The sequence below is a fragment of the Acidovorax sp. GW821-FHT09B03 genome (genome assembly GCF_059418305.1).
Genome location: NZ_JBWKPP010000015.1, coordinates 137,795 through 187,031 on the forward strand (window position 1 = coordinate 137,795; position 49,237 = coordinate 187,031).

41 protein-coding genes and 1 tRNA gene (1 of these 42 only partly in view) are annotated in these 49,237 nt (G+C 68.1%); 24 read left to right on the forward strand and 18 right to left on the reverse strand.

What is annotated here, in order from left to right; translation table 11 throughout:
• Nucleotides 1-819 carry the 3' portion of a patatin-like phospholipase family protein gene (locus AC07PA_RS23585; protein ID WP_494605890.1) on the forward strand. The gene continues 309 nt to the left of window position 1, outside the view, so only the last 819 of its 1,128 coding nucleotides appear in the window; its start codon lies off the left edge, out of view; the stop codon is at nucleotides 817-819.
• A 27-nt stretch (nucleotides 820-846) separates the two neighbouring features.
• On the opposite strand, the gene AC07PA_RS23590 is transcribed toward AC07PA_RS23585, so the two are convergent.
• Nucleotides 847-3,672, reverse strand: coding sequence for an EAL domain-containing protein (locus tag AC07PA_RS23590; RefSeq protein ID WP_494605888.1), 2,826 nt, complete (start codon nucleotides 3,670-3,672; stop codon nucleotides 847-849).
• Between the two features lie 341 nt (nucleotides 3,673-4,013).
• Nucleotides 4,014-5,150, reverse strand: coding sequence for a 4-hydroxybutyrate dehydrogenase (gbd, locus tag AC07PA_RS23595; RefSeq protein WP_007852389.1), 1,137 nt, complete (start codon nucleotides 5,148-5,150; stop codon nucleotides 4,014-4,016).
• A 70-nt stretch (nucleotides 5,151-5,220) separates the two neighbouring features.
• Between gbd and AC07PA_RS23600 the strand changes: the two genes are divergently transcribed.
• Genes AC07PA_RS23600 through AC07PA_RS23610 form a run of 3 tightly spaced genes read left to right on the forward strand, consistent with a single transcriptional unit; the run spans nucleotide 5,221 to nucleotide 7,970 of the window.
• Complete coding sequence (locus AC07PA_RS23600) at nucleotides 5,221-6,090, forward strand: 2-keto-4-pentenoate hydratase (RefSeq protein ID WP_494605886.1); 870 nt, start codon at nucleotides 5,221-5,223, stop codon at nucleotides 6,088-6,090.
• 36 nt (nucleotides 6,091-6,126) lie between these two features.
• On the forward strand, nucleotides 6,127-7,089 hold the full coding sequence (locus AC07PA_RS23605; RefSeq protein ID WP_494605884.1) for an alpha/beta hydrolase: 963 nt from the start codon (nucleotides 6,127-6,129) through the stop codon (nucleotides 7,087-7,089).
• 11 nt (nucleotides 7,090-7,100) lie between these two features.
• Nucleotides 7,101-7,970, forward strand: a complete 870-nt coding sequence (locus AC07PA_RS23610; protein ID WP_494605882.1) for a YbgC/FadM family acyl-CoA thioesterase — start codon at nucleotides 7,101-7,103, stop codon at nucleotides 7,968-7,970.
• A 783-nt stretch (nucleotides 7,971-8,753) separates the two neighbouring features.
• Here AC07PA_RS23610 and ygfZ read toward each other — a convergent pair.
• Nucleotides 8,754-9,671, reverse strand: coding sequence for a CAF17-like 4Fe-4S cluster assembly/insertion protein YgfZ (gene ygfZ / locus AC07PA_RS23615; protein WP_494605880.1), 918 nt, complete (start codon nucleotides 9,669-9,671; stop codon nucleotides 8,754-8,756).
• Between the two features lie 46 nt (nucleotides 9,672-9,717).
• Here ygfZ and mltG point away from each other — a divergent pair, with 46 nt between their 5' ends.
• From mltG to AC07PA_RS23645, 6 genes are all read left to right on the forward strand, one after another.
• Nucleotides 9,718-10,710, forward strand: coding sequence for an endolytic transglycosylase MltG (gene mltG, locus AC07PA_RS23620; RefSeq protein WP_494605879.1), 993 nt, complete (start codon nucleotides 9,718-9,720; stop codon nucleotides 10,708-10,710).
• A 56-nt stretch (nucleotides 10,711-10,766) separates the two neighbouring features.
• Nucleotides 10,767-11,450 (forward strand): dTMP kinase, encoded by a 684-nt coding sequence (tmk, locus tag AC07PA_RS23625; RefSeq protein ID WP_007862102.1) that lies wholly within the window; start codon nucleotides 10,767-10,769, stop codon nucleotides 11,448-11,450.
• The gene (locus AC07PA_RS23630) at nucleotides 11,447-12,463 is read left to right on the forward strand and encodes a DNA polymerase III delta subunit-related protein (RefSeq protein ID WP_494605877.1); all 1,017 of its coding nucleotides are present in this window, start codon (nucleotides 11,447-11,449) and stop codon (nucleotides 12,461-12,463) included. Before tmk ends, AC07PA_RS23630 begins: the two co-directional genes overlap by 4 nt.
• 16 nt (nucleotides 12,464-12,479) lie before the next feature.
• On the forward strand, nucleotides 12,480-12,839 hold the full coding sequence (locus tag AC07PA_RS23635) for a PilZ domain-containing protein (RefSeq protein ID WP_007862098.1): 360 nt from the start codon (nucleotides 12,480-12,482) through the stop codon (nucleotides 12,837-12,839).
• 63 nt (nucleotides 12,840-12,902) lie between these two features.
• Nucleotides 12,903-13,709: a TatD family hydrolase gene (locus AC07PA_RS23640; protein WP_007862096.1), complete on the forward strand. Its 807-nt coding sequence runs from the start codon at nucleotides 12,903-12,905 to the stop codon at nucleotides 13,707-13,709.
• Nucleotides 13,706-14,395 (forward strand): ankyrin repeat domain-containing protein, encoded by a 690-nt coding sequence (locus AC07PA_RS23645; RefSeq protein ID WP_007862094.1) that lies wholly within the window; start codon nucleotides 13,706-13,708, stop codon nucleotides 14,393-14,395. The genes AC07PA_RS23640 and AC07PA_RS23645 overlap by 4 nt, the downstream gene beginning before the upstream one ends.
• Nucleotides 14,396-14,405: 10 nt before the next feature.
• On the opposite strand, the gene msbA is transcribed toward AC07PA_RS23645, so the two are convergent.
• On the reverse strand, nucleotides 14,406-16,232 hold the full coding sequence (msbA, locus tag AC07PA_RS23650) for a lipid A export permease/ATP-binding protein MsbA (protein WP_494605874.1): 1,827 nt from the start codon (nucleotides 16,230-16,232) through the stop codon (nucleotides 14,406-14,408).
• Between the two features lie 229 nt (nucleotides 16,233-16,461).
• Between msbA and tolB the strand changes: the two genes are divergently transcribed.
• From tolB to AC07PA_RS23675, 5 genes are all read left to right on the forward strand, one after another.
• Entirely contained in the window at nucleotides 16,462-17,730 is a 1,269-nt protein-coding gene (tolB, locus tag AC07PA_RS23655; protein ID WP_494605872.1) for a Tol-Pal system beta propeller repeat protein TolB, read from the forward strand.
• A gap of 44 nt (nucleotides 17,731-17,774) precedes the next feature.
• On the forward strand, nucleotides 17,775-18,326 hold the full coding sequence (gene pal / locus AC07PA_RS23660; protein ID WP_494605870.1) for a peptidoglycan-associated lipoprotein Pal: 552 nt from the start codon (nucleotides 17,775-17,777) through the stop codon (nucleotides 18,324-18,326).
• Between the two features lie 38 nt (nucleotides 18,327-18,364).
• On the forward strand, nucleotides 18,365-19,123 hold the full coding sequence (ybgF, locus tag AC07PA_RS23665) for a tol-pal system protein YbgF (protein ID WP_494605868.1): 759 nt from the start codon (nucleotides 18,365-18,367) through the stop codon (nucleotides 19,121-19,123).
• Between the two features lie 65 nt (nucleotides 19,124-19,188).
• Nucleotides 19,189-20,007, forward strand: coding sequence for a tRNA threonylcarbamoyladenosine dehydratase (locus AC07PA_RS23670; protein WP_494606254.1), 819 nt, complete (start codon nucleotides 19,189-19,191; stop codon nucleotides 20,005-20,007).
• Between the two features lie 55 nt (nucleotides 20,008-20,062).
• Nucleotides 20,063-20,138: transfer RNA gene (locus AC07PA_RS23675), tRNA-Lys, on the forward strand.
• Nucleotides 20,139-20,205: 67 nt separating this feature from the next.
• Here the strand turns inward: AC07PA_RS23675 and AC07PA_RS23680 are convergent.
• Nucleotides 20,206-21,291 (reverse strand): helix-turn-helix transcriptional regulator, encoded by a 1,086-nt coding sequence (locus tag AC07PA_RS23680; protein WP_494605866.1) that lies wholly within the window; start codon nucleotides 21,289-21,291, stop codon nucleotides 20,206-20,208.
• A 258-nt stretch (nucleotides 21,292-21,549) separates the two neighbouring features.
• Between AC07PA_RS23680 and AC07PA_RS23685 the strand changes: the two genes are divergently transcribed.
• Entirely contained in the window at nucleotides 21,550-23,937 is a 2,388-nt protein-coding gene (locus AC07PA_RS23685; RefSeq protein ID WP_494605864.1) for a glycosyl hydrolase family 18 protein, read from the forward strand.
• Nucleotides 23,938-24,040: 103 nt separating this feature from the next.
• Here the strand turns inward: AC07PA_RS23685 and AC07PA_RS23690 are convergent, their stop codons facing one another.
• Entirely contained in the window at nucleotides 24,041-25,135 is a 1,095-nt protein-coding gene (locus AC07PA_RS23690) for a helix-turn-helix transcriptional regulator (RefSeq protein ID WP_494605862.1), read from the reverse strand.
• 204 nt (nucleotides 25,136-25,339) lie between these two features.
• Here AC07PA_RS23690 and AC07PA_RS23695 point away from each other — a divergent pair, with 204 nt between their 5' ends.
• Nucleotides 25,340-26,053 carry a hypothetical protein gene (locus AC07PA_RS23695; RefSeq protein ID WP_494605860.1) on the forward strand — a complete coding sequence of 238 codons (714 nt, stop codon included), beginning with the start codon at nucleotides 25,340-25,342 and terminating at the stop codon, nucleotides 26,051-26,053.
• 52 nt (nucleotides 26,054-26,105) lie between these two features.
• On the opposite strand, the gene AC07PA_RS23700 is transcribed toward AC07PA_RS23695, so the two are convergent.
• Nucleotides 26,106-27,482, reverse strand: a complete 1,377-nt coding sequence (locus AC07PA_RS23700) for a matrixin family metalloprotease (protein WP_007850678.1) — start codon at nucleotides 27,480-27,482, stop codon at nucleotides 26,106-26,108.
• Nucleotides 27,483-27,851: 369 nt separating this feature from the next.
• Between AC07PA_RS23700 and AC07PA_RS23705 the strand changes: the two genes are divergently transcribed.
• Nucleotides 27,852-29,543 (forward strand): long-chain fatty acid--CoA ligase, encoded by a 1,692-nt coding sequence (locus tag AC07PA_RS23705; protein ID WP_494605857.1) that lies wholly within the window; start codon nucleotides 27,852-27,854, stop codon nucleotides 29,541-29,543.
• Nucleotides 29,544-29,599: 56 nt separating this feature from the next.
• Here the strand turns inward: AC07PA_RS23705 and AC07PA_RS23710 are convergent, their stop codons facing one another.
• Nucleotides 29,600-29,971, reverse strand: coding sequence for a PilZ domain-containing protein (locus tag AC07PA_RS23710; protein ID WP_007850674.1), 372 nt, complete (start codon nucleotides 29,969-29,971; stop codon nucleotides 29,600-29,602).
• Nucleotides 29,972-30,184: 213 nt separating this feature from the next.
• Between AC07PA_RS23710 and AC07PA_RS23715 the strand changes: the two genes are divergently transcribed.
• The 3 genes from AC07PA_RS23715 (at nucleotide 30,185) to AC07PA_RS23725 (ending at nucleotide 34,585) form a co-directional block, all read left to right on the forward strand.
• Entirely contained in the window at nucleotides 30,185-33,088 is a 2,904-nt protein-coding gene (locus tag AC07PA_RS23715) for an EAL domain-containing protein (protein WP_494605855.1), read from the forward strand.
• Nucleotides 33,089-33,184: 96 nt separating this feature from the next.
• The gene (locus tag AC07PA_RS23720; protein WP_007850669.1) at nucleotides 33,185-33,946 is read left to right on the forward strand and encodes a 2OG-Fe dioxygenase family protein; all 762 of its coding nucleotides are present in this window, start codon (nucleotides 33,185-33,187) and stop codon (nucleotides 33,944-33,946) included.
• Between the two features lie 201 nt (nucleotides 33,947-34,147).
• Nucleotides 34,148-34,585, forward strand: coding sequence for a universal stress protein (locus AC07PA_RS23725; RefSeq protein WP_007850667.1), 438 nt, complete (start codon nucleotides 34,148-34,150; stop codon nucleotides 34,583-34,585).
• Between the two features lie 67 nt (nucleotides 34,586-34,652).
• Here the strand turns inward: AC07PA_RS23725 and AC07PA_RS23730 are convergent, their stop codons facing one another.
• The 4 genes from AC07PA_RS23730 to AC07PA_RS23745 all read right to left on the reverse strand — a co-directional run bounded on the left by AC07PA_RS23730 (nucleotide 34,653) and on the right by AC07PA_RS23745 (nucleotide 38,344).
• Nucleotides 34,653-35,636, reverse strand: a complete 984-nt coding sequence (locus tag AC07PA_RS23730; RefSeq protein WP_007850666.1) for a tripartite tricarboxylate transporter substrate binding protein — start codon at nucleotides 35,634-35,636, stop codon at nucleotides 34,653-34,655.
• Between the two features lie 168 nt (nucleotides 35,637-35,804).
• Nucleotides 35,805-36,989 (reverse strand): beta-ketothiolase BktB, encoded by a 1,185-nt coding sequence (bktB, locus tag AC07PA_RS23735; protein WP_494605852.1) that lies wholly within the window; start codon nucleotides 36,987-36,989, stop codon nucleotides 35,805-35,807.
• Between the two features lie 34 nt (nucleotides 36,990-37,023).
• Nucleotides 37,024-37,797 carry an SDR family NAD(P)-dependent oxidoreductase gene (locus AC07PA_RS23740; RefSeq protein WP_494605850.1) on the reverse strand — a complete coding sequence of 258 codons (774 nt, stop codon included), beginning with the start codon at nucleotides 37,795-37,797 and terminating at the stop codon, nucleotides 37,024-37,026.
• Between the two features lie 4 nt (nucleotides 37,798-37,801).
• Nucleotides 37,802-38,344, reverse strand: a complete 543-nt coding sequence (locus AC07PA_RS23745; protein ID WP_007850659.1) for a MarR family winged helix-turn-helix transcriptional regulator — start codon at nucleotides 38,342-38,344, stop codon at nucleotides 37,802-37,804.
• Between the two features lie 69 nt (nucleotides 38,345-38,413).
• Here AC07PA_RS23745 and AC07PA_RS23750 point away from each other — a divergent pair, with 69 nt between their 5' ends.
• A complete protein-coding gene (locus tag AC07PA_RS23750; RefSeq protein ID WP_007850657.1) occupies nucleotides 38,414-39,310 on the forward strand; it encodes an EamA family transporter in 897 nt (298 codons plus the stop codon).
• Here the strand turns inward: AC07PA_RS23750 and AC07PA_RS23755 are convergent.
• Entirely contained in the window at nucleotides 39,307-39,969 is a 663-nt protein-coding gene (locus tag AC07PA_RS23755; RefSeq protein WP_494605847.1) for an RluA family pseudouridine synthase, read from the reverse strand. The two genes, AC07PA_RS23750 and AC07PA_RS23755, sit on opposite strands and share 4 nt — an antisense overlap.
• Nucleotides 39,956-42,139, reverse strand: coding sequence for a PAS domain-containing hybrid sensor histidine kinase/response regulator (locus tag AC07PA_RS23760; RefSeq protein WP_494605845.1), 2,184 nt, complete (start codon nucleotides 42,137-42,139; stop codon nucleotides 39,956-39,958). The genes AC07PA_RS23755 and AC07PA_RS23760 overlap by 14 nt, the downstream gene beginning before the upstream one ends.
• A 234-nt stretch (nucleotides 42,140-42,373) precedes the next feature.
• On the opposite strand from AC07PA_RS23760, the gene AC07PA_RS23765 reads away from it, so the two are divergent.
• The gene (locus AC07PA_RS23765; RefSeq protein WP_494605843.1) at nucleotides 42,374-43,036 is read left to right on the forward strand and encodes an NAD(P)H-dependent oxidoreductase; all 663 of its coding nucleotides are present in this window, start codon (nucleotides 42,374-42,376) and stop codon (nucleotides 43,034-43,036) included.
• A 128-nt stretch (nucleotides 43,037-43,164) separates the two neighbouring features.
• On the opposite strand, the gene AC07PA_RS23770 is transcribed toward AC07PA_RS23765, so the two are convergent.
• The 4 genes from AC07PA_RS23770 to AC07PA_RS23785 all read right to left on the reverse strand — a co-directional run bounded on the left by AC07PA_RS23770 (nucleotide 43,165) and on the right by AC07PA_RS23785 (nucleotide 47,306).
• The gene (locus AC07PA_RS23770; RefSeq protein WP_494605841.1) at nucleotides 43,165-44,484 is read right to left on the reverse strand and encodes an MFS transporter; all 1,320 of its coding nucleotides are present in this window, start codon (nucleotides 44,482-44,484) and stop codon (nucleotides 43,165-43,167) included.
• Nucleotides 44,474-45,745 carry an acyltransferase family protein gene (locus tag AC07PA_RS23775; RefSeq protein WP_494605839.1) on the reverse strand — a complete coding sequence of 424 codons (1,272 nt, stop codon included), beginning with the start codon at nucleotides 45,743-45,745 and terminating at the stop codon, nucleotides 44,474-44,476. Before AC07PA_RS23775 ends, AC07PA_RS23770 begins: the two co-directional genes overlap by 11 nt.
• 64 nt (nucleotides 45,746-45,809) lie before the next feature.
• Nucleotides 45,810-46,850 carry a MerR family transcriptional regulator gene (locus tag AC07PA_RS23780; RefSeq protein WP_494605837.1) on the reverse strand — a complete coding sequence of 347 codons (1,041 nt, stop codon included), beginning with the start codon at nucleotides 46,848-46,850 and terminating at the stop codon, nucleotides 45,810-45,812.
• A 45-nt stretch (nucleotides 46,851-46,895) separates the two neighbouring features.
• Nucleotides 46,896-47,306, reverse strand: a complete 411-nt coding sequence (locus AC07PA_RS23785; protein WP_007862023.1) for an FKBP-type peptidyl-prolyl cis-trans isomerase — start codon at nucleotides 47,304-47,306, stop codon at nucleotides 46,896-46,898.
• A 215-nt stretch (nucleotides 47,307-47,521) separates the two neighbouring features.
• On the opposite strand from AC07PA_RS23785, the gene AC07PA_RS23790 reads away from it, so the two are divergent.
• Nucleotides 47,522-48,616, forward strand: a complete 1,095-nt coding sequence (locus AC07PA_RS23790; protein ID WP_494605835.1) for an IS5 family transposase — start codon at nucleotides 47,522-47,524, stop codon at nucleotides 48,614-48,616.
• Nucleotides 48,617-49,237: the final 621 nt, after the last annotated feature.

Consider the following 49,237-nt stretch of genomic DNA (forward strand, 5'->3'; position numbering starts at 1 on the left):
CGGCCCCCGGCGTCGCACGTGAGCGAACGCTTTGGCCAGAACCTGCAGGCCTTCTATGGCGGTCGGGTCGGGGAGGTGCTGAGCCACCCACGCTACCACCTGCACATCGTCACCTCGCGTGGCCGGCATGTGCTGGCGCGCGAGCACCGGGTGGGCACGCCGCTCGGCTACCTCGGGGCCTTCCTGAGCAATACGGTGCACCGCAAGGCCCTGGGCGCATGGCTCGAGCGGGTGGTGTTCTCGTCGCCGGATGCAGGCCTTGCAACGGGTGCTGCCTTGCCTTTCGGGACGGCCGACTTCCGTACGCGCCAGGTGCAGCTCACCGAGCAGAACTTCATGCCCGCGCTGCAGGCCAGCTGCTCCATCCCCTTCGTGCTGCAGGCCGTGCACGACATTCCGGGTGCCCCGCGCGGTGCCTACTGGGACGGAGGCATCACCGACTACCACCTGCACCTGGGCTACCACCAGTCGCCCATTGCGCAGGTGGTCGAGGGTGCGGCCCAGGCCGGCGGCGGCCTGGTGCTGTACCCGCACTTCCAGCAGCAGGTGGTGCCCGGCTGGCTGGACAAGGGGCTCAAGTGGCGGCACCGCTCGACCAGCGCACTCGATTCCATGGTGGTGCTCTCGCCGCACCCCGAGTGGGTGCGTTCCCTGCCCAACAGCAAGCTGCCTGATCGCAACGATTTCACCCACTACGGCACCGATGCTGCGGCCCGCGCCAGGGCCTGGCTGGGCGCCACGGCGGCGAGCCGGCAGCTGGCTGACGAGTTTGCCGCGTGGTTGGAGCGGCCCGACATGGCGGCGGTGCAGCCGCTGTAGCTGCGCAGCGGCTGGCCGCCGCCGCCCTCAGCGTGCGGGTGTGGGCGCAGCGGGCCGCGGCTGCAGGCGCGCCATTTCGTACGCCCGTGCCCAGGCGAGCACCTCGCTGGCCGGCATGGGCGGCGCGATGCCGAAGCCCTGGGCGCGTTCGCAGCCCAGCGCGAGCAGCTTCTCGCCATGGGCCGGGGTTTCCACGCCTTCGGCAATCACGTGGCGGTTGAAGGCGCGGGCCAGCGTGACGATGGCATTGACCAGGGTCAGGTCGTCCTCGTCGTGCAGGATGCCCTGCACGAAGGACTGGTCGATCTTGATGGTCTCTGCCGGCAGGCGTTTGAGGTAGGAGAGAGAAGAAAATCCGGTGCCGAAGTCGTCGAGCGCGAAGCGCACGCCGAGCGCCTGGCAGCTGTGCATCATGCTGCGCATGTACTGCATGTCCTGCAACGCGGCGGATTCGAGGATTTCCAGTTCCAGCCGCGATGGGTGCACCTCGGGGCAGGTCAGCAGCAGGTCCTTGAGCCGCTCCACGAAGCCTGCGCGCTGGAAGTGCTGCGCAGCGATGTTCACGCTGACCTCCCACTGCGCGCCGGCCAGGCTCCACTGCCGCATCTGGGCCAGGGCCTCGCGCAGCACCCACTCGCCGAGTTCGGCCACCACCTCCGCGTCCTCCAGCAGCGGCAACACGTGCTGGGGCCCCAGCAGGCCCTGCTCGGGATGCTGCCAGCGCAGCAGGGCCTCCATGCCCAGTACCTCGCCGGTGCGCAGGTTGACCTTGGGCTGGTAGTACAGGCGCATTTCGCCGGCCTGCAGCCCCTGGGTCACCCGGGTCTGCCGCGAATGCTGGGTCTGCACCGCGTGGTCGAGCTGCACGTCGAACAGGTGCATGCGGTTGCGGCCCGAGCGCTTGGCCTGGCACATGGCCTGATCGGCCTGGCGCAGCAGGGTGTCGGGGTTCACGTCGTCCTGCGGGAACACGGCCACGCCCACGCTGGCCGTGGTGTGCAGCAGGCGGTCGTCGATGGCGTAGGGCGCGGCCAGTTGCTGCATGAGCTGGCGCACCTGCTCCTCGATGGCGGGCACGTCGGTCTGGTGGTTGAGCAGCAGCACGAACTCGTCGCCGCCCAGGCGCGCCGCGGCACTGCTGCCGGTGGCAAAGGTGTTCAGGCGCTGGGCCACCTCCTTGAGCAGGCGGTCGCCCATGCGGTGGCCATGGGCGTCGTTTATGGCCTGGAAATGGTCCAGGTCCAGCATGCACACCGCCAGCAAGGTCGGGCTGCGGCCGGTCACGAACAGGGCGTGCGTGAGCCGCTCGGCCAGGGAGGCGCGGTTGAGCAGGCCGGTCAGTGCGTCGTGCCGGGCATGCCAGGAGATCTGGTGGCGCAGGTGGCTGGCCTCGGTCACGTCGCGGAACACCAGCACGCAGCCCGACGCCCGCCCGCTGCCCTGGCGGATGGCCGAGGCGGTGTACTCGATCGCATAGCGCTCGCCCGAGCGGTGCAGCAGCACCTCCTGCATGGCCGGGCGGGTAGGGGCCACCACGGTGGCATCGCCGGTGGCCCGGGTGGCGGCCTGACTCGCTGGCTCTTCGTACAGCCGGAACACGTCGTCCAGCAGCTCGCCCAACGCCTGTTCGGCGGTGAAGCCGGTCATGAGCTGGGCGGCTTCGTTGATGGTCTCGATGCAGCCGGCCAAGTCGGTGGTGATCACGCCATCGCCGATGGAGGCCAGCGTGACCTGGGCCCGGTCCTTCTCGTTGCGCAGGGCCTGCTCGGCGCGCTTGCGCTCGGTGATGTCCACCAGCGTGCCCACGGTGCCGGCCACGGCGCCGTTCGTGCTGGTGAAAGGCGCCTCGTAGTAGGCCATGGTGCGCGCCAGCTGGCCCGGTGGCTGCACCAGGACCTCGTTGTCCTGCGACATGGCCAGTTGCCGGGACTGGGCGGGTGAGAGCAGGTGCGGCGCCGTGAGGCCGGGGAACATTCCTTGCCCCGGCAGACCCGGGTCGCCGTTCTGGAACAGCCGCTGCCAGGCGCGGTTGGCGTCGACGAAGGTGCCGTCCGCCTCGCGCACGAACACCGGCAGGGGCAGGGCGTCGATGAGCTGGCGTGTGAAGTGCAACTGCTCGCTCTGCAGTTGCTGCGTCTCGCGCAGCGAGTGCACCAGGGACTGAACCTTGCCGGCCATGTCGTTGAAGGTGTGGGCCACGGCGCGCGATTCCAGCGTTCCCTGGATGTCCATGCGCGTGTCCAGGTGCCCCTGGCGGAAGCGGTCCGTGGCCTCGGTCAGGCGGCGCAGCATGCGGGCATTGGCGCGCAGGATCAGGGTCAGCAGGAACAGGATGGTGAAGATGTTCAGCGCCGAGATCCGGGCCTGCACGACCACGGTCTTCCAGATCCGGTCCACCAGGATGCCGGGATCGGCGGTGACCGTGAGCACGCCGGTACGCCCGTCGGCGAAGGTCTGGCCGAAACGTTGCGTGGGTGGGCTGATGTCCAGCAGGTCGGCAAACCAGGCAGGGGCCTGCATGGCCACGGGCGGCGCTGCCCACTGCAGGGGCGCCTGGCCCGGCACCTGCCACAGCAGCGACTGCACGGCCGGGCCGAAGCGGGTGGGGGTGGCCTGCAGCACGCGGGCGGCAGATTCGCGCTGCGCCGGGTCCAGCGCCACCAGGCTGGGCAGCAGGCTGTCGCCCACGCGCGCGAGCTCGGCCACGGCACGGTCGTGGGCTTCCTGCTCTTCGAGGGACACCAGTTGCTGGTAGCGCACGGCCACGACCGCCACGATGATCACCAGGATCGCGAGGTACAGCCGGGGGGAGGTTCCCTGCGTCAGCCAGGCCCTGAATTTTTCTGCGCGCATGGATGGATCAGCCAGTCATTTCATGGAATGGATGAAAGAGCGCGCGCAGCACCGCCATCGGCCGTCGCCAGCCCGTCTCGGGCGGCGCGCCAAGGGCCCGGCCTGCGCGCCGGCCATGCACTCCCACCATGCATGCCCGCCTCGCTCAGCAGTGGCAACGGGGCCTGGCGCCCTGCAGCGCCGGCCCGTTAATTACTTTGTTAATTATTGTTTGACAGTGCAGCAGTTTAGCTGCACGGGCGCTGCCCGCGCCCCGCCCGTATGGGGGAGGCTGTTGCAGGGTGGCCAGGCTGCCGCCGCCAGGGAATTGCCACGGCCTGGCGCCAGGCCGCCCGGCGCTGCTACAGCGACTGGGTGAGCATGTCCCGGTATTCCTCGGGCGTGGCGATGCGCGGGTTGGTCTTGTGGCAGTGGTCGGCCATCGCGCCCTTGATGATGTCGTCGAACATGCTTTCGGTTACGCCCATGGCCGCCAGGCCCGTGGGCAGGCCCAGGCGGGCGTTCATGTCGCGGATGGCCTCGGGAATGTCGAGCGCGCCGGCCAGGCCCATGGCGTGCGCCATGCGCTCCAGGCGCTGCTCCTTTTGCACCGATTCGGCGCCGGCGTTGAAGCGCACCACGGCCGGCAGGAACATGGCGTTGAGCGTGCCGTGGTGCAGGCGCGGGTTCACGCCGCCCAGGCTGTGGCTGAGCGAGTGCACGGCGCCCAGGCCCTTCTGGAAGGCCATGGCACCCTGCATGCTGGCGCTCATCATGTGCAGGCGTGCGTCGCGGTCGCTGCCGTTGCGCGTGGCAGGCTCGATGTGGGCCCAGCCGCGCGTGAGACCGTCCAGGGCAATGCCATCGGCCGGCGGGTTGAACGCGGCCGACATGAAGGTCTCCATACAGTGCGCGATGGCATCCATGCCCGTGGCCGCGGTGAGCGCGGGTGGCAGGCCCAGGGTGAGTTCGGGGTCGCAGATGGCGGTCTTGGGCACCAGGTTCCAGGAGTGGAAGCCGAGCTTGCGGTGGTCGTCGACGATGATGATGGCGCCGCGCGCCACCTCGCTGCCGGTGCCGCTGGTGGTGGGCACGGCGATCAGCGGCGCAGCGCGCTCGGTGATGCGCGGCGAGCCGCCTTCGATGGTGGCGTAGTGGGTGAGCGGGCCCTCGTGCGTGGCGGCGATCGCGATGCCCTTGGCACAGTCGATGGCCGAGCCCCCGCCCACGGCGATCAGGCCGTCGCAGCCCTCGCGCTGGTACACCTCGACCGCGGCGCGCACGGCCGCTTCGGTGGGATTGGCCGGGGTCTGGTCGAACACCGCCACGGGCAGCCCCGTGAGCGCGTCCAGCGCCTTTTGCAGCACCCCCGCGGCCTTGACGCCGGGGTCCGTCACGACGAGCGGGCGGGTGATGCCCACGCGCTCGCATTCCTGCTGGAGCAGCTTCACGGCGCCGAACTCGAACTGGATCTGGGTGACGTAGTAGATGAAGGCCATGGTGTTGCGGGAGTTGCGTTTACGATTGCTCTAAAACCTGTCGCAGAGACTTTACAACCGGGAGACACCCATGACCCTGAAGCAAACCCTCATGGCCGCCACTTTGTTCGTCACGTGCGTGACAGCGGTGCACGCCGATTGCCTGACCGATGCGCAGGCCGCCGAGCTGCTGGCCCACTACGTGGCGCGCACCCCGGCGCCCAACCCGGTGAACCTCTCGGACGTCGATGGCGCCTGCACGCGTGGCAAGTTCAACCAGCTGCTGGCGCAGCGCATGGGCAAGGTCGTGGGCTACAAGGCGGGGCTCACCAACCCGGCGGTGCAAAAGCGCTTCAACACCGACAAGCCGGTGTGGGGCAAGCTCTACGAGGGCATGGTCCTGCCCAGCGGTGCCAGCGTGGAGGCGGCCTTTGGCGCGCGCGCTCTCTACGAGGCCGACATGCTGGTGCGCGTGAAAAGCGCCGCCATCAACCAGGCCAAAACGCCCGAGGATGTGCTGGATGCCATCGACCAGGTCATTCCTTTCATCGAACTGCCCGACCTGATGGTGCAGGCACCGCCCCAGCTCAATGGCGCTGGCGTCACGGCCATCAACGTGGGCGCGCGCCTGGGCGTTGCGGGCACGCCGCTGCCGGTGCCCGTCTTCCGCGGCGAGCGCTACGCGCTGCTCAAGGCCCTGGCCGACATGAATGTGTCGCTTACCGATGGTGCCGGCGCGCGCCTGGGCGGCGGCAAGGGCAGCGATATCCTGGACCATCCGCTCAATGCCGTCGTCTGGCTGGCCGGCGCGCTGGCCAAGGAGGGCATCCACCTGCAGCCGGGCGACCTGGTGAGCCTGGGTTCGTTCTCGGCGCTGCTGCCGCCCAAGGCCGGCCTGTCGGTCACGGCCACCTATGACGGCCTGCCGGGTGCTGCGCCGGTGCGCGTCACCTTCAAGTAGCCCTTGCCCCATTTTGTCCTTGAGAAAGCTTTCGCGTTGACCGATCTGCATATCCACGCCAACCGCCTGACCCCCCAGATGCGCAGTGTGCTCGAACGCATGGCGCGTGCGGGCCACCCGCCGCTGTACACGCGCACGCCGCAGGACGCGCGCACTGCCTACGCGGCCGGTGCCGACGTGCTGGAGATTCCGAAGGCCGCGTTGCCCCGCGTGGAGGACTTCACCATCCCCGCGCGAGATGGCCATGCACTGCCCGCGCGGCTGTATGCGCCTTCCACCGGCGCGCCTTTGCCCGTGCTGCTGTACACGCATGGTGGCGGCTTCACCATCGGCAGCATCGGCACGCACGACATCCTGTGCCGCGAGTTCGCGCGCCTGGCAGGCTGCGTGGTGGTCTCGCTCGACTACCGGCTGGCGCCGGAGCACCGTTTTCCGACGGCCACCCACGATGCCTGGGATGCCCTGGCCTGGCTGCATGCCAATGCCGCCCGCCTGGGCGCCGACCCGGCGCGCATCGCCGTGGGCGGCGACAGCGCGGGTGGCACGCTGGCCACGGTGAGCGCCATCCTCGCACGCGATGCGGGCCTGCCGCTGGCGCTGCAGCTGCTGATCTACCCCGGTTGCGCAGCCCACCAGGACACGCCTTCGCACACCCGTTTTGCCAGTGGCCTGGTGCTCGACGAGCCGGCCATCACCTGGTTCTTCGGCCAGTACGTCACCACCCGCGAGCAGCGGGAGGACTGGCGCTTTGCCCCCCTGCATGCCGACGACGTGGAGGGCGTCGCCCCCGCGTGGATCGGCTTGGCCGAGTGCGACCCGCTGGTGGACGAGGGCGTGGACTATGCCGACAAGCTGCGTGCGGCCGGCGTGGCGGTGGACCTCGAGATCTACCGCGGCGTGACGCACGAATTCATCAAGATGGGCCGCGCGATCCCCGAAGCGCGCCAGGCCCACGCCGACGCGGCACGCGCGCTGCGTGCCGCTTTCCACATGGAGTGAGACGTTTCCTTATGGCCCAACAACCCCAACGCCGTGATTTCCGCTGCTTCCACCGCCTGCGCGTGCGCTGGGCCGAGGTGGACATGCAGAAGATCGTCTTCAACGGCCACTACCTGATGTACATCGACAACGCCATGTCGGAGTACTGGCGCGCCCTGGCCTTGCCCTACGACGCCAGCATGCATGCGCTGCAGGGCGAGATGTTCGTGAAGAAGGCGAGCCTCGAATACCACGCCTCGGCGCGCATGGACGACACGCTGGACGTGGGCATGCGCTGTGCGCGCGTGGGCAATTCCTCATGCCTGTTCGAGGCCGGCATCTTCAGTGGGGACCGGCTGCTGGTTTCGGGCGAACTGGTCTACGTGTTCGCCGACCCGGTGGCGCAGAAGTCGCGCCCCGTGCCGGAGGTGCTGCGCCAGATCATTACCGGCTTCGAAGCCGCCGAGGACCTGGCCGAGGTGAAGACCGGCGACTGGAACGCCCTGGGCCGCGATGCGGGCCGCCTGCGCACGGCGGTGTTCGTGACCGAGCAGGGCATCCCGGCCGAGATCGAGGCCGATGCGCTCGATGCCACCGCGCGCCATGCGGTGGTCTACAACCGCCTGGGCCAGGCGATAGCGACGGGGCGGTTGCTGCAGGAGGCGCCGGGTGTGGGGCGCATCGGGCGGTTGGCGGTCGACCGGTCGGTGCGGGGCACGCGGTGGGGGCGCATGGTGCTCGATGCCCTGGTCGACGCCTCGCGGGCGCGCGGGGATCGGGAGGTGCAGTTGCATGCGCAGAGCAATGCAGAGGGGTTCTATCGCCGCGCTGGGTTCTCCGTTGTCGGAGAGCCCTATGACGAGGCTGGGATTGAGCATGTGGTGATGGCTCGGTGCTTCTGATTTTTTCTTGGGGTGTTGCTTCGCTCTGATGCCTTGTGCTTTGGTTGAGTGCGGGGGCCGGGATGTGCGCCCGGCGGCGCAGTAACTTTCTCTTGCGTCGCCAAGAGAAAGTCACCAAAGAGAAGGCGACCCCCAGTCTGCGTCCCCCATCGCCCGGTGGGCGATGGGGGCAGCCTGCGATGCTCGGAGCTGGGGTGGTGCCGCAGAACTCGCTGCGTTCTTCGAACTGCGCTCAAACAGCTGCGGCAAGCTAGATGACGAAGCGTGTGTGTCCTTCGGCACACACGCCCACCCCACCCCCTGCCGCAGCCAGCAGGGGTGGGGAGCGGGGTCAAAGACGGCTGCTGCTTCGCAGCTGCGCCTGGGGTCGGGTCGCGCTGCGCGCTGCCGACGGGTCGGTGCAACCGCCCTGGCGCAGCGAAGGACCACCAGGCCGAGCGAAGCAATGGCCCGTGTGGAGCCCGCTCCCAACCCCTTCTGACCGTGCCGAGAAGCGCAGGGCCTGGGGTGAGCGCGTGCCGAAGGACACGCGCCTCGTTGTCTGACTCACCGCGGTTGTTTGAGCGGAGTTCACCCGCAGGGGGAACGCAGCGAGTTCCGCGGTGCACCCCAGGCACGAGCATCGCAGGTTGCCCCCTCGTACGCAGTGCGAGGGGGACACGGGCAGCGGGGTCGCCTTTTCTTTGCCTTCTTTCTTTTGGCGACGCAAAAGAAAGAAGGTGCGCCGCCGGGCGCACACCCCGGCTCCCGCCCTTGGCAGAGGCATGCCTCCCAGTCAAGGGATCAGATATCGTCCAGCAAAGCGTAAGGCAGCGGCTGCAAGTCGAGGTGCACGCCATCAGCAGCCCCCACCTGAAGAGAACCTTCAGCCGCAGAAATCTGCATCGAAACAATCAGATCAAAACCACCCCCAGGCGCCGCAGCCACCTGCACCACCATCCCGCAAGGCTGCTCCAGATCCCCAGCCGCAAACACCTCAGCCCCTACAGCCACCTCGCGGTCGGCATGCGCGATGTAGGCCCGCCGCTTGAGCGTGCCGCGGAACTGGCTGCGCGCCACCACCTCCTGGCCGGGGTAGCAGCCCTTCTTGAAGTTCACGCCGCCGACCGATTCGTAATTGAGCATCTGCGGCACGAATTCTTCGAACAGCGGCTGGGTCAAGGTGGGCACGCCGCTTTGCACCTCGCTCCACTGCCACAGGGCGGGGTCGAGCGCCGGGCCTGCGGGAGCGGGCTCCGAGGAGGGCGCCACCCACAGGGCGCGCGGCTGGTCGGCCGCGGGGTAGAGGTGGACCACGCTGGCGGAGCCGAGCTCGGCCTTGGTCCAGGCGGGCGCTGCGGCGCCAGCCACGGACGCCACGGTATCGCCCGCCAGGCCATACAGGGCAAAGTCGGCCGATGCATCGGTCAATTTCGCCTTGGCGCGCAGCACGAACATGGACAGGCGCTTGAGCGTGGTGGCCAGCAGGTCCTGGCTGATCACGAGCAGCACTTCGGTGGCGCTGCGCTTGAAGCCGACCATGCTGGCCTGCATGCGGCCCTTGGCCGAGAGGAACGCCGACAGGCGCGCCTGGTCTGGTCCCAGCAGCGCATAGTCCTGGGTGAGCTGGCCATGGAGGAACTTGGCGGCGTCTTCGCCTTCCACGCGGATCACGCCAAGATGGGACAGGGGGGCAATGCCATTCAGGAGAAGCTGGGTCATGGCTGAATTATGATCCCCGCTCCCTTTATCTACAGGCAGCAGGGTTGTGCGACGCTTACTGGTTTTTGTTGTGGTGCTGCTGATCGCTGCGGGTGGCGCCGGCTTCTGGTGGCTGCACCAGCCCCTGCCCATGGTCGGCAATGAGCCGCTGGAGCTGGCCATTGAGCCCGGCACCACGCCGCGTGGCGTGGCCCGTGACGTGGTGGCCGCGGGCGTGCGCACCGACCCGCAGTTCCTCTATGCCTGGTTCCGCTTTTCGGGGCAGGACCGGCTGATCAAGGCCGGCAACTACGAGATCCCGCCCGGTACCACGCCGCGCGGCCTGCTGGCCAAGCTGGTGCGGGGCGAGGAGGCCCTGCGCGCGCTGACGCTGGTGGAGGGCTGGAGCTTTCGCCAGGTGCGCCAGGCGCTGGCCGGTGACGACCAGCTCAAACCCGACTCCAGGGGCCTGACCGACGAGGCGCTGATGGCGCAGCTCGGCCGCCCCGGCGTCGCGCCCGAGGGGCGCTTCTTCCCCGACACCTACACCTATGCCAAGGGATCGAGCGACCTGGCCGTGCTGCGCCGTGCCCTGCACGCCATGGACCGCAAGCTCGAAGCCGCCTGGAGCCAGCGCTCGGTCGACACCCCGCTCAAGTCGGCCGACGAGGCGCTGGTCCTGGCCAGCATCGTGGAAAAGGAAACCGGCCGCGCCAGCGACCGGGCCCAGATCGCCGGCGTGTTCGTGAACCGCCTGCGCGTGGGCATGCTGCTGCAGACCGATCCCACGGTGATCTACGGCCTGGGCGAGAAGTTCGATGGCAACCTGCGCCGGCGCGACCTGCTGGCCGACACGCCCTGGAACACCTACACCCGTGCCGGCCTGCCGCCCACGCCCATCGCCATGCCGGGCAAGGCCTCGCTGCTGGCCGCCGTGCAGCCCGAGCGCACCAAGGCCCTGTACTTCGTGGCCAAGGGGGACGGCACCAGCCACTTCAGCGCCTCGCTCGACGAGCACAACCGGGCCGTCAACCGCTACCAGCGTGGGCAGTCCCAATAAGCTGGCTGGCTGCATACTCTCTTTCTCTCCGGACCAGGTTTCTCCAAAAGGTTTTCATGTCACGACCCGGCCTCTTCATCACCTTTGAAGGCATCGACGGTGCCGGCAAGTCCTCGCACATCGAAGGGCTGGCCACGGCGTTCCGCGCGCAGGGCCGCACGGTGACGGTGAGCCGCGAGCCCGGCGGCACGCCGCTGGCCGAAAAGCTGCGCCAGATGGTGCTCAACGACGCCATGGACCCGCTGACCGAGTCGCTGCTGATCTTTGCCGCCCGCCGCGACCACCTGTGCAACGTGATCGAGCCGGCCCTGGCCCGGGGCGACGTGGTGCTGTGCGATCGCTTCACCGACGCCACCTTTGCCTACCAGGGGGCAGGGCGGGGCTTCGATCTCATGACCCTGTCCACCCTGGAGCGCATGGCCCAGGGCGGGCTGGTGCCGGGTGCCGGTGCCGGCACCCTGCGCAACCCGGACCTGACCGTGTGGTTCGACCTGGCGCCTGAAGTGGCGGCCGAGCGCCTGGCGGGCGCGCGCGTGCCCGACAGGTTCGAGGCGCAGCCTGTGGAGTTCTTCCGGCGCGTGGCACAGGGCTATGCCGACCGCGCCGCCGTAGAGCCTGCACGCTTTGCCCGGCTTGATGCCGCGCAGGACCGCCACCGCGTGTGGCAGCAGCTCACCAGCGTGTTCGTACGCAAGGGCTGGCTGTCCATCATGGTGCCCACGCCCAAGGACCTGGCATGAGCGAGGCTGGCACGACACCTCCCCCGCTGGCACCCTGGATCGCCGCGCAGCGCAGCACCCTTCTGGCCCAGCGTGGCCATGCCTGGTTGCTGCAGGGCCCCTCCGGCCTGGGCCAGTACGCGCTGGGCCTCGCGATGGTGCGTGCCTGGCTGTGCGACCGGCCTACCGCCGATGGCGCCTGCGGCCAGTGCGGCAGCTGCCACGCCATCGAGGTGCGCACCCATGCCGACCTGTGCGTATTGATGCCTGAAGTGCAGATGATGGCCCTGGGCTGGCCGCTGTCCGAGAAGGCGCAGGCCGACATCGACGACAAGAAGCGCAAGGCCAGCAAGGAAATCCGTGTGGAGGCCATGCGCGATGCGGTGGAATTCTCGCAGCGCACCTCCGCCCGGGGACGCGGCAAGGCGGTGCTGGTGTACCCGGCCGAGCAGATGAACCACATCACGGCCAACGCCCTGCTCAAGACGCTGGAGGAGCCACCGGGCGATGTGCGCTTCGTGCTGGCCAGCGAGGCCGCGCACCAGTTGCTGCCCACCATCCGCAGCCGCTGCCTGGGCCACACCATGGTCTGGCCGGCCGAGGCCGAGATGCTGGCCTGGCTCAAGGGCCAGGGCATCGCGGCCGATGCAGCGCCGGCCTTTCTGCGCGCTTCGGGCGGCAGGCCAGACGATGCACTGGCGCTGGCCCGCTCCGGCCGCAGCCCGCAGGCCTGGGCCCTGTTGCCGCAGGCCGTGGCGCGCGGCGATGCCACGGCGCTGGGCGACTGGTCGCCCGCCCAGGTGATCGACGCACTGCAAAAGCTCTGCCACGACCTGCTGGCCGCCAGCGTGGGCGCCGCGCCGCGCTACTTTGCCCCGGCCGACCTGCCCAGGCCGCCGCCGCTCGGGCCGCTGACACGCTGGTCCAAGGCCCTGGCCAAGGCGGCACGCACGGCCGATCACCCCTTCAATGCGGGCCTGATGCTGGAGGCGCTTGTCGCACAGGCGCGAAACACCCTACACTCCAAGCACTGAAGCCGTCCCATCCACCATGAGCAGTCCATCCACCGCACCCCGCCCCAGCGTCATGCAGCTGGCCATCAAGGAAAAGGCGGCCTTGTATGCGGCCTATATTCCCTTTTTCGTCGAAGGGGGCATCTTTGTGCCCACCCAGCGGGACTACAAGCTCGGCGACGATGTGTACGTGCTGCTGACTCTGCCCGACGATACCCAGCGTTACCCGGTGGCCGGCCGTGTGGCCTGGGTCACGCCGGCGCGTGCCGCAGGCAACCGCACCCAGGGCGTGGGCATCCAGTTCCCCAAGGACGAGAAGTCGCGCCAGCTCAAGCTCAAGATCGAGGAACTGCTGGGAACTTCACTGAGTTCGGACCGTCCGACACAGACTATCTAAGACCCTGTTTGCGCCATATGCCGACCCGCGCAGGCTGGTCGGCTTTTTCCATTTTGAAACCACATGTTCGTTGATTCGCATTGCCACCTCACCTACCCCGGACTGGTGGACCAGCTTCCGGCCATCCGCCAGGCCATGGCCGAGGCCTCGGTGGACCGGGCCCTGTGCATCTGCACTACCATGGAGGAGTTCGGCGACGTGCATGCGCTGGCACTGGCGCATGGCAACTTCTGGAGCACCGTGGGCGTGCACCCCGACAACGAGGGGGTGACCGAGCCCTCGGTGCAGGACCTGCTGGACCGTGCGGCCCTGCCGCGCGTGGTGGCCATCGGCGAGACGGGCCTGGACTACTACGGCATGGAAGACCGCAAGGGCGGGCGCAGCATTGCGGACCTGGAATGGCAGCGCGAGCGCTTTCGCACCCATATCCGCGCCGCGCGCGCCTGCGCCAAGCCGCTGGTGATCCATACCCGCAGTGCATCGGACGACACGCTCGCCATCCTCAAGGAGGAGGGCGAGGACGGTGCTGGCAACCTGGCCGGCGGCGTGTTCCACTGCTTCACCGAATCCATGCAGGTGGCGCGGGCCGCGCTGGACCTGGGCTACTACATCTCCTTCTCGGGCATCATCACCTTCAAGACGGCGCAGGAGCTGCGCGACGTGGTGGCCTTCGTGCCGCTGGACCGCATGCTGATCGAGACCGACAGCCCCTACCTGGCGCCCGTGCCCTACCGCGGCAAGACCAACAGCCCCGCCTACGTGCCCCACGTGGCCAAACAGGTGGCGCAGACCCGCGGCATGGCCGTGGAGGAGGTGGCCGAGGCCACCAGCCGCAATTTCGAAGCATTGTTCAAGGGAGTGACAGCATGAGCAAGCACAGCACTCTGCGCCGCCGCACGGCGCTGTTGGGGGCCCTTGCCCTGGCGGCCGGCGCCACGGGCGCATGGGCGGGGTCCTACGAGGACTTCTTCTCGGCCGTGGAGCGTGACGACGCCGACGAGGTGAATGGCCTGCTGCGCCGCGGCTTTGACCCCAATATCCGCGACCCCAAGGGCCAGGTGGGCCTGACGCTGGCGATCCAGGGTGAGTCGCTCAAGGTGTTTGCCGCCCTCATGGCCAACCGGCGCCTGAAGGTGGAAGTGCGCAACCGCGATGACGAAAGCCCGCTGATGCTGGCGGCCCTCAAGGGCAATGTCGATGCCGCCAAGGCCCTGATCGCCCGCGATGCGGATGTGAACAAGGAAGGCTGGGCGCCCCTTCACTACGCGGCCTCGGGCGTGAAACAGGAGCATGTGCGCATCATCGCCATGCTGCTGGAGAACCATGCCTACATCGATGCGACCTCGCCCAACGGTACCACGCCGCTGATGATGGCCGCGCAGTATGGCTCCAACGATGCCGTGCAACTGCTGCTGAGCGAGGGGGCCGACCCCACGCTCAAGAACCAGCTGGGCCTGACCGCCGTCGATTTTGCGATGCGCGTGAGCCGCACCGAGGCGGCCGAGAAGATCGCCACCGCCATCCGCCGCCGCCAGCCCAACGCGGGCAAGTGGTGATACCCGTCGTCTAGACGCCTGCGGTTTCGTTGGCCGCCGGTGGCCTGGCCGCCGTGGCGGGGCGGCTCTGCAGGCGTGCGTACAAGCCGCCTGCGGCCATCAGCTGGGCGTGCGTGCCTTGCTCCACGATGCGGCCCTGTTCCATGACGACCACGCGGTCGGCATGTTCGATGGTGGACAGGCGGTGGGCGATCACCAGCGTGGTGCGGCCTTGCATCAGCCGGTTCAGCGCATCCTGCACCAGGCGCTCGGATTCCGTGTCCAGCGCCGAGGTGGCTTCGTCCAGGATCAGGATGGGTGCATCCTTGTAGAGAGCGCGCGCAATGGCCAGGCGCTGGCGCTGCCCGCCCGAGAGCTGCGTGGCGTTGTGCCCCACCACCGTGTGGATGCCTTGGGCCAGCGATGCCACATGGTCCGCCAGGTTGGCGGCAGCCAGACAGGCCTGCACCTTGGCATCGTCCACCGCATGGCCCAGCGCCACGTTGGCGGCGATGGTGTCGTTGAACATCACCACGTCCTGGCTGACCATGGCGATCTGGCTGCGCAGGGCAGAAAGGTCCCAGTCCTGCACGGCATGGCCATCCAGCAGCACCTGCCCCGACGAGGTCGGGATGAAGCGCGGCAACAGGTTCACCAGCGTGGTCTTGCCGGCGCCCGAGGGGCCCACCAGCGCCACGATCTCGCCGGGGGCCACGGTCAGGCTCACGCCGTCGAGCGCCGGTGCATTGTCGGTGCCGAAGGAGACGGACACGCCACGCAGCTCCAGCGCACCCTGGGCCCGGTCTGTGCGGTAGCTGCCGCCTTGCTCGGCGCCCGTATCGCCCAGCAGGGACAGGCCGCGCTCCAGCGCCGCCACGCCGCGCGTGATGGGGTTGGCCACGTCGGCCAGGCGGCGGATGGGGGCGATCAGCATCAGCATGGCGGTGATGAACGAGACGAAACCGCCCACCGTCACGTCCTTGGCATCGAGCGTGCCACGGCTTTGCCACAGCGCGATGCAGATCACCACCGACAGGGCAGCGGCCGCCAGCAACTGCGTGAGCGGCGTCATCGCGGCCGAGGCGATGGTGGATTTGATGGCCAGGCCGCGCAGGCTCTGGCTCAGGCGGCCAAAGCGTGTGGACTGCCCTTCCTGCGCGCCATGCAGGCGCACCATGCGGTGGGCCAGTACGTTCTCTTCGACCACATAGGCGAGCTCATCGGTGGCCTGCTGGCTGCTCTTGGTCAGGGTGTACAGGCGGCGTGAAAGGGTCTTCATGATCCACGCGACGCCAGGCACCACCACCGCCACGATGAGCGTGAGCTGCCAGTTCAGGTACAGCAGGTAGCCCAGCAGGGCGATCAGCGTGAAGCCGTCGCGCGACAGGCCGAGCAGGGCCTGCACCAGCAAGGTGGCGCCGGTCTGCACCTCGTACACCACGGTGTTGGACAGGGCGCTGGCCGATTGGCGCGAGAACAGCCCCATCTCGGCGGCCAGCACACGGTCGAACAGCGCACGGCGCAGCAGCAGCATGCCTTCGTTGGCGATGCGCGCCAGCGCGTACTGCCCCACGAACTGCGCCAGGCCGCGCACCAGGAACACCCCCATGATGGCCAGGGGCACCGCCCACAGCGGCAAGGTGCCCTGGGTGAAGCCGCGGTCCAGCAGGGGTTGCAGCAGAGCCGGGATCAGCGGTTCGGTGGCGGCGCCCACCAGCGTGGCCGCGATGGCCAAGCCCCAAGCCAGCCGCTGGTTGCCAAAATACACGGAAAGCCGCGCCAGGCGCGCGGTGAGGGTGGGGACAGGGGGGGCGGGCGGCGCTGCGGGGCCCGTGGCGCTAGGGTCAATGGCTTGCATGTGCCCCGGATTCTAAGGTGCCAGGCATCGGCGCACCGCGCCAGTGCTGAGCTTGCGTCCATGCTGCGCTGCAGTGATTGACCACAAGGCCTTGCACAGTTTGTCACAGCGGGTCTTCCCCAGTGTGTAACATTGGCGCTGCCAACCGGCATTTGTTCGGCTACTGCGGCTGCTAATGACCACAGATCACAACACCAACACATCCCTCAAAGCGGCCCTGCCGCATCCCATGCGCCGCCAGGTCCTGGCGGCCGCCCTTGCATCCACCGCCTCCTTGCCCGCCCTCGCGCAGTTCCGCGTGGAAGTCACGGGCGTGGGCCTGACCCAGCTGCCGATTGCCATCGCCCCTTTCCGTGGCGAGGTGCAGGCGCCGCAGAAGATCGGTGCCATCGTGCAGGCCGATCTGGAGCGCAGCGGCCAGTTTCGCGCGGTGGATACGGCAGGCGTGGTGCTCGATGAGACATCGCGTCCCGACGTGGCCCTGTGGCGCCAGAAGACCGCCGATTCGCTGGTCACCGGCAGCGTGACGCGCACGCCCGATGGCCGCTACGAGGTGCGCTTTCGCCTGTGGGACGTGGTCAAGGGCCAGGACCTGGGCGGCCAGAGCTTCGCCGTGTCCCAGGCCGACCTGCGGCTGGTGGCGCACCGCATTGCCGATTTCATCTACGAGAAGCTCACCGGCGAGCGCGGGGTATTCTCCACCCGCATCGTCTACGTCACCAAGACGGGCGGCCGCTACAGCCTGTGGGTGGCCGATGCCGATGGCGAGAATGCGCAATCGGCCCTGTCCAGCCCCGAACCCATCATCTCGCCGGCCTGGTCGCCCAACGGCGGGCAGATCGCCTACGTGTCGTTCGAGTCGCGCAAGCCCGTGGTCTACGTGCACCAGGTCGCCTCGGCCCAGCGCCGGCTGGTGGCCAATTTCCGCGGCTCCAACAGCGCACCGGCCTGGTCACCCGACGGTCGCAACCTGGCCGTGACGCTGAGCCGCGATGGCGGCTCGCAGCTGTACCTGATCGATGCGAACGGCGGCGAGCCCAAGCGCCTGATGCAAAGCACCGGCATCGACACCGAACCGATGTTCTCGGCCGATGGCCGCAGCATCTACTTCGTGAGCGACCGCGGCGGTGCGCCGCAGGTCTACCGCGTGCCCGCGGGCGGCGGCAGTGCCGAGCGCGTGACCTTCACGGGGTCCTACAACATCTCGCCGAGCATCAGTCCCGATGGCAAGTGGTTGGCCTACATTTCCCGCGTGGGCGGCGCCTTCAAACTGCATGTGATGGACCTGGCCTCAGGCACCGTCAACGCCATCACCGACACCTCGGCCGACGAGAACCCCAGCTTTGCACCCAACAGCCGCCTCATCGTGTATGCCACGCAGCAGCAGGGCCGCGAGGCGCTCATGACCACCACGTTGGACGGAAAGATCAAGGCGCGCCTGGCCGGCCAGCCTGGAGACATCCGCGAGCCCGATTGGGGCCCGTTCCAGAAGCAATGAACTTTTCAGCACTTTTCACAATCTAGTTTCCAGGAGAATTTTGGATGAACATCAAACTCAAGCGCATTACCCTAGCCCTCGCCATCACTGCCTTGGTGGCAGGCTGCAGCTCCGGCGTCAAGCTCGACGACGTGCCGGTGGAAGACAAGACGGCCAGCGCCGGCATGGGCAGCGGCAACACCGGCGCCAACACGGGCAGCACCGGCCAGAGCACTGTGGCTCCCTTGGACCTGACCGGTTCGGGCGCCAATGCGCAAGGCCCCGTGGGCGTGGCCCGCATCGTTTACTTCGACTACGACAGCTACGTCATCAAGTCCGAGTTCCAGTCGCTGCTCGAAGCCCATTCGCGCTTCATCAAGGCCAACAATGGCCGCAAGGTCATGATCGAAGGCCATACCGATGACCGCGGTGGCCGCGAGTACAACCTGGCCCTGGGCCAAAAGCGCGCCGAAGCCGTGCGCCGTTCGCTGGCCCTGCTGGGCGTGCCGGATTCCCAGGTCGAGGCCGTGAGCTTCGGCAAGGAAAAGCCTGCCGCACCTGGCAATAGCGAAGACGCGCACGCCCAGAACCGCCGCGCCGAGCTGTCGTACCGTTGATGCCCGGATTTCGCCTTTCATCCCCATCCCTGCGGTCCATGGCCGCAGGCCTGGTGCTGGCCTGCGTGGCCCTGCCCGGCGCGCACGCGGCCATTTTCGAGGATGGCGAGGCGCGCCGCGCCATCCTGGAAGTGCGCCAGCGCGTCGATGCGCTGCAGCAGTCCCAACAGCGCACGGCCGACGAACTGCGCCGGGCCAATGAGGACAGCGCCCAGCTGCGCCGGGCCTTGCTGGAGCTGCAGACCCAGATCGAGACGCTGCGCAGCGAGAACGCCCGCCTGCAGGGCCAGAATGAGCAACTGACGCGCGAGGTGGGTGAACTGCAGCGCCGGCAGAAGGACATCGCCCAGGGCGTGGACGAGCGCCTGCGCCAGTTCGAGCCGGTCAAGGTCACGGTGGATGGGCTGGAGTTCCAGGCCGATGCCGCCGAGAAGAAGGACTTCGAAGCCGCGCTGGCCATCTTTCGCGCCGGCAAGTTCCCCGAGGCCAACCAGGCCTTCGGCAACCTGATCCGCCAGTACCCGCGCAGCGGCTACGTGCCTTCGGCCCGCTTCTGGCTGGGCAATGGCCAGTATGCGGCCCGCGACTACAAGGAGGCGATCAACAACTTCAAGGCCCTGCTGGCCGAGGCGCCCACGCATGCGCGCGCGCCGGAAGCCGCCTTGTCGATCGCCAACTGCCAGGTGGAATTGAAGGACGCCAAGGCCGCGCGCAAGACGCTGGAAGACTTGGTCAAGGCCTATCCCCAGTCCGAGGCTGCCATGGCCGCCAAGGAACGCCTGGTCCGCATGAAGTGAGCACGCAGGACTCGACACCCGAGGTGAAGGAACTGCTGGTCGGTAGCGAAACGGCTCCCGTGCCCATGGTTCCCTTTGCCGATGACGTGACCGATGATGAGGTCACGCAGCGGCGCTTCGGCGGGCTCGAGCGCCTGTATGGGGTAGAGGGTGCCAAGCGCATCCGTGCCTCGCATGTGGTGGTCGTGGGCATCGGCGGAGTGGGCTCTTGGTCTGCCGAGGCGCTGGCCCGCAGCGGTGTTTCGCGGCTTACCCTGGTGGACCTGGACCATGTGTCCGAGTCCAACATCAACCGCCAGATCCACGCTCTGTCCACCACGGTCGGGCAGGCCAAGATCGAAGCCATGCGCGACCGCATCGCGCTGATCAATCCCGAGTGCGACGTGCGCTGCATCGACGAATTCGTGGAGCCCGGCAACTGGCCCCAGCTGCTGGGCAGCGACCCGGTGGATGCGGTGATCGACGCCTGCGACCAGATCAAGGCCAAGACCGCCATGGCAGTGTGGGCCCGCGCCACCGGCGGCCATGCCTTCATCAGTGTGGGCGCGGCCGGCGGCAAGCGCCAGGCGCACAAGGTGGACATCGACGATTTGTCCGCCACCACGCACGACCCCTTGCTCGCGCAGTTGCGTTACCAGTTGCGCAAGCACCATGGTGCCCCGCGCGAGGGCCGCAAGATCGGCATCGCTTGCGTCTTCAGCCGCGAAGCCGTGGCCCAGCCCGATGCCTCGTGCGCGATCGAAGCCGGCGGCGATGGCTCGCTCAACTGCCATGGCTACGGCTCGGTAGTGGCCGTCACGGCCACCTTCGGCCAGTGCGCTGCGGGCTGGGTGATCGATCGCCTGGCAGCCGGGTCGCAAAAACCGCCAAAAATCAAGCTATAATCTTAGGCTTTGCAGCATCTGCGGTTCAGAAACAGATCACAAATGTTGCAATGTTGGGACGTTAGCTCAGTTGGTAGAGCAGCGGACTTTTAATCCGTTTGTCGTGGGTTCGACCCCCGCACGTCCCACCAAGATATGCAAGGCGCTGCAGCTCTCAAGGCTGTGGCGCTTTTTGCTTTGTGCCCTCGGCGGGGTGGCTCAGCCGCCTTGGCGGGCCGACAGCCACGCCAGCAATTCCCCTCGGTCCTGCACGCCCAGGCTGTTGTAGAGCTGGCGGCGGTGGTAGACCACGGTGTTGGCGCTGATGTCCATGCGCACCGCCACCTGGGACTCCGGCAGCCCAAGCGCCAGCCAGTACGCGAGCTCCTGCTGGCGCTGCGACAGCCCCTGGGTCTGCAGCACGGCCTGCAGGCGTGCCTCCCGCGGCATGCTCTGCGTGATGTGGATCCCCACCGCCTGGCCCATGCCCGTGGCGGCCTTCATGGGTGTCGCACGCACCGAAAAATGGCCGTGCACCGTGCGCAGCTCCCTGGTGGGCAGTGCCGGGAGGTGTTGCGCTTGCATGCGCTGCAGCAGTTCGTGCAGTTCCTGGGGCAGCCCTGCGCCGCGTCGCCAGCGCCAGCCGAAGGCCAGGGGCAGGAGGGCCTCGGCTTCGGGCGACAGCCACAGCACCCGCCCCCGGGGCGTGGTGATGATCATGCCCTGGCTGTGTGCCTCGCCGGCTCCGGCACCCATCTTGCTGGTTTGCAGGATGTGCGCCAGACAGGGCTCCAGCCGCGCCAGCACCGCAGCATCGCCGGGCCCGAAGGCCGGCGATGCCGCTTCGCGGTAGAACTTGAGCGTGCCTATCCCTTCGCCGTCGGGTGTGCGCAGTACCAGGCTCATGCAGTCCACCGTCCCCATGGGCCGCATCACCACGTTGTAGAAGTCGCTGCGCTGCAACTCCGGCATCGGTACGCGCACGAGCTGTTCGAGCAGTTGAGGCCCTCGTTCGTGCCGCACCGCTTCGCCAAAGTCACGCGAGCTGCGCACCAGCACCTGGCGCTCGCTGCGCAGAATGCGCGCATCAAAGTAGTCGGCCACCACCGACTGAGCGGACGGCACCTCCATGTGCACCGCCAGCTCGCCTCCATCCGCAGGGTACACATACGCACTGGAGTCGAAGCCGAGAACACCGTGCAGCGTCTCCAGCAGGGGGACGACCATGGGCGGCCCGCCCGCTTCCATGCGGGTCATGTGCTGCAAGCGCGCAAGGGCTTGCTGGGTGGAGCGGGGCGAGGGCATGGCGGCTGCGGTCCGGTGAAGCGGTGACGGGAACAAGACCCCGAATCTAGGGGCCGGGCCGCGCAGGGTCAACACACCGGCGCAACACCCTATCCGCCGAGGGTGGGGTGCGCGCGGCTGCGGGCCTGTAGCCTGCGCCCCGATGAACACCTGGCTCAACCAGCACCGCGCAAGCCTTGCCCGCCGGCTGCTTTCGCTGGGCTGCCGGTCCGGGTGTCTGCCCATTTCTTTTTCCCCAATCCACCAAGGAGTTTTCCCATGCCCACCCTTGCTGCTGCGGCCTGTGGCCGCGCCCTGAGAACCGGCTTGCGACGCTGGCTGGCTGCTTCGTTCTTGCTGTTTGGCGCCAGCCAGGCCATGGCGCAGCCGCAGTGCGCGCCCGGCCAGTGGCTGGCCGAGTACTTTCCCAACATCCACCTGTCCGGTGCCCCCGCGCTGCAGCGCTGTGAAGCCGGTCCCATCGACCACTACTGGACGGGCCCGAGCGGCAGCCCCGACCCGGCCCGCCTGCCGGTGGACGGGTTCTCGGCGCGCTGGACCGCGACGCTTTCGTTCCCCGCAGGCGCGACCCGGTTCATCACCTTCACCGACGATGGCGTGCGCGTGCTGGTCGATGGCCAGCGCGTGATCGACAACTGGACCCGGCATGGCATCACCATGGACAGCGCCACGGTGCCCCTGGCGGCAGGCCCGCACACGGTGCGCATGGAGTATTTCGAGGCGGGCGGCGAAGGCCTGGCGCAACTGGTCATGGAGAACACGCATCCGGCACCGCCGGTGCCGCCGAACATCCTGTCTTTCGTGGCGCAGCCGGGCGCCATCGACCTGGGCGGCAGCAGCACCCTGGCCTGGCACGTGGACAACGCCACGGGCTGCACGGCATCGGGTGGATGGAGCGGTGAGCGGCCTGCCAGTGGCAGCGCCAGCGTCAGCCCCGGCGCCTCCACGACCTACCACCTGAGTTGCCGCAATGCGGCGGGCGCCACCGCGAGCGCCTCGACCGCGGTGACGGTGCGCAATGCCCCGCCACAGCAACTGCGCAGCATCGACAGCTTCGCTGCCACGCCCACCCGCATCGCCCCGGGCGACAGTGCCCGGCTGTCATGGCGGGCGAGCCATGCCGCCAGTTGCACCGCATCGGGTGGATGGAGCGGCACGCGCGCTGTAGAGGGCAGTGCGCTGGTGCAGCCCCAGGCCAGCACCTCCTACACGCTCAGCTGCGCCAACAGCGCGGGGCAAAGCGTCACCGCCACGGCCCAGGTCGCGGTGGATGCCGCCAACCCGCGCCCGCCGGTGGGCGGCCTCACGGCCCGCGCCACGCCGCAGGGCGTGCGGCTGGACTGGAACCCCGTGACGAAGAGTGGCAAATGGGTCAACGGCTACTACACCGGCTGGTTCTGGGAGGACTTTCCACCCGAGGCTGTGGACATGAGCACCATGACGCACTTCATTTTCGGCCGCTATGCGCCGGGCCTGGGCTCCCTGCCCGGCGGGCGCGCGGGCGAGCTGATGGAAGGCGCAGGCACCGCGCACACGCAGGCGGAGGACGCCCTGATCGCCAAGGCCCATGCTGCAGGCACCAAGGCCATCATGATGATCGGCGGTGAATTCGACGGCCCCGGTTTCATGGCCGCCACGGCCAACCCGCAGATCCGCGCGGTCTTCATCAAGAACATCCTCGACAAGGCCGAGCACAAGGGCTATGACGGCGCCGACATCGACTGGGAGGAAAACCTGGACACCGCGCAAGGCCGCGCCCAGGCGCTGGCGCTGCTGCGCGAACTGCGCACCGCCGCCCAGCAGCGCCCACGCTACCAGGCCAGCCCCTTCGAGATCAGCTGGCCCGGCTTCTGGGTCAACACCAACTTCCAGGAGATCCTGCCCTGGCACGTGGAGGTGGCCCACGCAGTGGACCGCTTCAACCTCATGACCTACAGCATGGCAGGCGACTGGGGCGGCGGCTGGCTGTCGTGGCACCACTCACCCCTGTTCGGCGAGGCCCCGAGCCACCCCACCTCCATCGCCTCCACCGTGCAGGCCTACCTGAACGCGGGCGTGCCCCGTGCCAAGCTGGGCATCGGCGTGGGTCTGTACGGCCTGTTCTACAACAACCCCGTCACCGGCCCGCGCCAGGCCGCGACCAGCGGTTCCAACGGCGGCGACGGCGTGAACAACTACCGGCGCCTGCGGGAAGACAACGCCTTCGGCCAGCCCGGCGCCGCCTACCACTGGGACGACGTGGCCAAGCAAAGCTACATCAGCTATAGCCAGCCCTGGTGGCGTGCCAGCGATGCGCCCGTCACCTACCTGAGCTATGAGGACGAGCGCTCCATCGCCGAAAAGGGCAAATGGGTGCACGAGCAGGGCCTGGGCGGCACGCTGGTGTGGACCATCAACTACGGCTACCTGCCCCAGCAGGGCGGCACCAACCCGCCGATGCAGGCCATCAAGCAGTCCTTCATCGCGGCCAGTGCCTCGGGCTACCGGGTGTACCGCAACGGGACGGCCATTGCCACCGTGACCAGCGGTGTGACCTACACCGATGCCTCGGCGCCCAGCGGCAACCACAGCTACCAGGTGGCCATGCTGGATGCGGCGGGCAACGAAGGGCCGCGCTCGGCGGCAGTGACCGTGCAGGTGCCCTGACACCATTGCCCTGCACTTCGCCAGGGCAAAAAGCCCCCGGTGCTTCGTGGCTCCGGGGGCTTTTTTGTGGCGTGGCCCATTTACCGGGCATCCGTGAATTAATTCACGGTTTTCCCCCAATCTGGGCCAACAGCTCATCGCGCCCCATGACGCCCAGCCGGTTGTAGAGCTGCCGGCGGTGGTACACGGCCGTGTTGAGGCTGATGCCCATGCGCTGGGCGATCTGCGACTCGGGCAGGCCCCGCGCCAGCCACCAGGCCAGCTCGTGCTGGCGCTGCGGCAGGCCCAGCGTCTGCAGCGCCGACAGCAGCCGTACCCCGCGCGCCACGCGCCGCGTGATGTGCAGGGCCACCGCCTGGCGGTCCTGCCGCTCCTGCTGCGCCGGGGCCAGGTGCGTGGCGCGCAGCGAGAACCAGCCCTGCGCCGTGAACAGTTCCATCGCGGGCAGGGCCATCTCGCCGGGCCGCTGCGCGTTGAGCCGCCGCAGCAGTTCCTGCAGCGCGGGTGGCAACTGGGCGCCGCGGCGCCAGCGCCAGCCGAAGGCCAGCGGCATCAGCGCCTCGGCCTCGGATGAGATCCACATCAGCCGCCCCTGGGGGGTGGCGACCAGCACCCCCTGGCCATGCACCTCGCTGCCCTGTGCATCGCGCTCGCCCTGTTGCAGCGCACGTGCCAGGTGGGCCTCCAGCCGGCCCAGCAGGGCGGCGTCCTGCGGGGTGAAGCCTGGCACTGCAGCATCGCGGAACAGGTGGATCACACCCAGGCCCACACCCTGCGGGGTACGCAAGGCCAGGCTCATGTAGTCCTTGGCGCCTGTGGCCCGCATCACCGCGTCGTAGTAGTCGCTGCGCTGCATGTCGGCCATCGACACCACCATCTGCTCGCGCATCAATCGGGGACCGTGCTCGTGGCGCACGGTCTCGCCAAAATCGCGGGGGCTGCGCACCAGTACCTGGCGCTCGCTGCGCAGGATGCGCGCATCGAAGTAATCCTGCGCCACCGACTGCATGGGCTCTTGCGCATAGCTCATCAGCTCGCCATCGCTGCCGGGGTACAGCATGCAGCCGAAGTCGAAGCCCACCACCCGGCGCAGTTCCTGCAGCAGGGGCTCGATGAGCTGCACGCCACCCGTCTCCAGGCTGGCCATGCGGTGCAGGCGCGCGAGGGCGTGGCGGTCGGGGCGGGGAGGGGAGGGCATGGCGGTTTGAAAACAGGAACGGAAGGCCGCGAATCTAGAACCCGCGCCGCACCTGGTCAACGCGGCATGCGGGCTGCCTGCAACACCCCATCCCTCCTGGGTGGGGCGTGGTACCGGGTTCGCGGGTAACTTGGTTGGCCGTGGATCTTCGGGCCCATTTTCATGGTGGGCGCTGCCATCGATTGCCACGCACAAGGAGCTTGTGTGACTTTGATCCTGTTTTTCCGCCAATCCCTGGCAGCCCTGGGCGTGCTCTCCCTGGCGTGCCTGTCGTCCGCCCATGCCCAGGTGGAGATCATTGAACCTGCAGGGGACTTCCAGTTTGGCAAGGTGGCGGTGCACTCATCGGCCACGCAGACCCTGAAGGTGGCCAATCGCGGCCCGTCTGCGGTGCAATTGGGTTCGGTGATCTCGTCCATTGCCGCCGTGTCGCCGATCTGCACCGGGATCGGTTGCGGAGTGGTCATTTCCACCGATTTCACCATTCCCTCGGAATCGGATGGCTGCAGCAACACCTTGCTGCAGCCAGGGGGCGTGTGTTCGGCCCTGGTGCGCTTTTCGCCGTCGGGCCCGGGCATGCGCGGATCCCAGCTGAACGTTTTCAAGCCCCATGCGGCCTATGTTTCCCGGGCACTGGGTGGCACGGGCGTCTCCGAGCCGCTGGACTGCGTGCTCGACTGGGCGGAAAAAACCTGGCCCCAGTTGCTGACCACCCCGACCATGACCTCCACCGTATCGCCCTACCACCTGCGCTGCTATGCCAAGGGGGCGATCTGTGTCGGCGCCGACGTCGACAACCCCACCGACGTGCTTCGGTTCGACCAGCCCAGCGTCTACGTCTACGACGCGCAGGCCCGACCTCCGCTGCAGCGCCTGGACTACCTGTCGTCGTTGTCGCGCCTGGCGCAGTGCCGATGAGGGGCGATTCGCCTGTCGCTGCCCGGCCCTGATTGGGACGGGCCGGCCCGCTTCAGAGGTATTCCAACCCCTGGCTGCTCAGGCCGACCAGGTTGATGTGCGCCGCATTCAGGTCCAGGTTGGCCACAGCCACCGCAAACGATGCGTTGGTGTAGGCGCCCGACTTGATGACGGCTGCCAGCGACTGGACGGTGGCGGCATCCGCCGCGGAACCGACCAGGTTGGCGTACAGCAGGCCTACCACCTGCTCCGGCGTGGCCGAGGCACCCAGCAGCGCATTGAGGCCGAACTGTGCAACCTGCAAGGGGGTCGAGCCGGCGTCCACCGCCTTGAGCACGATGCCCACCACGCCGCGGTTGTTCAGCCCGGCGGGGCCGACGAGTGCACCGACCAACTTTGCGGTCGTGCCTGCAGCGCCGTCCAGGTCCAGCGCCACGAAGCCGTCCGTGAACTTGATCCGCTCGACCTGCTGCAGCGTGTCCACCCCATCGCGGCTGGGGACCCCGTCGCCCAGCGTCCAGCCGCCCCCGCTCTTGGGTTGCAGTGCGTAGTCGCCGCGGTTGCCGCGCACCACCAGGGTGTCCAGGCCACCCAGGCCATTGAAGGTCTCGTTCGCGCTGGTGCTGGTGAAGGTGTCCGCGCCGGCCGTGCCGGTGGGCGTTGTGGGCGTCGTCGGGGTGGTGGGTGTCGTTGGCGTGGTCGGGGTGGTGGGCGTCGTGGGGAAAGTCAGCGTCGGGCCACTGGTCGAGTTGAACCCGTAGGTGCCACCCAGTCCATCGCGGCCATAGATCCAGTCCAGCGCCAGCAGGTCATAGGCCTGGAACGTGCTCTTGTACGGGCCCGCATCGGTATAGGACATCACCGTGTTGTTGGTGTTGTCCTCGCCGGAGGGCAGGGGGCGTGGGGAGTCGAAGGGATGCGCCAGACCCAGGGCATGGCCCACCTCGTGCAGCAGCACCTCGTAGCCAAGACCGCCGGCCGTGAGCGTGTTGTTGACGCTGGCGAACTCCACGTTGTCCAGATAGACCACCGATTCGGCGTTGAGCGACGTCAGCGTCTGCGTGGCTCCCGTGTAGCCGTAGTTGTAGAACGAGGAGTTCAGCCCCGCTGTCGTGCGGCCCTGCAGGTTGGTCGCCGCGAAATGCAGGTCTGCCTGGGACGAGCTGCCCACTTCGGTGAACGTGATGCCCGTGACCTGGCTGGCATAGGCCATGATCTGGCGTGTCGCCTGCATCTGCGAGGAGTTGAACGAAGTCAGGTTGGTGTTCGAATCCTGATCGGCAACGCTGCCCGCGCTCACGTCGAAGGTGTAGTACAGCACCTTGCGGCCATCGGGAAAGAAGTTCCACGGGGCTGGGTTCTCCAGCAGGGAATCGGCCTTGTAGTTGCCCGAGAAGCGGATGTTTTGGAGATCGGAAACGGTGGCCATGGTGGTGTCGAATTTCTCGGCGGTTGGATGGTGGCAACTGGCTGCCCTGTGCCCTTGGACAATGCCGCGCCGAAGACGTTCCCGCCCCAGCGGAGCTGCCCTCGGGCCGCGGTTGCAGATGCCAGGGCATATCCCATGCCTTTGCAAGCACAAACAGAATTTATCACCGCGGTGACCGCTGCGCTGTGACGAAAAACACAATGTCACCATATCTGTTCGGGCGATGGAGGTGCTGCCGGCCCCGGCGCATGTACCACCCACGGCGCCGTCACCTGCGCGACCCGGCCTAAGTGGCATCCCCAATGCAACGCGGCGGTGGCGCATCTAGGCTGCGGGGCTGAAGAACTCCTCCATCCCCTGGCACCCTCCATGTCCACACGCCCCCACTACGCTTTCTGGCCCCGCCGGCTGCCCCACTCGATCACCCTGCCAGCCACCTCGCTATGGGACAACCTGGCCATCAACGCGCGGCGCTACCCGGACAAGGCGGCGCTGGTGTTCTTTGGCAGCTCCGTGAGTTACCGGGCCCTGGCGGAAGGCGCCGAGCGGCTGGCCGCACGGCTCGCACAGCTGGGCGTGCAGCGCGGCGACCGGGTGGTGCTGTGCATGCAGAACTGCCCGCAGCTGGTGATGGCGCACTTCGCCATCCTGCGCGCCAATGCCGTGGTGGTGCCGGTGAACCCGATGAACCGGGCCGAGGAGCTCAAGCACTACATCACCGACCCCGATACCAAGGTGGCCTTCACCACGGCCGACCTGGCGCCCGAGCTGGCCAAGGCCAGCAATGCCCTGGCCCCGGGCGAGCGCCTGGCGCACCTGGTGGTGACGCAATTCACCGATGTCTTCGACGCCGAGGTGGCTGGGCCCGATGCCCCGCCCGACGCGTGGAAGGACTGGCTGTGCACGCAGCACCCCTTGCCCGCGCTGGAGGGCGGTACGGTGCACGCCTTCACCGAAGCGCTGGCCTGCAACGAAGCGCCGCCCGCGCTGGTGGTGGGCCCCACCGACCTGGCACTGCTGCCCTACACCAGCGGCACCACGGGCCTGCCCAAGGGCTGCATGCACCTGCACAGGAGCATCATGCACAACGCCGTGGCCAGCGCGCTGTGGGGCACGGGCTCGGTCGACAACGTCACGCTGGCGGTGGTGCCCATGTTCCACATCACGGGCATGGTGAGCGTGATGCATGCGGCCATCTACACCGGCGCCACGCTGGTGATCATGCCGCGCTGGGACCGCGATCTGGCCGGGCGCCTGATCTCGCGCTACAAGGTGTCCAACTGGACCAACATCCCGACCATGGTCATCGACCTGATGAACAGCCCGAACTTCGCAAGCTATGACCTCTCGAGCCTGGTCTACATCGGCGGTGGCGGGGCGGCCATGCCGCAGGCCGTGGCCCAGCGCCTGCTGGAACAGTACGGGCTGCGCTATTCGGAAGGCTATGGCCTCACCGAGACGGCTGCGCCCTCGCACTCGAATCCGCCGGACCACCCCAAGCAGCAATGCCTGGGCATCCCCTTCGTGGGCACCGATGCCCGCGTGGTGGACCCCGACACCCTGCAGGAAGTGCCCGTGGGCGAGCAGGGCGAGATCATCATGCACGGCCCCGAGGTGTTCGAGGGCTACTGGAAGAGGCCCGACGCCACGGCCAGCGCCTTCATCGAGTTCGAGGGCAAGCGTTTCTTCCGTTCGGGCGACCTGGGGCGCATGGACGAAGACGGCTACTTCTTCCTGACCGACCGCCTGAAGCGCATGATCAATGCCAGCGGCTTCAAGGTCTGGCCAGCCGAGGTCGAGGCGCTGATGTTCCGCCACCCTGCGATCCAGGAGGCCTGCATCATCTCGGCCCGCGACAGCTACCGCGGCGAGACCGTCAAGGCCGTGGTGGTGCTGCGCCCCTCGCACCAGGACACGACCGAGCAGCAGGTCATCGACTGGTGCCGCGAGAACATGGCCGTGTACAAGGCGCCGCGCATCGTGCAGTTCGTGAATGCCCTGCCCAAGAGCGGCAGCGGCAAGGTCATGTGGCGCGCATTGCAGGAAGCCGAGCCGGCCTGACAGAAGACGGCGCTCCGGGGCAGCCCGCACCCCTTCCCTGGAGGGCGCGCGCCCTGCTATTGGGCGGCGCTGTGGGTCAACTCGGCAAGATCACGCTCCAGCAAGGCGGGGTCGCCCAGTTGCAGCTCGATCAGGCGCCGCAGGTGGGTCACGCTATCGAGGTCGATGGAGCGGCACAGCAGGCCGGTATGCAGCCCCTCCAGGTGCGCCACTTCGCAGGACATGCCGATGTGGTTGCCCGTGTCGTGCAGCGGGATGGTGAGCTGGCACAGCATCCCGGCGCGCACGTCCGCCTGCGCGGGCAATGAAATCAAGGCCCCCTTGAGCGACAGGTCCTGCACATGCACGCTGAATGCGTTGCTTGCCAGGGTCAGCAGCGCAGGGGCATCGAAATGGACACGGACGTAGTGGCGGCGTTCGTGGGGCATGGCTGTCTCCGAGGGGTTTGACACATGCTACCGCAAGGCCTGGAAAGCCGGGCAAAAAGATCGGTCCCGGGTTCCAGGCGCCGTGGCCCGGCTTTTGTTACTTTTGGATGTTTTAGCAACCTTTGGTTAACATACTGCTTTCAGCCACTGTGGGGATTCCCGATCGTGAGTTCGCGCACATTGCGGTGGCAGGGTCGTTGGGCTGGCTGGCTGGTGGGTGCCTTGTGGGCGCTGCTGCCGGTATGCGCCAGCACGGCTGAACCGGTGCGGGAGGTGCGGGTGGGGGTGTATGCCAACGAGCCCACCGTGTTCATGAACCAGCATGGCCGGCCGGCGGGCATCTTCGTGGACCTGCTCAACCTGGTCGCCGAGCGCGAGCGCTGGACCCTGCGCTATGTGCCCTGTGAACTGCGCGCCTGCCTGGACGATCTGCAAAACGGCCGCCTGGACCTGGTGCCCGATGCGCCGCGTGCGCAGGCGCGCGTGGCGCAGTTCGATTTCACGGCGCTGCCCCTGGTGGACACCTGGTCCGCGGTGTACCGGCTGCCGTCCTTGCCGATCCGCTCGGTGGTGGATCTTGACGGCAAGCGCGTGGCCGTGCAGCGCGGCACGCTGCAGCGCGACCATTTCCTGGCCATGACGCGCCGCTACGGGCTGCAGGTCATGGTGGTGGAGGTGGACTCACCCGAGCAGGCCTTCAGTGCCGTGGGCGGCAAGAATGCCGAGGCGGCCATCTCCAACCACCTGTTCGGCCAGGCCCATGCGAAGGGCCAGGGGCTGGTGGACGCGGGCATCGTGCTCCAGCCAGGGGGGCTGTACGTCGCCGCCGGCAAGGACCGCAACCCCGAGCTGCTGGCCGCCATCGACAAGCGGGCGGCGCAATGGCGCGACGGGTCCGACGCATCGTATGCGCAGGTGATGCGCCGCTGGGTCGGGGCGCCGCCCGCCAGCGCCGTCGGGCGTCCCGTCCTGTGGGCCTTGGCGGCACTGCTGTTGGCGGGGGCGCTCGCGGCCCTGGCTGTTTTTGTGTGGCGCCGCAGGGTGCGGGGGCAATCCCGGCGTTGGCCCGCCAGCGAGCACAAGTTCGGCACCATCCTGGACAGTGTGGAGGCCTTCATCTACATCAAGGACATTCAGCACCGCTACCTGTATGCCAACCAGCACATGCTGGCGCTGCGGCCCGATGCCGCCGATGGCCTGATCGGCGGCGATGACAGCGCGATCTTCGACGCGGCTACGGTGCACCAGCTGACGGCCAACGACCGGCTGGTGCTGGAGCGTGGCGAGCGCATCGAGGTGGAGGAAACCAACACCTTCCACGATGGTTCGGTGCGCACCTACCTGTCGGTGAAGATTCCGCTGCGCCACACCGACGGCAGCATCCATGCGCTGTGCGGCATTTCCACCGACATCACCGACCACCGGGGGGTCGAGGAGTCGCTGCAGATTGCGGCCATCGTCTTCGAGTCGTTCGAGGGCATGGTGGTCACCGGGCCTGATCAGCGCATCCTCCAGGCCAACACCTCGTATGCGCGGCTTTCCGGCTACACGGTGGAGGAGCTCGTGGGCAAGACCCCGGCGTTGCTGCAGTCCGGCCGGCACGACCAGACCTTCTACCGGACCATGCACGAGACCCTGCAGTCGGTGGGCTCCTGGCAGGGCGAGGTCTGGAACCGGCGCAAGGATGGCGAGGTGTACCCGGCCTGGATCACCATCACCGCCGTGCGCTCGGCGCAGGGCGCCATCACCCACTATGTGGGTACGCAGACCGACATCTCCAGCCGCAAGGCGGCCGAGGAGGAGATCCGCCTGCTGGCCTTCTACGACCCGCTCACTGGCCTGCCCAACCGCCGGCTCATGGCCGACCGGCTGCAGCACAGCCTGGCCGCCAGCGCCCGCACAGGCACGGGCGGCGCGCTACTGTTCGTGGACATGGACAACTTCAAGGACCTCAACGACACCCAGGGCCATGAGATCGGCGATGAGCTGCTGCGCCAGGTCGCCGCGCGCCTGGGGGGCTGCGTGCGCAACGGCGACACGGTGGCACGCCTGGGTGGCGACGAGTTCGTGCTGCTGCTGGAGGGCCTGAGCGCGCTGCCACACGAGGCCGCATCGCAGGCCGAGATCGTGGGCCGCAAGGTGCTGCAGGCCCTGGGGCAGAGCTACCAGCTGGGTGGCCATGCGCACCACAGCTCCTGCAGCATCGGTGTCACCCTGTATGCCGACCCGCACACCACGGTGGACGAATTGCTCAAGCGCGGCGACATGGCCATGTACCAGGCCAAGGGCGCGGGGCGCAACACGCTGCGCTTTTTCGACCCGCGCACGCAGGCCGCCGTCACGGCGCGCACCGCGCTGGAGGCCGGCCTGCGCGAGGCCTTGCGCGAGGGCCAGTTCCTGCTGCACTACCAGCCCCAGATCAGCCGGGACCACGGCATGGTGGGCGCCGAGGCGCTGCTGCGCTGGGAGCACCCGGAACGCGGGCTGGTGTCGCCGGCCGAGTTCGTGCCGGTGGCCGAGGCCTGCGGCCTGATCGTGCCGCTGGGCGCGTGGATCCTGCGGGCCGCCTGCCTGCAGCTGGTGGAATGGGGGCACGATGCGGCCACCGCCCACTGGACGGTGGCGGTGAACGTGAGCGCATTGCAGTTCCGCCACCCACACTTCGTGGAAGAGGTGGTGGAGGTGCTCAAGAGCACCGGCGCCAACCCGCTGCGCCTGAAGCTGGAACTCACCGAGTCGCTGCTGCTCGACGACGTGGAGGACATCATCCGCCGCATGACCACGCTGCGCGCCCTGGGCGTGCGCTTTTCGCTCGATGACTTCGGCACGGGCTACTCATCGCTGAGCTACCTCAAGCGGCTGCCGCTGGACCAGCTCAAGATCGACCAGAGCTTTGTGCGCGACCTGCTCACCGACCCCAATGACGCTGCCATTGCCCGCACCATCGTCAACCTGGCGCACAGCCTGGACCTGGGCGTGATCGCCGAGGGCGTGGAGACCCTCGAGCAGCGCGACATGCTGGCCAGCGTGGGCTGCCTGCACTACCAGGGCTACCTGTTCGGGCGTCCGGCGCCAGCCAGTGCGCTGCCGCGCATTGCGGCGCAGGTGGTGGTCTGAGCGGTTTGCGCTGCATCATCTCCCCTGCTGGCCGGCGCACCCTGAGCGAGCTGGCTGCGGGCAATGCCGGCGCATAGGCTTTATGCTTGGGCTCCTATGGCCCAAGTCACCTTTTCTCCCCCGTTCACCACACCCTCCGGGACTGCGGCGCAGCTGCACAGCGCGGGATTCGCAGTGCTCTCGCCCGCCGATGTGGCGGCCTGGATCGGCTGTCCGTTGTCCGCGCTGCTGGCATTCAACGCTGATTGGCAGGCCTTGCCGCCCGACGAATTCCTCAAAGACGGCGGGCGCTACCGGCGCCGGCGCCATTCCTGCTTCGTGGTGCAGCAGGGGCAGGTGCAGCAGGTACCGCACCGCGCGCATTGGCAGCCTGTGGAGTACAACGCACTGCATGGCGGCATGGAGCGCTGGTTTGCGCCCATGGAGGCCGGCACCGTGGCGCAGCCCGCGTGGTCGCAGTTGCTGGTGGCACTGGCCGGTGTTTCCGACGCGGTGTTTGCACCGGGCCAGGTGCCCCAGGCCTGGTCCGTGGAGGCGCACCAGTTCCGCATCGACACCGAAGGCGGCATCGGCCGGCCCACGCCCGAGGGCGCACACCGCGATGGCGTGGACCTGGTGGCCGTGTTCCTGGTGGCGCGCGAGGGCATCAAGGGCGGCGAGACCCGCGTCTTCGAGGCCAACGGCCCTGGTGGCCAGCGCTTCACGCTCACCGAACCCTGGTCGCTGCTGCTGCTCGACGACGCACGCATGATCCACGAGTCCACGCCCATCCAGCCCGTCGCCCCCGGCGGCTACCGCGATACGCTGGTGGTCACCTGCCGGCGCGGAGGGTTCCAGGGCGCGGATGTGGTCGGGTAGACCGATCCACGTGTGTAGGACAAGGCGTCGTCATGGTGGGCAAATGGCAGGATCGACCGCTTGCTGTTTGATGTCGATCAAGATGCGATGTATGGTGCAGGTTCACACTGTCCCTCATCGCACCAAAGGCGGCGCCCAGGGCCAGCGGACAGCTGGTTGCGGACACCACCGAGGGTGCATTCAATGCAAGGAGAAGACACCATGTTCAAGCACATTCTGGTTCCCATCGACGGTTCCGACATTGCCTCGCTGGCAGTGGCCAAGGCGGCAGGCCTGGCCAAGACCTTTGGCAGCGACGTGACCGCCTTGTACGTGGTCGATCCCTATCCGTTCACGGGCGTGGGCGCCGATTTTGCCTATGGCCAGGCGCAGTACCTGAGCGCCGCCACGGCAGAAGCCAATGCCGCGCTGGAGAAGGCGCGCACCGAGCTCGCGGCCGCCGGCGTGCAGGTCAGCACCGTGGTGGGTGAAGGCCATACCGTGCACGATGGCATCTTGAGCGCCGTGCTGAGCACCGGCGCCGATCTGGTCGTGATGGGATCGCACGGTCGCCGCGGCCTGGAGAAGCTGGTGCTGGGCAGCGTGACCCAGCGCGTGCTGGGTGCCGTTCACGTGCCCGTGCTGGTGGTGCGGACCTGAGCCTTCGGCGCCTGACAAAAAAAATGGCTCCCTCGGGAGCCATTTTTCATGGGTGCGGCAAAAGCGCTTATTCGATCTTCGCGCCCGAGGCTTCCACGATGCCCTTCCACTTGGTGTAGTCGGCCTTGAGCAGGGCGTTGAGTTGTGCGGCCGACATGGCTTCGGGCTCGGCGCCCTGGGCGTGGATGGCGGCCTTCATGTCCTCGGTGGCCAGGAGCTTGTTGATCTCGGCGTTCAGGGCCGTGACCACGCTGGCCGGTGTGCCGGCGGGGGCGAACACGCCGTACCAGGTGCTCACGTCGAAGCCCTTGAAGCCCGATTCGGCCACGGTGGGCACGTCGGGCATGGAGGAACTGCGCTTGGCCGAGGTCACGGCCAGGGGGCGCAGCTTGCCCGACTTGATCTGGCCCATGGCCGAGGGCACGGAGGACATCAGCAGGTCCACGTTGCCGGCCAATGCATCCATGAGCGCGGGGTTGGATCCCTTGTACGGGATGTGGCTGAGCTTCACGCCCGCGGCCTTCTCGAACAGGTCGCCTGCCAGGTGGATGGAGGTGCCGTTGCCGGGCGAGCCGTAGGTGACGGTGCCGGGCGCCGCCTTGGCGGCGGCGATCACATCGGCCAGGGTCTTGTACTTGGAGTTGGCGCTGGTGGCGATGACCACGGGCGTGTAGGCTACGTGGGCCACGGCGGTCAGGTCCTTGGTGGGGTCCCAGGGCAGGTTCTTGTACAGCCAGGGGCCGATGACCAGGTTGTCCTTCTGGCCCATCACGATGTCGTAGCCTGTGGGCGCGGCCTTCACGGCCTCACCGATGCCGATGGTGCCGCCCGCACCCGCCTTGTTGTCGGCGACCACGGTCCACTTGGCGCTTTCGGTGAGCTTGGTGGCCACCAGGCGCGACAGGATGTCGGTGCCGCCGCCCGGCGGGAAGGGCACGATCAGGCGGATGGGCTTGTTGGGGTAGCCGGCAGCGGGGGCGGGCGCCTGGGCATGGGCGGTGGCGCCCAGGGCGAGGGCCAGCGCACTGAAGGAAATCAGGGTGCGAATCATGGTGAAAGATGTCTCCGTCGGTTCAATGGTTGGGCGCGGTCGCTTGGGCGCACGCTCCACTCTGCTGATCTGGGCCAGCACCTCGCCATGATCGCTGATCCGGCGCGGGTGCTGCCTTGCCAATGCGGGGTGGCAGCATCGCCGGTGGCGATGGCAGCCCCCCGGGTATCAGATGCGCTCGAAGATCGCGGCAATGCCCTGGCCGCCACCGATGCACATGGTCACCAGCGCATAGCGGCCCTGCACGCGCTGCAGCTCGTGCAGCGCCTTCACGGTGATCAGCGCGCCCGTGGCGCCGATCGGGTGGCCCAGCGAGATGCCCGAGCCATTGGGGTTGACCTTGGCCGGGTCCAGGCCCAGGTCCTTGGTCACCGCGCAGGCCTGGGCGGCAAAGGCCTCGTTGGCCTCGATCACGTCCAGGTCGGCCACCGTGAGGCCGGCCTTCTTGAGCGCCAGCTGCGTGGCCGGCACCGGGCCGATGCCCATGTACTTCGGGTCCACGCCGGCATGGGCGTAGGCCACCAGGCGCGCCAGGGGCTTGGCGCCGCGCGCCCTGGCGGCACCGGCTTCCATCAGCACCACGGCGGCGGCGGCGTCGTTGATGCCCGAGGCGTTGCCAGCCGTCACCGTGCCGTTCTCCTTGAGGAACACGGGCTTGAGCTTGGCCATGTCCGCAAGGGTTGCGCCAGGGCGGAAGTGCTCGTCGGTCGCGTACTGCACGTCGCCCTTCTTGCTTTTCAGAGTGACGGGCACGATCTGGTCCTTGAACAGGCCGGCTTCGGTGGCGCGCTCGGCGCGGTTGTGGCTTTCCACGGCCAGCTGGTCCTGGTCTTCGCGGCTGATGCCCCACTTGGCGGCGATGTTCTCGGCCGTCACACCCATGTGGATGTTGTGGAAGGGGTCGTGCAGCGCACCGATCATCATGTCCACCATCTTGGTGTCGCCCATGCGGGCGCCCCAGCGCATATTCAGGCTGGCGAACGGGGCGCGGCTCATGTTCTCGGCACCTGCGCCGATGGCCACGTCGGTGTCGCCCAGCAGGATGGACTGGCTGGCGCTCACGATGGCCTGCAGGCCCGAGCCGCACAGGCGGTTCACGTTGTAGGCCGGGGTGTTCTCGCTGCAGCCGCCGTTGATGGCCGCCACGCGCGAGAGGTACATGTCCTTGGGCTCGGTGTTCACCACGTGGCCGAACACCACGTGGCCCACGTCCTTGCCTTCCACGTTGGCGCGGGCGAGCGATTCGCGCACCACGAGGGCGCCCAGCTCGGTGGGCGGGATGTCCTTGAGGCTGCCGCCAAAGGTACCGATGGCGGTGCGCACTGCGCTGACGACGACGACTTCACGGGTCATGGGAGTGTCCTTTCTGGAGGGAGGTCTGTTGGTTTTATTGAGCGTCTCTTACGTCGGCGACCGGGTTGGTGCCGAAGTCCGCGCGATCCAGCCAGGCGAGGACGCGGGTGGCGGCCTCGGCGGGCGATGTGAGCTGGCCACCCGTCTTGAGGTTGGCGAAATTCTCGCGGTCCGGAAACGCCTCGGGGGCGGCGCCGCGCAACTGCACCTGCATGTCGGTGTCGATCACGCCCGGTGCCAGCGAGCATACCTTGGCGCCATGGGGCTTGTGGGCTTCGTCCAGCGCCACGCAGCGCGTGAAGTGGTCCATGCCGGCCTTGGCCGCGCAGTAGGCGGCCTGCGAGGCCATGGCCTTGCGGCCCAGGCCCGAGGAGATGTTGAGCACCTTGCGCGCCGTGGCGGTCCAGCCCTCGGTGGCGTGCAGGAAGGCGGCCGTGAGCTGCATGGGCGACTCCAGGCCCACGCGCAGGGCGTTGGCCAGGTCGGCGGCATCGCTCTCCGACAGCGGGGCGATGCGTGGGATGGTGCCCGCGTTGTTGATCAGCGTGGCGCTGGCAAACCGGCCCGGGGCCTGCGCGGCGAGCCAGGCCTTGAGGCGGGCGGCGGCCTGCTCACCTTGCGAGAGGTCCTGCTGCCATTGTTCGAGTGTGGCGCCAGAGGCCTTGGCGGCGGCGGTCAGCGCGTCCTGGGTGTTGCGCGCCAGGCAGACGAGGGTGTTGCCGGGGCTTTGCAGCAGCTGCTCGGCCATGGCCAGGCCCATGCCGCGCGAGGCGCCGGTGAGGATGAAGAGGTGTTGGGTTTGGGACATCCCCTTATCGTACTGCGCCATGCCGGGCCTGCGGCGCAGGCGGGGCTTCCAGGGCGGCCAGCAGCACGGCCAGCTTGGCGTCGAGCACCGCCAGGTCGGCGGCCTTCAGGGGGGCGAGGATGCGATGCTCGTTGGCCACATGGGCCTGCACCGCCCGGTCGATCAGCGCCAGCCCTGCGGGCGTGAGCTGCACCAGCATGCTGCGTGCGTCCTCGGGGTTGGGCAGGCGCGCCACGAAGCCGCTGGCTTCGAGCTTGTTCATGCGGTGCGTCATGGTGCCCGAGGTGACCATCAGCGTGGAGAACAGCGTGGTCGGTGCCAGGCAATAGGGCGCGCCCGAGCGGCGCAGCGTGGCCAGCATGTCGAATTCCCAGAAGCTCAGGCCGAACTCCTCAAAGGTTTCGTCGAGCCGGCGCTGCAGCAGGGCCGCGCAGCGCTTGATGCGGCCGATGGGGCCCATGGGGCTGACGTCCAGGTCGGGGCGCTCGCGGTGCCATTGGGCCAGGATGGCATCCACGGCGTCGGGCGGGGCGGAGGGTGCGGGCATGGTGGTGCAGGTTGTCTTGATTTCAAGATTTTATGGTACAGTGATTTATCTTGAATTGAAGATAAAATCATGACCGAGACAACTTCCCGCGTCGCCTGGGGCGATGTTTTGCTGACGGCGCTGGCGCCCGCCATCTGGGGCTCCACCTACATCGTCACCACCGAGCTGCTGCCGCCGGACCGGCCCTTCACGGCCGCGCTGCTGCGCACGCTGCCCGCCGGCCTGCTGCTGGTGCTGTGGTGCCGCCAGGCACCGGCCTGGGGCGATGGGCGCGGCTGGGCGCGCCTGCTGTTGCTGGCGGCGCTCAACATCGGCGTCTTCCAGGCGCTGCTGTTCGTGGCTGCCTACCGGCTGCCGGGCGGCGTGGCGGCGGTGGTGGGGGCCATCGGGCCCCTGCTCATGATGGCGCTGACCTGGGCTGTGGACCACCGGCGCCCACCCGCCCTGGCCATGGCGGCCGGGGCGCTCGGCGTGGCGGGCATGGCGGCGCTGCTGCTGTCCCCCGGCGCCGCATGGGACATGGTAGGCGTGGCGGCCGCGCTGGCAGGCACGGTGTGCATGGCCTTTGGCACCTTTTTCGCGCGGCGCTGGCAGTCCGGCGGCCTACCGGTGCTGGCCTTCACGGGCTGGCAACTGCTGGCTGGCGGCGCCATGCTGTTGCCCGTGGCCTGGGCGGTGGACCCGCCGCTGCCCGCCCTCACGGCCGTGCAGGTGGGTGGCTATGCCTACCTGAGCATTGCGGGCGCGCTGCTGGCCTATGCGCTGTGGTTCCGCGGCGTGGCGCGGCTGCCCTCGGTGGCCGTGTCGTCCCTGGGCCTGCTGAGCCCTGTGGCGGCGGTGCTGCTCGGCTGGGCGCTGCTGGGCCAGTCCTTGCGCGGCACCTCGCTGGTGGGGGTGGTGGTGGTGCTGGCCAGCATCCTGGCCGTGCAATGGGCCATGGCGCGGCAGGCTGAACGCGCCGCTTAAAAGTCTGGCGCCAGATGGAACTGCAGCGGCTCCCCGGTGGCGGGATGTGCCAGCGCCAGCTCGCTCGCGTGCAGCAGCAGGCGCGGTGCACGCGCCTGCGTGGCGGCATCGGCGTACAGCGCATCGCCCAGGATGGCATGGCCCACGGCGGCCAGGTGCACGCGCAGCTGGTGGGTGCGGCCGGTCACGGGTTCGAGCAGCAACCGCGTAGTGTGGGCTGCCGCGTCGTGGGCATTGGCACGCCAGCGCGTGAGGCTGGGCTTGCCCGCCGTCGCGTCGATCACGCGCAGCGGGCGGCGCTCCCAGTCGGCGGCAATGGGCAGGTCGATATCGGCCCAGGTGCCGCCATCGACCAGCCCCATGTGTCCTTGCACCACCGCCACGTAGCGTTTGTGCACCTGGCGCTGCTCGAACGCCAGGCCCAGGCGGCGCTGGGCGTCGATGTGCCGCGCCATGAGCACCAGGCCCGAGGTGGCCTGGTCCAGCCGGTGCACGATGAGTGCGCCGGGCCAGCGCTGCTGTGCGCGGGCGCTCAGGCAGTCCTGCTTGTCCGGCCCGCGGCCGGGCACGCACAGCAGGCCTGCGGGCTTGTACAGCACCAGGATGTCCGCGTCCTCGTGCAGTGCCTGCACGGGCAGGGACTCGTCAGGCAGCGCCATGGCCGTGGATGAGCCGGTGCACCGTGGCCACCAGTTCCTCCACATCGTTGGGTTTGTGGATCAGGGCGCTCGCGCCTTCGGCCATGGCGGCCTGCTCGATCTCGGTGGTCACATAGCCGGATGCCAGGGCCACCGGCAGGTCCGGGCGTATCTGGCGCGCCTCGCGCACCAGGTCGGTACCGACGAAGCCGGGCATGTTGTAGTCGGTCACCAGCAGGTCGTAGCGCTGTGGGTCGGCCCGCAATGCGGCGCTGGCTTCGTGCGGGTCGGTGTAGCCGCTCACCTCGTAGCCACGGCGGCGCAGCAACCGCTGCACCAGGAAGACCAGGGCCTGGTCGTCGTCCACGTACATCACATGGGGCTTGCGCTGGTCGACCTGCGCCGTGGCCAGCGGAGCGGGTGCGGGGGGCGGTACCAGTGCCGGCGCTGCCTCGGTGCTGCCCGGTGCCACCGGAAAGTACAGCGTGAAGCGGCTGCCGTGGCCCGGGATGCTGCTCACATCGACCGCGCCTTCGTGCGTGCGCATCACGCCATGCACCACGGCCAGGCCCAAGCCCGTGCCCTGGCCCACGGGCTTGGTGGTGAAGAAGGGCTCGAAGATGCGCTGCAGCGTGGCCGCCTCGATGCCAGGCCCGTTGTCGCGCACGGCTAGGGCCACGTAGTGGCCGTCAGCCAGGCCCAGGCGCTCGCTCAGGCGCTGGTCGGGTTGCACGGCGGCGGCTTCCACATGGATGCTGCCGCGCGCGGCGCCGATGGCGTGGATGGCATTGGTGCACAGGTTGAGCAGGGCCTGCTCGACCTGCGTGGCATCGGCCAGCACCGGCGGCAGGTCCAGCTGCAGTTGCATGTGCAGCTCGATGGCCGGGGGCAGGGTCACGCGCAGCAGGCGTTCGGTGTCGTGCACCACCTCCACCAGCGGCACGGCCGTGCGCTTGGGCGGCTCGTTGCGGCTGAAGGTCAGGATCTGGCGCACCAGGTCGCGCGCGCGGCGCCCGGCCTTGTCGATCTCGCGCAGGCTCTCCAGCGCGGGCGAGCCCGGGGCGCTGTCGGCCTTGGCCAGCTCCACGTTGCCCAGGATGGCGCCAAGGATGTTGTTGAAGTCGTGCGCGATGCCCCCGGCCATGGTGCCCACGGCCTGCATCTTGTGCGATTCGCGCAGTTGCGCCTCCAGCTCGCTGCGGTGCGCCTCCGCCTTCTTGCGGCCTGTCAGGTCGCGCGCGAACACGGTGGTGGTCTCGCCCTCGGCATGGCGCTCGAACGAGACGCTCACCTCCACCGCGAGCTCCTTGCCGCCGGCCGTGAGCGCCGTCATCTCGCCCAGCATGGCCTGCGTGGTGAGCTGCGCGAAGGTCAGGCCCTGCGTCGCACCGGGCAGGAATCGTTCGAGCGGGCTGCCCAGCGCATCGCTGGCGCTGCACTGGAACAATGCCGCCGCCGTGGGATTGAACACGGTGATGCGCTGGTGCTGGTCGACGCAGATGATGGCGTCCAGGGCGGAATTGATCACCGCCTCCAGCCGCTTCTCGCTGGCGTACAGCTGCTGGTTGCGCTGCTGCAGGGCCTGCGCGCTGTGCTGCAGCGCGCGCCGCTCGGTGAGCAGCGGACCCTGGTCGATCACCGCGCACAGGTACTGCGACACGGGGGGGCCGCCGCCGGCCTGGGGCGCCTCGATGTGGGCGATGTGCAGATCGCCCTTGATGCGCAGCTCCCCGCCGATGTCGAAAACCACCTCGTTCACTTCGCTGCGCCCCAGGTTCTCGGCCTGGGCGAAGGCATTGTGTACCCGGTCCACGTCGGCTGCACTCACGAAGGGCATCAGGGACGTGAGGGGGCGGTCGCGCTCGGTGGGCTGGAACGAGCGGTGCGCCATGGAGTTGGCCTGCACCACCATGTCGTGCTCGTCGATCACCATCAGCGCCAGCGGCATGCTGGCGAACAGGGTTTCGAAGCGTTCCGAGGCGCTCTCGGCAACGGCCTGGCTGTAGCGCAGCACCTTGTTCTGGCTCTCGAGCTCTGCCTGGTAGGCGCGCAACTCGGCCACCAGGCCCTCGGCGGGGCTGCCCGCAGTGCTTGCCGTGCCGTCGCTGGCCGCGACCGCATCGTCCGCCGTTGCACTGGATGCAGGCGAACGCCGGGAGGGGTCCAGGAAAGACAGGTCCGGTTCACTCATGGACAGGGGGCGATCAGCAAGGCAGCACCGCGCGAAGAGGGGGAGGTGGGAGGGAAAAACAAGTGTAAGCCTCCCTGGAGTCCCCATACCGCGCATGGATGGGGCGATTGTTGACCGAATCCGAACAATCCTTTTCCCCGCCGCACCTTACCGAACCCATTCCCGTTCTCTACAGTTCATCCATCGGCATTGCGATGCCGTCCACCCAACCAAGATACTTCAGGAACACTGTCCATGACCACAGCCGACCACACCACCGTCGCCAACCCGCTGCTCGACAAGCTGCAATGGCGCTATGCCGCCAAGAAGATGGACGCCGCCAAGAGCGTGCCGGCCGACAAGGTCGAGCGCATCCTGGAGGCTGCGCGCCTGGCGCCCACCTCCAGCGGTCTGCAGCCGTTCGAGATCATCGTCGTGACCGACCCCGCCGTGCGTGCCCGCATCCAGCCCATCGCCTGGAACCAGGCACAGATCACCGACGGCTCGCACCTGCTGGTGTTCGCCGCCTGGGACAACTACACGGCCGAGCGCATCAACATGATGTTCGACCTGACCAACGAGCAGCGCGGCTTCAAGAACGAAGGCTGGGAAAACTACCGCCAGATGCTGCTGGGCATGTACCCCCAGCGCGATGCGGAAGTGAACTTCCAGCACGCCGCCCGCCAGGCCTACATCGGCCTGAGCGCCGCCCTGATGGCCGCCGCCTTCGAAGGCGTGGACTCGACGCCCATGGAAGGCTTCGATCCCAAGGCCCTGGACGAGATCCTGGACCTGAACGCCCGCGGCCTGCGCAGCGTCGCCATCCTGCCCCTGGGCTACCGCGCCAGCGAAGGCGACTGGCTGGTGAACCTCAAGAAGGTGCGCCGCCCACGCGAACAGTTCGTCACCGAAGTGTGATGAAACGCCCCGGCTGGCCCGCGCGGGCCGACCGGGCGCGGTTGCTGCATCTCTCTCTCCTCCGCCGTCTCTGAGACGTTCCGCCCGACACCCCAGGTGCCGGGCGGTTTTTTGCGTTGCTGCGCAGGTCAGCGCACCGCACTGGGCGCATCCGTGACCTGGCGCAGCGGCGTGAGCACGAAGGCCAGGGCCACCAGCACCACCAGGGCGCCGCCACTGGCGGCAAACAGCTGGGCCAGCGTGATGCTCTTCATGAGCCAGCCCGTCACGGCCGCCGAGATCGGTGCCAGGCCCATGAAGATGAACATGAACAGGCTCATCGCCCGGCCGATCAGCATGGGTGGCACGCGCTGCTGGATCCAGGTGAACACGCGCACCTGCATGAAACCACCCAGCAGGCCGATGGCCAGCATCAAGCCAGCGCCCTGCCATGTGGCGTCGATCATGCCCATGGGGATGAACAAGAGGCCGATGACGGCATCGAAGACCAGGATGGTCAGCCCCAGGCTGCCCACACGCAGCCGCGGGAACATGCCCGAGGCCACCATGCCCGCCAGCGTGCCTGCGCCGTGGGCGCCCAGCATGGTGCCGAAAGCGGCCGCGCCCAGCGTGGGCGTGCTGCTGGCCAGCACCGGCACGGCGATGTGGATCGGGCCCATGATGAACAGGGCGATGGCACTCCAGTAGAGGAAGCAGGTGCGCAACTCGGCATCGCGCCAGAAATGCGCCAGGCCCTGCGCCACCGAGGCCAGCACGGCCTGCGGTGCCGCTGTGCCGGCAGCTGGCGCGGCTGCCGCCAGCGTGCGCACCTTGGCAAGGGTCCAGGCCGAGATGCCGAAGCTCAGGGCATCGAGCGCGAAGGCCATGCCGATGCCCGTCGCATTGGCCCGGGCGTCCGCGCCGGTGCCCGCGCTGCCGTCGCCGAACAGCGCGATCAGCAGGCCCGCGAGCAGGGGGCCGAGGAACATGGTGAGCTGGCGCAGGCCCAGGCTGATGCCGTTGGCCGCCTGCAGCTGGGCGCGCGGCACCACGTGGGGCATCATCGCCGTGCCCGCAGGGATGCTGAAGGCCGTGGACAGGCCGATCGCCAGCGACAGCACATACACCATCCACAGCGTGAGCGTGCCCGTGAGCACCAGGCCGCTGAGCAGCGCCAGCAATACCAGGTTGATGTACTTGGTCAGCATCAGCACCTGCTTGGGGGAGTAGCGGTCCACCAGCGCGCCGCCGATCAGGATGAACAGCGCGCGCGGCACGCTCATGAGTGCCAGCACGGTGCCCAGCACCAGCGTGTCGCCGGTCATCTGCAGCACCAGCCAGGGCAGGGCGATCAGGGTGAACTGGTCACCCAGCATGGTCAGGGCCGAGCCGCTGGTGAGCCAGCGGAAATTGGCGTCGCGCCATAGCGCGGCGCGCGGGTCGGCGTTCGGGTTCGTGTCAGTGCGCATGGGTGGGTTCTCCGGAAGAAGGGTGGGAGCGGTGGCGGCGTCCATTGAGGAGCGCGCCGACGGCCCTGGAACGGACAAGAAAGTGGTAGCTCGCCAGGCACACGGCGGTGGTGGCGCTGATGTTGATCAGCATCTTGGCCAGCGCGGGCAGGGGCAGGCCGTACAGCAGCGCGCCAAAGGCGATGGTCAGGGGCAGGTGCACCAGGTACACCCAGTAGGAGCTGTCGGCCAGCCAGGCCAGCCACGCATGGCGGCCCCGCACATGGCGCAGGAAGATGCCGATCAGCGCAAAGCTCCACAGCCAGGACGCGGTGTTGTAGACCAGTGCAATGGCGAACAGCAGGGCTTGCGGGACAGCGCCCGGTTGCGTGGCGACCTCGGCCAGCACGCCCGTGGCCAGGAACAGGGCGAAGGCCGAGGCCTCCGGGTGTGCCAGCGTTTCCATGAGGATGCCCGTCAGCAGAAAGCAGACGCCACCTGCCGCTGCATACAGCGGCCAGTGCCTCTGCCAGTGCGCGAACAGGCGTTCGCGCAGCAGGTACGCGCCGGTGCCGAACGCGAAGAACAAGCCGTTGTGCAGCCATTCGGCCAGCGGGGGCAGGAAGGCGCCACTCGGTGTCAGGATTCCGTTGGGGTAGCGGCTGCCCAGCCAGGCCAGGGGCAGCGCCAGCACCAAGGCTCCCCAGGGCGATTCGCCCAGGTGGCTGACGCATGCCGCCAGGGCGGCGTGCACCCGGTCCGGTAGCCGGACCAGGGCCCAGTGCAGGGGCACGGAAAGGACGCAGAACCACAGCAGCAGCCACAGGAACCACAGGTGCATGGTGGAAAGCCCCTGGGACACACCGGGGCGTGGCTGCAGCAGGCCCTTGTCCAGCCCCCAGGTTCCGTGCGCCATGCGGTGCAGGAACAGCAAGGCCAGCACCGCGCAGGCGGCGTACAGCAGCGGCCAGAACACGGCGAAGGGCAGCGCCAGCCGGCGCATGCGGTGGCGCAGCATGCCGGGGGCTCCCCGGCGCTGCACCAGCAAGGCCACGAAGAAGCCCGCGAGGATGAAGAACACCGGCATGCGGAACGCGTGGATGAACGCCATGAGCAGGTCCGCCACCGGGGTCGAGCGGTCGTCGTGCCAGGGCAGGGGCGATGGAGAGACCAGGTGGATCACCGCGACGTGCAGGACGATGCCCAGCCACATCATGGTGGCGCGCAGGTTGTCCAGGGCGTGCAAGCGGTCGGCGGGGGCGTTGTCGTCAGCGGGTGTCATGGTCGGTCCAGAAGCTCTGGGGTCCGACTGTGGGCCCTCACGTTGCGTGAGGGTCAAGCATTTTTCAACGCTTTTTGGGCCGGCCGGATGCCTGCTCTGCCAGGGCCGCCTGCGCCAGCACCTCCAGCAGGTAGTGGCGCACCGCCTGGCTCAGCGGGGAACCGGCGCGCAGCAGCGGTTCCTGCGCCGATGCCGTGAGCAGTTTCTCGCGCAGCACGGGGTCGTGGCTGGTCAACTGCCCGAACAGGGCATCCCAGCGCAGGGCCGCCGCAACCGCCTCGGGCTGGTCGGCGGGCACGCCGTCGGCCAGCAAGCGCTGCACGTCCCGCTCCAGTTGTTCCCATTGCGTGTGCGGCACATGCCCGAGCCGGCGCAGGTCTTCGCGGGTCAGGTACTTCTCGAGCAGGGCCATGCGCATCTTGATCGCGGTTTCGACGAACTCGATCATGTCGCCCGGCGGCGCGTGGTTGCGTCCCTGGGTGCTGGGCTCGGTGCGGAACATGTGGCCCCAGCGGTCCAGCAGGTCCAGGTCGCCACCCATCCAGTGCAGCATCAGCGCCATCCAGCGGTAGGCCAGGGCCTGGACCTCGGGGCTGTCAGGGGGCTGCTGGCGGTCCATCGCATTGCGCACCAGGTCCTTGACCACCAGCCAGTCGGCCTCGATCAGGCTCCAGTTGGTGAAGATCTGCTTGAGCTCGGCGGAGCTGAAGTACTTGCCGTAGGTCGTCATCAGCGCCAGCGCTTCAAGCCAGTTGCCCATGTCGGGCTCGGCTCCGGCCATCAGGCCGTCGCGCAGCATGGTCAGGCGCGCGCGCAGCTCGGTGGCCTGCGTGATCTGCTGGTCCAGCGCACGGATCTGCTGGCCGATGATGCGCTCGGGGGCCATGCCCTCGCCAGCCAGCAGCTCGCCGATGTCGCTGAGCGCCAGGCCCATCTGGCGCATGGTCTGGATGCCATGCAGGCGCTGCACGTCGGCCTGGCTGTACAGCCGGTAGCCGGCCTCGGAGCGGCCGGAGGGCGCGAGCAGGCCGATCTCGTCGTAATGGTGCAGGGTGCGCACCGTGAGGCCGGTGCGGCGGGCCAGTTCCCCGACTTTCAGCAGCATGTGCAAGGAATGGATGAAAGTGGCCCGCGCGCCGGTGGGTTCTTGTTACTTGCCGACGGAAATCAGTTCGATCTCGAAGTTCAGCGTGGCGTTGGGCGGGATCACGCCGCCGGCACCGTTGGCACCGTAGGCGATGGCGGGTGGGCAGGTCAGCTTGGCCTTGCCGCCGGGCTTCATGCGCTGCACGCCTTCGGTCCAGCAGGGGATCACGCGGTTCAGCGGGAACGAGGTGGGTTCGCCGCGCTTGTAGGAGCTGTCGAACTCCTTGCCATCGAGGAAGGTGCCCTTGTAGTGCACCTTGACGGTGTCGGTGGCCTTGGGCGATTCGCCGGTGCCGTCCTTGAGCGATTCATACACCAGGCCGCTGGCGGTGGTGACGGGCTTGGCGGCTTGCTGGGCCAGGGCGGCGGGGGCGATCACGAGGCTGGCGAGCAGCAGGCACAGGGTATGGCGCAAGGGGTTCTCCTTCGAATATTTCAGACAGGCGCGATCTTAGTCGTGTTCTTGTGGGTGTCCGTTCTCTGTTGTGTCGGTGGTTGCTGCTGTTTCTTTTCCGAGGGCGGAGGCCGGGATGTGCGCCCGGCGGCGCACCTACTTTCTTTTGCGTCGCCAAGAGGGTGTAGAACAAATAAATTATGATCCTGCCGCATTGACTTACCAGGAGCAATGCAATGGCAAGGACAGGCCGGCCACCCGTGATCCCTCCCAGCGAGTATGCTGCCCTGCGCGAGGTGGTTCGAGTCAACCCTCAAGCTACCCTGTCCGAGTTGGCGCTGGCCTGGGCAGATCGCATGGGGCGCAATGCCCCCAGCACCGTGACCATGCGGGCGGCCCTGAAGGCTGCTGGCTTGCAACGGACGCGGCCCAAAGCCCAGCTCTCGCGTGCGCAAACCCAGCAGCCCGTCAAGCGCTACGGCTACAACGCCCAGCATCGGCCCAGCCGCTCGCAAGGCATTGCAGGAGCCCTGACCGACGCCGAATGGGCGCTGGCCCAGGACTTGTTCGAGCCAGAACCTGGCTCGCGCGGCAGGCCTGCCACCTACTCGCGGCGCAGCATCGTCGATGCGTGCTGCTACGTGCTGCGCACCGGCTCGTCCTGGCGCAACCTGCCTGCCCAGATCTACCCGCCCTGGCAATCCGTTCAGAAGGCCTTCGTGGTGTGGGCCCGCCAAGGCAAGTTCGAGGCGCTGCAAGAGCGCTTGCGCCAACAGTGGCGCCAGCGCCTGGAGCGCGCAGCCCAGCCCAGCGAAGCCGTCATCGACTCGCAGTCCAATCGGGGCAGCCCACAGGGCGGGGAGCTGGGCTTCGATGCAGGCAAGAAGGTGCAGGGGCGCAAGCGCCATCTGGTAGTGGACACGCTGGGCCTGTTGCTTGCTGTGGTGATCACCAGCGCCGCTGTGCCAGATCGGGCAGCAGCGACCCAGGCGATAGCCCAGGCATGCAAACGCACGAACGGCTCGGTCAAGACCGTGTGGGCAGACAGTGCCTACGCTGGGCAATGCGCCCAGCAGATCGAGAAGGCGCATCAGGTGCAGGTACGCATCGTGCGCCACAGTGCTGGACATCGATGGGACGATGCCCAGCAGTCTCTGTGGAGCGACGAGCAGCCGGTTGCCATTGCCAAGAAGCGCTGGGTGGTGGAGCGCACCCATGCGTGGCTGGAGCGCAATCGCAGGCTGGTGATGCACCACGACCGCAAGCCGTTCTATGCCGCGGCATGGGTATGGCTTGCGCAGGCTCGGATGCTGTTGGGGCGGTTGAAATAGATTTCTTCTACACCCTCCAAAAGAAAGTAGGCAAAGAAAAGGCGACCCCGCTGTCTGCGTCCCTTCGCTTCGCTGCGGGCAGCCTGCGATGCTCGGTCCTGGGGTGGCGTCGCAGAACTCGCTGCGTTCTTCGAACTCCGCTCAAACAGCTGCGACGAGTCAGATCACGAAGCGTGTGTGTCCTGCGGCACACACGCCCACCCCAGGCCCTGCGCTTCTCGGCGCAGCCAGAAAGGGTGGGGAGCGGGTACCACCCGGCTGCTGCTTTGCAGCTGCGCCTGGGGTCGGTTCGCGCTGCGCGCTGCCGACGGTTGGGACGCGATCGCCCTGGCGAGCCGAGCGCAGCGAAGGACCACAGGCCGAGCGAAGCAATGGCCCGTATGGACCCCGTTCCCCCCCCTTCTGACCGTGCCGAGAAGCGCAGGGCCTGGGGTGAGCGCGTGCCGCAGGACACGCGCATCGTCATCTGGCTCGCCGAAGCTGTTTGACCGGAGCTGCCTCGCAGAGGCAGCGCAGGGAGTTCTTCGGCGTCACCCCAGGACCGAGGTTCTATGGTTCGCGTCAACCTGATTGACACCCGATCTTGGCCGGATCGAACGCCTGTCCGCTTTTCCATACCGC

Bases quoted from the DNA above. Each gene is read 5' to 3' on its own strand.
- AC07PA_RS23590 (WP_494605888.1), bottom strand. From the start codon at position 3,672: ATGCGCGCAGAAAAATTCAGGGCCTGGCTGACGCAGGGAACCTCCCCC.
- gbd (WP_007852389.1), bottom strand. From the start codon at position 5,150: ATGGCCTTCATCTACTACGTCACCCAGATCCAGTTCGAGTTCGGCGCC.
- AC07PA_RS23600 (WP_494605886.1), top strand. From the start codon at position 5,221: ATGACCCTGAAGCAAACCCTCATGGCCGCCACTTTGTTCGTCACGTGC.
- AC07PA_RS23610 (WP_494605882.1), top strand. From the start codon at position 7,101: ATGGCCCAACAACCCCAACGCCGTGATTTCCGCTGCTTCCACCGCCTG.
- ygfZ (WP_494605880.1), bottom strand. From the start codon at position 9,671: ATGACCCAGCTTCTCCTGAATGGCATTGCCCCCCTGTCCCATCTTGGC.
- tmk (WP_007862102.1), top strand. From the start codon at position 10,767: ATGTCACGACCCGGCCTCTTCATCACCTTTGAAGGCATCGACGGTGCC.
- AC07PA_RS23630 (WP_494605877.1), top strand. From the start codon at position 11,447: ATGAGCGAGGCTGGCACGACACCTCCCCCGCTGGCACCCTGGATCGCC.
- AC07PA_RS23635 (WP_007862098.1), top strand. From the start codon at position 12,480: ATGAGCAGTCCATCCACCGCACCCCGCCCCAGCGTCATGCAGCTGGCC.
- AC07PA_RS23640 (WP_007862096.1), top strand. From the start codon at position 12,903: ATGTTCGTTGATTCGCATTGCCACCTCACCTACCCCGGACTGGTGGAC.
- AC07PA_RS23645 (WP_007862094.1), top strand. From the start codon at position 13,706: ATGAGCAAGCACAGCACTCTGCGCCGCCGCACGGCGCTGTTGGGGGCC.
- msbA (WP_494605874.1), bottom strand. From the start codon at position 16,232: ATGCAAGCCATTGACCCTAGCGCCACGGGCCCCGCAGCGCCGCCCGCC.
- tolB (WP_494605872.1), top strand. From the start codon at position 16,462: ATGCGCCGCCAGGTCCTGGCGGCCGCCCTTGCATCCACCGCCTCCTTG.
- pal (WP_494605870.1), top strand. From the start codon at position 17,775: ATGAACATCAAACTCAAGCGCATTACCCTAGCCCTCGCCATCACTGCC.
- ybgF (WP_494605868.1), top strand. From the start codon at position 18,365: ATGGCCGCAGGCCTGGTGCTGGCCTGCGTGGCCCTGCCCGGCGCGCAC.
- AC07PA_RS23670 (WP_494606254.1), top strand. From the start codon at position 19,189: ATGGTTCCCTTTGCCGATGACGTGACCGATGATGAGGTCACGCAGCGG.
- AC07PA_RS23680 (WP_494605866.1), bottom strand. From the start codon at position 21,291: ATGCCCTCGCCCCGCTCCACCCAGCAAGCCCTTGCGCGCTTGCAGCAC.
- AC07PA_RS23685 (WP_494605864.1), top strand. From the start codon at position 21,550: ATGCCCACCCTTGCTGCTGCGGCCTGTGGCCGCGCCCTGAGAACCGGC.
- AC07PA_RS23690 (WP_494605862.1), bottom strand. From the start codon at position 25,135: ATGCCCTCCCCTCCCCGCCCCGACCGCCACGCCCTCGCGCGCCTGCAC.
- AC07PA_RS23700 (WP_007850678.1), bottom strand. From the start codon at position 27,482: ATGGCCACCGTTTCCGATCTCCAAAACATCCGCTTCTCGGGCAACTAC.
- AC07PA_RS23705 (WP_494605857.1), top strand. From the start codon at position 27,852: ATGTCCACACGCCCCCACTACGCTTTCTGGCCCCGCCGGCTGCCCCAC.
- AC07PA_RS23710 (WP_007850674.1), bottom strand. From the start codon at position 29,971: ATGCCCCACGAACGCCGCCACTACGTCCGTGTCCATTTCGATGCCCCT.
- AC07PA_RS23720 (WP_007850669.1), top strand. From the start codon at position 33,185: ATGGCCCAAGTCACCTTTTCTCCCCCGTTCACCACACCCTCCGGGACT.
- AC07PA_RS23725 (WP_007850667.1), top strand. From the start codon at position 34,148: ATGTTCAAGCACATTCTGGTTCCCATCGACGGTTCCGACATTGCCTCG.
- AC07PA_RS23730 (WP_007850666.1), bottom strand. From the start codon at position 35,636: ATGATTCGCACCCTGATTTCCTTCAGTGCGCTGGCCCTCGCCCTGGGC.
- bktB (WP_494605852.1), bottom strand. From the start codon at position 36,989: ATGACCCGTGAAGTCGTCGTCGTCAGCGCAGTGCGCACCGCCATCGGT.
- AC07PA_RS23740 (WP_494605850.1), bottom strand. From the start codon at position 37,797: ATGTCCCAAACCCAACACCTCTTCATCCTCACCGGCGCCTCGCGCGGC.
- AC07PA_RS23745 (WP_007850659.1), bottom strand. From the start codon at position 38,344: ATGCCCGCACCCTCCGCCCCGCCCGACGCCGTGGATGCCATCCTGGCC.
- AC07PA_RS23750 (WP_007850657.1), top strand. From the start codon at position 38,414: ATGACCGAGACAACTTCCCGCGTCGCCTGGGGCGATGTTTTGCTGACG.
- AC07PA_RS23755 (WP_494605847.1), bottom strand. From the start codon at position 39,969: ATGGCGCTGCCTGACGAGTCCCTGCCCGTGCAGGCACTGCACGAGGAC.
- AC07PA_RS23760 (WP_494605845.1), bottom strand. From the start codon at position 42,139: ATGAGTGAACCGGACCTGTCTTTCCTGGACCCCTCCCGGCGTTCGCCT.
- AC07PA_RS23765 (WP_494605843.1), top strand. From the start codon at position 42,374: ATGACCACAGCCGACCACACCACCGTCGCCAACCCGCTGCTCGACAAG.
- AC07PA_RS23770 (WP_494605841.1), bottom strand. From the start codon at position 44,484: ATGCGCACTGACACGAACCCGAACGCCGACCCGCGCGCCGCGCTATGG.
- AC07PA_RS23775 (WP_494605839.1), bottom strand. From the start codon at position 45,745: ATGACACCCGCTGACGACAACGCCCCCGCCGACCGCTTGCACGCCCTG.
- AC07PA_RS23780 (WP_494605837.1), bottom strand. From the start codon at position 46,850: ATGCTGCTGAAAGTCGGGGAACTGGCCCGCCGCACCGGCCTCACGGTG.
- AC07PA_RS23790 (WP_494605835.1), top strand. From the start codon at position 47,522: ATGGCAAGGACAGGCCGGCCACCCGTGATCCCTCCCAGCGAGTATGCT.